The following is a 54,155-nucleotide window of genomic DNA, read 5'->3' on the forward strand; positions in this document are numbered from 1 at the left end:
CGGTCAAGGGCCGGGACACGATGGGTGTCCGGTTCGCCGGGGTCGGCGAGTCCGACGCGGTCGTCGCGATCGCCCGGAACACCGATCTGACCGTCGCTCTCGATGAGTCAGAGGCCGCCGAGGTGGGTACTGTCGCTGGAGATGCCCAGAATGTGGACGGATCGACAACCGAATCCCCCTCTGAGAGCGTCCAGAATGGTGACGAGCGTTCGACGGAGGTTGACGGCGCGGCTACCGTCGAAAGCGACGAAGCCGGCCAGGAGGGTGACTGATGACCAACCGCGCGAGGCCGACATGGCCTGAAGGTGCGGCCGACGGCTCCAAGTCCCAGCGCACCGCGCCGGGCGGGTCACCGTCTGCTGCCCCGGCCACCCCGGCCTCCAACGGTCGTTCCAACGGCGTCTCCGGCGCCGGCGGCCAGCAGAGGACAGGCACGCCGAACGGCCAGCGGCCGTCGGGCGAGTACCGTCCGCAGCCGCGACCAGCCGCTCCGCAGCAGCCGGCCCCTCAGCAGTCGGCTCCGCAGCAGCCCGCTCCGAGTACGCCGGGCCGCCCGGAGCCCTGGGCGAACGGAGCATCCGCCGGCGCAGCGTCGTACGGCCAACAGCCGGAGGCGAAGACCGAATCGCTCGGTGACCGGATGAACGCGGCGCGGCAGGCGGTGCTGGACAAGGCCGCCGCGGTGAAGGCGGCGAAGCCGGACAAGACCGCGGAGCGGGCCGAGCGCGCCGAGGCCAAGCAGGCCCGGCTGGCCGAGAAGGACGCGAAGGTTTCGAGTCGGCCGCAGACGCGGAAGGCGCGACTGCGGATGTCCCGGATCGACCCGTGGTCGGTGATGAAGACGGCGTTCCTGCTCGCGATCGCCTTCGGCATCGTCACCTGGGTCGCGGTCTTCATCATCTGGTCCGCGATCGGTGCGGCCGGCGTGTTCGACAACATCAACTCGACCGTCCGCGAGGTCCTGGGTACGCCGACCGGCGAACCGTTCCGGGTGGAGAACTACATCAACACCGGCAAGGTGATGGGTTTCACGACCCTTCTCGCCTGCGCCGACGTGCTGATCATCACCGCGCTCGCGACCCTCGGATCGTTCCTCTACAACATCGCCGCCACGCTCCTCGGCGGCCTCGAAATCACGCTGGCGTCGGAGGACTGAGCAGTCCTGGCCGGGCCTTCCGCGGCCCGGCCGGAACCGGTTTGGGAGTACGGCACTTGGTGCGGTAATCTCTCCCGGGTTCGACACCGCAGTACGCGGGCCTATAGCTCAGACGGTTAGAGCGCTGCCCTGATAAGGCAGAGGTCACTGGTTCAAGTCCAGTTAGGCCCACTTTTCGTGTGAACCCTGATCCGAGGAGTCCCGGTGCTGAGAAAGTTCCTGCTGGTGCTGCTGGCCGGCGTCGGTGGATACTTCGTCTACAAGAAGACCCAGCAGTCCCGCGCCGAAAAGGACCTCTGGGCCGAGGTAGCCGACCCGGTAACCCCGGGCCACTGACCACCCTCACGGGGGCGTAGCTCAACTGGCAGAGCACTGCCTTTGCAAGGCAGGGGTTAGGGGTTCAAGTCCCCTCGTCTCCACCAAAGCGTTCATGCAGGTCAGAGCGCGATTCCCGGCTCACGCCATCGTCCTCCCTTGCCTCGTTCAGAGGCCGCGTGCCCTCCACGTGCCCTAACGCATCGTCGCCAGTCTTCGGGCGAGCCTCCCGCAGCCGGGCGTTCAGCCTGTCGGCGATGTGCCTGGAGCGGCCCTTCGAGACGTGCGGGTAGATCATCGCCGCGCGTGGGCTGGCGTGCCCCATCCGCTCCATCAGCTCCCGCAGGCTGGCACCGTCATCGGCGGCGAACTGATTCCCGGTGTGCCTGAGATCGTGGAAGTGCACCGGCTGAACCTTGGAGTCCGCGAGCGCCTTGATCCAGATCTTCCGGAAGTTCTGACGCCGGAGCTTGCCACCCTTCGGGCCGATGAACACGCGGCCGCCATCCCCCGGTTCGGCGTACTCGGCCAAGTGCTGCTTCAGCTCGTCGATCAGGTCATCGGGGACGGGCACAGCCCGGCGACCGGCAGCCGACTTCGGGTCTTTCAAGAACAGCTCGCCGTTGCTCAGTTGACCTTGGTTCTCCACGACTGTGACAAACCCTGTGGACACATCGACGTTGCGTCGGGCGAGTGCGGCGAGCTCGCCAAATCGCAGGCTCGTGAAGGTGGCCAGCAGCGCCATCATCCGCAGACGTGGCGGCATGGCGTCGACCACCCGGAGGACCTCGTCGATCGACAACACCGGACGCTCGGCGCTCTTGTCATCGCCAGCCCCAGGGATGCGGCACGGGTTGCGCTTGATCATGCCGTCGTCCAGGGGCGTGTTCAGCATGGCGCGGAGGACTCGGTACACCTTCGCGGCCCTCGCCCTGCCCGTGCCGTCGCGAGCATTCCCGCGTACCAGCGTCGTACGTCGGCCCCCTCGCACCTCCTTGATCGAGCGATTGGGGCCGGCGTTGCTCAGTAGGTGCCGTTCTGTACTGGGTAGTCGATGACGATTACGCCGCCGGTGGCGTAGTTGGGGACGTCGGCGGAGACTTGTTGGCCTTGTGGGGATGACCTTGCTGCGGTCATTGCCTCTGCGTCTGCGAACTCCGCCTCGAAGACCGCGAAGTACGGCGTTTGGCCTGGCGTCGATGTGACCTCGAAGCTGTAGCGCCATGCGAGTAGGCCTGGCATGCGTGCGACCAGTGGGAGGTGGGTGCTCACGTAGTAGTTGCGGAAGTGGTCGGGGTCTGCGGGCTCGGGATACAGGACCATCAGCTTGTGCACGACAGCTCCCATCAGTGGCGAACGCTTCGAAAATCGAATCGATGAGATGCACGATAGTGTGTCGGATATCGAAGCGGCAAGAGAGGACGGAACGACGGATGGCAGCACCCAGACCCGGACGGGCGGTCCGAGGGTCGAGCACCGGCCGGCCGTTGATGGCCGCCCTCGACCTGTTCGGCCGCAGATGGAACCTGCGGATCGTCTGGGAGCTGCAACACGGGCCGGTCGGATTCCGCGCGCTACAGGAGCGCTGCGACAACATGTCCTCGAGCGTCCTGCGCCAACGCCTGACGGAACTGGTCGACGCCGCCCTCGTAGAACAGCATCCCGACACCACCTACGCCCTCACCGACCTGGGCCACGCCGCCCACCGAGCCCTACGCCCCCTAGCCCGCTGGTCCGCCGACTGGGCCGCAACCCTCTCCCCCACGGATTCCGACAACCCCAGCTAGCCCTTGCAGCCGGCCGGTTGCCGGGGTCGAGTTGCGCTACGTGGCAGCCGGACGCCCTTGGTGTCCGCACATCACGTTCTACGGCAAGGATGTTCAGGTCGAGGTCGTCTTGGGCGAATCCTTGCCCGCGTGGCGTTAGAGCTTCTCGTCTCCGGCCGGTCGGCGGGCGGTGCCGTGGTGGAGGGCTAGGTGGGCGCCTAGGAAGCCGGCGGCCGCGGCGGTGGTGTTGGCTGCGGCGGCTAGTTTGGTGGCCTTTTGGTGGTTGCCGCGGAGGCGGGTGAGGACGGAGGCGGCGAAGAGGAAGATCGCTGCGTCCATGCCTACTGCGTGGACTGCGCCGATTCTGCGTTGCTCGCCGGACAGTTCGGACCAGTCGGCGGCGCCGGCCACGGCCGTGGGTACGGAGGCCAGTAGGCCGACTGTGGCGAGCAGGGTCGCACCGCGGCGCGAGTCGGGGCCGCCGGCTACGTCCAGGACAGTGGTGGCCAGCCAGCAGCCGGTGGTGATGTCGGTGAGGGGCGGGTGCACGGAGTGGCCCAGTACGTCGGTGTGCAGCGGGCTTCGGCGTACTTGTTCGATCAACGGGCCGTACGCCAACTCCTGGGCGCGGGCGAGCCGCTCCGACCAGGCGCTGTGGCCGACGGCGCGGAGCGCGCGTTGCGGCAAGGATTTTGCTGCCACGTTCTGAAGGTACGCCCGATTCCGCAGCTTGGGTGCACAATCCACCTAAGGATCAACGGGAGGACACGGGGATGAGCGACGGGCACGAGTCCAAAGGGGTTTCGGTGGAGTTGCTGGCCTCGGTTGATCTGGGGGCCGAACTTCCGGGGATGGAAGGGCGCCGGCTGCGGATGCGGATGGTGACGATCGAGCCGGGTGGGGTGTTCGGGCCGCTGCACGACCATGTGGGGCGGCCCGGGACGGTGTACGTGTTGGAGGGGACGATCACGGATCACCGGGATGGGACGAGCACGGAGTACGGGCCGGGGCTCGGGTGGGCGGAGGACAAGAACACGTTGCACTGGCTGGAGAACCGCGGCACGGTTCCGGCGGTGGAAATCTCTGTGGATATCGTCCAGGCCGATTAGCTGAACGCCCAGCTCACCTGCAGCGGGAACTCGGCCCGCCAGAACGGGTCGCCGTGGTTGCCGGGGCGTTCCGTGATGACGACGTCCGCGTCCGCGGCTTTCAGGGCGTCGGCCCAGCGGGCGGCGTTCTCCATGAACCACGGCTCCTCGGTGCCGGCGACGAGGTACGCGCGGGGCAGTCGCTCCGGCAGCGTCGAGGGCGGCTGGTACCCACCGCCAGGTGACGCGGCGAGGACCGAGCCGTAGACGTCGGGGTGCCGCATACCCAGCGCGAGGGCGAGCTCCGCGCTGGCCGAGACGCCGCAGACCGCAGTCCGTTCAGGCGGCAACGCGACGCCGAATCGCGTCCGTACCCAGTCGCGTATCTCGTCGACGAAGAACGTCTCGTGAGCCGCGAACTGCGCCGGCTCGAAGGACGGCGAGTACTCGCGGATCCGTACCATCTCGTCCGCCGCGTCGGTCCGGTACACGCCTACAACCATGGTCGGTGGTACGTCGGCCTGCTCGAGGTCCGCGCCCCACGTCGAGATCAGTTGCCCGTCGCCGGCGTACACGACGGCCTCCGGGGTCGAGGACGGTACGTAGACGGCGACCTGCCGGCCACTGTCGTACGTGAATGTCTCCGTGACGAGGTTTCCCATTGAGCTCTCCGTGGGCGGTGGCAAACTTGCGGCGTGACCGATCAGAGCGCGTTCGACTTCGCCGGCTACCAGGAGGCCGCGGCGCGGACCGCGGGGCTGGTGGCAACCGATCACCCGATTGTGTACCCGACGCTGGGTCTCGTGAACGAGGCGGGCGAGGTGGCCGGCAAGGTGAAGAAGATCTTCCGCGACCGGCAGGGCGTGATCACCGACGCCGACCGCGAGGCGCTGACGCTCGAGTTGGGCGACGTGCTCTGGTACCTGTCCGAACTGTCGACCCGCCTCGGCATCCGCCTCGAGGACGTCGCCGAACGCAACCTCGCCAAAATCGCCGACCGAGCCTCCCGAGGAGTCCTCAACGGCGACGGCGACCACCGCTAACCCTCAAACCAGCCCGCCGCGAAGTCTGACAAGCCGTCTAACTTACAAATAGCTTCCTGCAGGTCCGTCTTGAACGTCTACTCCCCGGTCTGGCCGTCGAGGGATTGTCGGAGGAGGTCGGTGTGGCCGGTGTGGCGGGCGTATTCTTCGATGACGTGTTCGAGGATGAAGCGGATGTCGGTGTTGCCGTACTCGGGGTTCGGTTCGATTCGGTCGAGGTCCTTGGTGCCGAGCTCGAACAGGTCTCGCGAAGTCTGACAGGCTGTCAAATAATCCGTGTAGACGTCGTACGCCGGGGTCGGGTCTGATTCGTCGTACCACTCACCCCCGTCGGCGGTCTCGTACATCCGGTACGACGCGAACCGCGCCGGCGTACCGGTCAGCCGTAGGTGTAACCAGTACCGCTCGACGCCTTGCAGGTGGCGCATCAGCCCGAGCAGCGAGAGCGCCGACGACGGGATCGGCCGCTGCCGCAGCTGCTCGTCCGTGAGGCCCGAGCACTTCCACAGGAACGTCGCGCGGTGGTAGTCGAGGTTCGAGGCGATCACCTCGAGCCACGATCCGGTCAGCACGCGCTCCGGGCGTACGACGTGCTCGATCACGATGTCGTTCATGGCGGAGCCCTTCTCGTCGGAGTGTTCACTCCTACCGATGCGCGAGCCGCCCGCGGATCGACACGCCCCTCAATGTTCGATCAGACCGCCGACGATCACCGGATCGACGTGCCCGGTGAGCGGCCGCCGTTGAGCGAGCGCGATCCCGATGTCGACGAGCGCCGCGCGGCGAAGCGTCGGTACGTCCTCGAGCGGAGTCCACACCGACTCGGCCGTCTCGCCGTTCGGCTCCGGCCGTGTCGTGCCGGCGGTGATGCGTACGGCGTAGAACACGCCGAGGTTCTGATGGTCGCCCCGCCCCTGACGGCGCCGTACGGCAGCCGGCACCACCCGCGAGTCCACGCCGAGCAGTTCCTCGACGACCGACTCGTACCCGGTCTCCTCCGCGACCTCCCGAGTCACCGCGTCGTACGGATCCTCGTTCTGCTCAACGCCCCCGCCCGGCAGCGTCCACCAGCTCCCGTCCCCGTGTGGCGACACATACCGCGCCAGCAGCACCCGACCACCGTCGAGACACACCGCATAAGCACCCACCCGCTGACTCACCCCCGGACCCTAACCTGCCCTCAGATGCAGAACGGGTGCCCGGCCGGGTCGGCGTACACGTGGTGATCCGGACCGTCGGTCTGCAACGCCTCAGCACCGACGCTGACGGCATGCGCCCGGGCCTCCTCGACGTCGTCGGTGAACAGATCGAGATGAACCTGCTGCGGGTACGCCGGATCCGGCCACCGCGGCGCCGGCGCGTCGGAGCGCTGGAACGCCAACTGCGGCGTACCGGCAAGAACGACCCGATCCGGAGTATCGAGCTCGCGCTCCGGCAGCTCCAGCAGGGCGCTGTAGAACGTAGCCAACTCCCGCGGCTCCGGACAGTCGATGACGATCCGAACGATTCGCGCCCGATCCGTCGCCTCCTGATAGAAGCAGAACGGATGCCCGATCGGATCGGCGTACACGTGCCAATCCCGCCGATCATCCAATAGCTCAGCCCCGAGCTCAGCGGCGCGCTCCCCGGCCGCCGCCAGCTCCGGTACGGCGACATCGACGTGCAGCTGCTGCGGATAGGCGGGATCCGGCCAACGCGGCGGCTGGTAGTCGATCGGCCCGTCCCCGAAGCCCAACATCAGCCGCCCGTCCCCCGCGACCAGGAACCAGTCCTCCCGAACGATCCGCATCCCCAGCAACGCCGCGTAGAACTCAGCCACCGGTCGGGCCCCACGCTGATAGCTCTCCGGTGAATTCCCCGGACAGGCGAACACGACGTTCTGGATCTCGAGGGCCACGATTCAACCTCCTAGGTCAGGCCTGGAATTTTTCCTGCTGCTACGTAGTCGCGGAAGTGTTTGATCTGGCCGTTCCGGATTCGGAAGACCTGGATGCAAGGGGCTTCGAAGGGCTGGTTTGTGGTGGTGTGGCGGCCTTTGGTGACGAGTTCCAGGACCACTACCTCGGGGTCGGCGGTCTGGTGGAGCTGGACGGTTTGCAGGTCGAGGATCTCGATCGGACGGTCGCTGGTCTTCAGTGAGAAGTCCCGGATGGCTTCGCGACCCTCCAAGCGGGCGGGTAGGCCGTCGACTGCGAACGGGAGTTCGATGACACCGTCTTCGGCGAACAGCTCGGCGAAGGATTCGTAGTCGCGGGCGATCAGGTACTGGCGGCGGAGGTCGAGGACTTCGGCGGGAGTGCGCATGAGGACAACCCTTTCGTTCAACGCTTGTAGAATGATTCAACGAGCGTAGAACGAAACGGCCCTCGGGTCAACGGGCGTAGAATGAACGGGGTGAACGAGCCCACGCCCCGGTCGTCGCGGGCACAGCAGCGGATCGAGACGCAGGACCGGATCCTGGCCGCCGCGCGGCAACTGTTCGCCGACACCGGGTACGACCGGACCACGATCCGCGCCATCGCGGCCGCGGCGCAGGTGGATGCCGGGTTGGTGATGCACTACTTCGGCAGCAAGGAGAAGCTGTTCGCGTTGTCGACGCGGACGGACACTCCGTTGGTGAGCGGCGAGACGCCCGAGGAGGTCGCCGAGCAGTTGCTCGGGATCCTGCGGCAGTCGTTGATCGAGGAGCCGATCGGGTCGCTGGCCGCGCTCCGGTCGATGCTCACCCACCCCGACGCGGCCGCCGAGGTCGGCAACGCCCACGCCGAACGCGTCAAGGTCAGCAAGGCGATCCCCGGCGTCGACGGCAATCTGCGCGCCGCCGTGCTCAGCGCGATCCTGATCGGCGTGGTGCTCGGCCGTCACCTGGTCAAGTTCGAGGAGTTGGCCGACGCCGAACCGGACGAGATCGTCGAACTGCTCCGCCCGGTGGTCTTCTCGCTGACCAAGGCCGCGGAATAGCTCCGCAAGTACGGGAGTTGCCGCGAGTATGAGCCTTGAATTCGGAGTGATCCTCCCGACGTCGACCCCGGACCCGGAGCGACCGATCCTCGGCGACGTACGCGACAGTGCCCGGTACGCCGAGGACGCCGGATTGGACTCGGTCTGGTCGACGGATCACCTGGTCGCGAGTGCTCCACTGCTCGAGAGTTCCGTCGTCCTGGCGACAGCGGCGGCGGTGACCGAGCGGATCACCGTCGGGTACAACGTGATGCTGCTGGCGCTGCGACCGGTCGCGTGGGCGGCGAAGCAGATCAGCTCACTGCAGTACGTCTCGAACAACCGCGTCGTACTCGGCGTCGGCACCGGCAATCCCGCGCACGGTGATGCCGGATGGCGGGCGGCCGGGGTGGAGTACGCCGACCGCGGCCGGCTGACCGACGAGGCGCTCGCCGTACTGCCCGGGCTGATCGCGGGCGACGATCCCGACGTGAAGATCGCGCCGAGCGCGAAGGTGCCGCCGATCTTCGTGGCCGGCGGCGGACCGCGGGCGCACCGGCGGGCCGCGAAGTACGCCGACGGCTGGGCGACGATCGCGCTGCCGCCCGACGAGGTCCGCGCGAACCTGGACCGCATCAACGAACTTGCCGACGGCAAGCAGTTGCGGGCGACGGTGGTGGCGCCGCAGCTCACCGGCGATCCGCTCGAACAGCTCGCCGCGTACGAAGCCGCCGGGACCGAACGCATCATCCTTCCGCCGACTGGTGACTGGCGGCACGACTACGACGAAGCGGCCGAGCTCCGGGCTCGTTACCACGCCTGAAGTGGGCTGGTGAAAGCCCGCGCGATTGGACCTGCCGGGGCCGGGGCCGGCCCCGAATACTGGGGACTTACGGCGACCTGAGGATGTGGATATGTACGTGCCGGCGCACTTCGCGGGTGATGAGCAGGCGGTTCAGGAACTGCTGGCGAAACACGGTGCCGCGGATCTGGTGACGATGACGGCGGACGGTCTGCTGGCGACGATGCTGCCGTTCGTCCACGACCGCGAGCGGAACGTGCTGCTCGGGCACCTGGCGCGGAACAACGAGCAATGGCAGCAGCCCATCGTCGGCGACGCGTTGGTGATCATGCGCGGGCCGGACGCGTACGTCTCCCCCGCCTGGTACGCGTCCAAGCAGGAGCACGGCCGCGTCGTACCGACCTGGAACTACATCACCGCGCATGTGTACGGGACGATGACCGTGTACGACGATCCCGCCTGGGTGGAGAACGTCGTACGGCGGTTGTCCGAGCTGCACGAATCCGGGCGGCCGGAGCCGTGGTCGGTTGATGACGCGCCGGCGAAGTACGTCAGCGGTCAGCTCCGGGCGATCGTCGGGGTGGAGATCGCGATCAAGCGGATCGAGGCGAAGTTCAAGCTCAGCCAGAACCGGCCGGAAGCTGACATCGACGGTGTGATCGGTGGGCTTCAGGGTGACGGCGAGGAGCAGTTGGCTGACGCTGTGGCCGAGCACCGGCCCTGATTTGACCTTGACCTTCGGGGCAAGGTTTAGGCTCGTCGACATGTCTGGACTTGTGCTGGTCGGAGTGGGGCCCGGGATCGGGTTGGCGGTCGCGCGGCGGTTCGTGCGGGAGGGGATGAGCGCAGGGCTGGTTGCGCGTTCGGAAGGCACCGTGCAGGCGGCGGCGGACGCGCTCGGGAGTAGCGACGTACTGCCGGTGACGGCCGACGTGACGGATGAGGTCGGCCTGCGTTCGGCGCTCGATCGGGTGGTCGGGGCGCACGGCGTACCGGACGTGGTGGTCTACAACGCCGCACTCATCCAGGCGGATCGGATCGGCGACCTGACGGCGCAGCAGCATCTCGATGCCTGGGCGGTGAACGTGGTCGGAGCGATCACCACCGCAGCGCGCCTCGCACCGGCGATGGCTGAGCGGGGTAGCGGATCGTTCCTGATCACCGGGGGCATGCCGGTGCCGAAGCCGGACTACGCGAGCCTGTCGATCGGCAAGGCGGGGGTTCGGACGCTGGTGACGTTGCTGGACCAGCAGTACGGCGCGGCCGGCGTACATGCGGCAAGCGTGACCGTGAGCGGGGGCGTGGCGCCGGGGAGTGGGTGGGATCCGGAGGACATCGCTGAGCACTACTGGCGGCTGCACCGGCAGGAGCCGGCGGAATGGGTGCATGAACTCGTCATCTGAGACTGTGACGACAACACGCGGCACCGAGATCAAAACGTTGTTTTAACGGAGCTGGGGGTGGTTCCGGTGCCCGGTACGCTGCGTGGCCGGAGACCAATTCAAGCCGGGGTCAGGTGACGGGTGGCTGACGAAGTAGAAGATGTCATCGAGCAGGCCCGCCAGAAACTGGTGGAGATCGTGCGCATGATGATGCGGTTCATGGACCGCCAGTCGCGCGACGACAGCCGGTTCTTCCGCGGCCTGGTGGACCGGCAGGCGCCTGGGCTGACGCGGCTGATCGACCAGGGCCGCAGTACGCCGGAGGCCTCGCGCACGCTCGGTGAGTTCCTCAGGCCCGGCTGGGAAGGCAATCTGACCGAGGCTTTCGGGCAGATCCGCGGGGACCATCCGGTGTTCCAGGATCCGGCGGTACGGCAGGCGACCAACGAGTACCTCGCCCTGCGGCCGCAGTTGGCACAGCGCGCGGAACAGATGGTCACCGAACTCCAGCAGCTCGGCGCTCCCGAAGCCGCGGCCAATCTCCAGCGCCAGACCCAACAAGCGACCACCCGACTCCCGGCCGCCGCCCCACCCGCCCAACAGCTCCCCCCACGCCCCGCCCAGGCGCCAACTCCACCCCGCCCGGTCCAGGCGCCGACCGCGCCCCGCCCGGTCCAGGCGCCGAGCGCAACAGGTCCCGCCCAGGCGCTGGGGCCGCAAACCCAGGCGCCACAGGCACGGGCCGGACAGATGCCCCCGACCGGCCCCGGCGCCCAACCAACACCACCCGCAACCCGCGCCCCCGGGCCCAGTGGACCCGCCACAGCGCCACAGTCCCCCACACCCGGCGCAGGCCAGACCCCCGGCCCCGCCCCGACCCCACCACGAACGCAAGCACCCGGCGTCGGCCAGGTGCCTGCGAGCGGTTCGCCCGCATCGCGAGCCCAAGCGCCCGGCGTCGGCCAGGCGCCTGCTGCCGGCCCGGCGCCGTCCGTGACCCGTACGACCGGTGTGGGCGGACGCGCCGCATCACCACAGCAGCCGATCCCCGGAACCGGCCAACCCGCCGGTGTCCCGACTCCACCACGAACGCAAGCACCCGGCGTCGGCCAGGTGTCCGCGGGCGGTGCGCCCGCGTCGGGAGCCCAAGCGCCGGGCGTCAATCAGGCGCCTGGGGTGGGGGATGCGCAGCCTGGCGCGGGGCAGGTTGGGACCACTCGGACGATTGCGGCTGGGGTGGGTGGGCCGGTGAAGTTGGATGCGGGGTTGCTGGGGGCTGCCGGCCGGGTGGTGGTGCGGGCTGATCCGAACTGCACCGAGGCGAGGATCACGATTCGTACTGCGGATCAGACCGGGCCGGCGGCGGACGCCGTACGGGGGGCGACGCTGGAGTCGTCGCCCGACGGGCGGATGACCGCCTCGGCCCAGCAGACGCAGCCGGGTGTCGCGTTCGTCCAGAACGGACCGCAGCCGGGTGCCGGCAACATCGTCGGTGACGGGTACGTGACCCACAACGGCAACGTCGTGAGCAGCTACTACACGAACTCGCCGAACGGATTCTCGGTGGTCAGCCAGTCCGGCAACGGTGCCGTCATCACCGGCAGCGTCAACAACGTCAGCTTCGACAACGGTCGCATCCAGATCGGCAGCATCAGCGGCGGCGCGTTCTCGATCGGGCCGCAGACCTCGCCGATCGAGATCGAGGCGATCGTCCCGGAGGGCAGCTCGGTCGAGTGCTCGACCGACAGCGCGAACATCGAGACCCATGGCCGCGTGGACGTGGTCGAGGCCAACACCGCCAGCGGCAACGTGAGCGTCGACCAGGCGAACGCCGTCACGGCCGACACTGCCAGCGGCCAAGTCCGCGTCCAGAACGCGAACCAGGTGCAGGCCAACACCGCCAGCGGCGCCGTGAGCGTCGGGAACGCCACCGAGGTCCGCGCTAACACTGCCAGCGGCGCCGTGAGCGTCGGGGACGCCACCGAGGTTCGTGCCAACTCGGCCAGCGGCGCCGTGAGCGTACGCAACGCCGAGACGGTCCGGGCCACCACAGCCAGCGGGGCCGTGCGGGTCGACAGCTCGAAGGACGTCAGCGCACGGACGGCCAGTGGTGCCATCACGGTCGGAAATGCCGACAAGGCCGTCGTCAGGTCGCATTCCGGCAGCGTGAACATCGGGACGACCAAGGATGCGACGGCGCGCTCGCAGGACGGCGATGTCACCATCCGCGACGTCCGTGGTTCGGCGCGGGCCAACTCGGGGACCGGTGCCGTCTCCGTGCATGCGACCGAGGGCGGAACTGTGAAGGCGAGTTCGACCCTGCGCCCGGTCACCGTGACTGCTACCGACAAGGCGGTCGGTGATGGGCTGACGGTCAATGCGGAGGGGCCGGCCGGGCAGGTGCGCACGCCGGAGGGCGCTAACACCGGGACCGCGGCGGCGGCCGGGTCGACTGGTGCTCGGGACTTCAACGACACCAGCCGGGCGGACCGCGCGCGCGACACCGGAGCCGGAAGAGGTTAGAGCAGGCCGCGTTTGTAGCCTGCGGCGACTGCGGCGGCGCGGTCGGAGACGTCGAGTTTGGAGTAGATGTTCAGCAGGTGCGTCTTCACCGTAGCCTCGCTGATGAACAGGTGCCGGGCCGTCTCGCGGTTCGTGTTGCCGGCGGCAACCAGTTTCAGGACCTCGAGTTCGCGCGGGCTGAGCAGCTCCGCGGCCCGCGGTGCGCGGACGTGGTTCATCAGCGTGTTCGCCACCGACGGTGCGAGAACCGAGTGACCGTCGGCCGCGGAACGTACCGCGCGGAGAAGTTCGTCGCGCGGTGCGTCCTTGAGCAGATACCCGGTTGCGCCCGCCTCGATCGCGGGTACGACGTACCCGTCGGTGTCGTACGTCGTGAGCACGAGCACCCGCGCCCGCACGCCGCGTTCGGCCAGTTCGACAATCGCGGCGAGCCCGTTCATGCCGGGCATCTGCAGGTCCATCAGGATCACGTCCGGCCGGAGTGCCTCGGCCAGCTGGATCGCCTCCGCGCCGTCGGCGGCCTCACCGACCACCTCGAACTCGGGCTCGGCCGCGAACATCCCGCTCAGCCCGTCCCGGACGATCGGATGGTCGTCGGCGATCAGCAACCGGATCATGCGCCCGCTCCCGTCAACGGTACGGTCGCGGAGATCGCCGTACCGAACCCCGGCTCGGACTCGATCTCCAGCGTCCCGTTCAGCGCCTCGACCCGCTGGCGCATCGCGACCAGCCCGTATCCACCGGCCTCCGACGACGGCCTGGGCGCAGCAGGATCGAACCCGATGCCGTCGTCCCGGACGTCGAGAGCGACCTCCTTCTCCATGTACGACAGCGTCACACCCACGCGTGTCGCCTGTGCATATTTCGCCACGTTCGCCAACGCCTCCTGAGTCGCGCGGAGCAGGGTCGACTCGGTCTCGGGTGTCAGCACCCGCGGCGAGCCGGTAGTGGTCAGTTGTCCGTCGACACCGTGCAGCGCCGACCAGCGCCGTACGACGTCCGCGATCGCGTCGCCCAGCGTCGCCGACTGCAGCGGCTGCGGGCGCAGCGCGTGCACCGAACGCCGCGCCTCGGTGAGGCTCTCGCGGGCGAGGCCGATCGCGTTCGTCACGTACCGCCGCCAGTCGTCGGCGGTTTCCGCGGCCTGCAGCTGCGCAACGATACCGGTCAGCCCCTGGGCGAGCGTGTCGTGGATCTCGCGCGCCATCCGCTGTCGTTCGTCGATGACGCCGGCCTCGCGCGCCTGCGTCACCAGTTGCTCGTGCAGCACCGCGTTCTCCGCGAGTGTGTCTTCGAGCCGGCGGTTCGTCTCGGTCAGCGCGTCGACCGCCTCCTGCCGCTGCCCGCTCAGTACGTCGCTGCGCCGGCCGAGCCACGACGCGAGGCACATCCCGACCACGTTCACCGCGATCACCGCCGCGGTGACGAGCACGCCGAGGACGTCGGTCTTCGGGATCGCGTACGACTGCGCGTAGCCGGCGAGGACCGCGACCGACCCGACACCGATCAGTTCGATCGGCCACGGCAGCAGGATGAAGGTGTAGAAGTACCCGGCCGGGGTCAGGAACCCGAACCACGGATCCCGGAGTACCAGCACCGCGAGCAGTAGCACGAACCCGGCGATGAAGACGCCGATCCAGCGATGGTCGGTGCGCTTGGCCGGTCGGAGCGTGAACATGCCGAGCGTCCACAGCCCGATCAGCGCGCACAGCACCAGGTCGACCGCGAGTGACCCGAGCCGGTCGCGCTTGATCAGGACGGTGACGGCGGCGAGCCCTGCGAGGAGCAGATAAGGCACCACCGTGAGCCGCAGCGGCCAGATCTGTTCACTCATGTCACTTAGTGAACACCGAGCGGAGGTGCTTGCCGTTGACCATGAGTGTCACGCCGAGCAGCAGTAGGCCGCAGACGGCCTGCTCGCCCTTCAGCCAGAGCGGGAACGTGCCGGGCAGCGCGATGATCGTGACGATCGCGACCAGCATCACGGCCGAGACGATACGGAGCCGGAGGAATCCCCGGTGCGATCCCTTGGCCGCGCTGCGGGCGAAGAGCAGGGTGAGCAGCGAGCTGGCGACCACGATCGTGCCGCGGACCCAGACCGCGCTGTTGACGATGTTCGTGTGGTGCCGCAGGACGATGATGGCGATCAGGGTCAGCACGCTGATCGCGACGTAGCCGGTCACCAGCAGCTGCACGCTCCGCAACGCGGAGGCGCTGCGCGGGTGTCCGACGTTGGCGGGAGTGGTCATCTCGATGGTCCTTTCGGGGTGTCTTCCGGTACTTCGACTCTCCCGTTCCGGCCCCCTGCGCCACATCGCCTGAGCGGTTCCACCTCCCTCCACCGATCGGTTGATCGCCGCCTCCGCCGGAGCGGCCGGCGCGGGATTCCAAGCCGCTCCCTGGCACAGGATCGTTGCCTTAAGCACCTTTCTTGCGTGTCAGTTTGTGCACGGACTGTCACGGAGCGTTTACGGCTCGATGCAGATGTCCGGACAAGCCTGGTGCTGTCCGAACGGACGGCAGAAGGTCGGTGGCAGGAACGGAAATCACGAGGAGACAGTTCGAGGCAACCGGTCGACCACAGAAGGCGGACGCGTGCTCGAGACTTATCGCGGTATCCCACATCTCCTGGACACCTGGCTCGTGCTGACCGGCATGTTGCTGCCGATCGCCATCTCGTCGTTCCGCCGCCCCGGAGACCTGGTCCCCCGGCTGGCGGCGTTCTGCCTGCCGGCCGCGTTCGCGCTGGTGATCGCCGCGACCCTGACTCCGACGCCGCTGCGCTACGGTCCGGTCGGGCTGTGCGGCGCCCGGATGGAAGGGTTCGGCGGCCTGAGTTCGGTCCAGGCGCCGCTCAACGTGCTGCTGTTCATCCCGTTCACCGGCATGCTGACGCTGGCCGGCGGTCGCCGGATGGAGGCGATCGCGGCGGGGATCGGGTTGTCGGCGGCGATCGAGGCGACCCAGTCGCTGATCCCGACGCTGGGGCGTACTTGCCAGCTGCACGACGTGCTGACGAACTCGCTCGGCTCGGTCTGCGGCGTCGGCCTGGCGGCTGCTGTACAGACGGTCGCCCACGGCCTGTTGACGGTCACCCGCGGACGCCGGCTGGTCAGCACGCCGTACGTCGTCGAGCACGCCGGGCTGCTCGTCGTACCGCCAAGATCCCGGGCCAGGCACCGGCTGGTGGCACCGACGCGTCGTAACGAAGCTGCGAGATATCACAGAACGAATACACAGTTATCCGGATAGTTATCCACAGGCTGTGGATGGAACCGTGGATGACCGCGTGACTACCTGGGGATATCCACAGTCACGGCCGTACGTCCAGACCGAGCGCGGTGGCGACGACCATGGCCTGGGTGAGGTCGATCCGGGCGCCCTTGAGCGTGACGGTCAGCGGATCGAGCGTGGACAGGTCCGATCCGCGCAGGTCGGCGCCGGTGAAGTCGGCCTTCTGCAGCTGTGCACCGGACAGATCGAGGTCCCGGAGCACCGCCTTCGGCGCCCGTACGCCGGTCAGGTCCGCCTCGCGGAGCTTCACGCCGGTGAACTCCGCGCCCTTCAGGTCCGCGCCGGGGAACCCGGTGAACGACCAGTCGCCGCCGGACACCTTCATCAGGCTGTACGTGCAGTCGTCGAAGAAGCTGCCGACGAACTTGCACCGGTTGAACGTGGTGTCGAACAGCGAGCACCGCACGAACGTGCAGTTCACGAACGCGGCGTCGGTATGCGTCGACGCGTTGAACCGGACCCCGCGGAACGTGCATTCCTCGAACACCCCACCGCGGTTGTCCACCTCGGTCAGGTCCGAGTCGATGAACAGCACCCGCCGGTACGTCTCCCCCGACGGATCGGCGTCGTCCCAGTCCCGGATCGTCGACTCGGTCGGCACCGCCGGACGCCCGTCCACTCGATCAGCCATGTGCCAACCCTGCCACGCAGCACACAGAGTTGTGATGCTAAGGCAGGACAACGGTAGGCCGACCGACAAATACGGACCGCACGATGGAGGAGTGACCGGAACCGAGAGGGTGATGGTGTTCGGCGCCGGAGGTTTCCTCGGCGCCACGATCTGTGCGCTGCTCGCCGACCGGGGGATCGAGTACCGAGGGCTGAGCCGGACCCGGAGCGAGCCGTACCGGCGGTGTGATCTGACCGCGATGCATCCGTACGCGCTGGACACCCAGATCGGGATGTACAAGCCGACCGTGGTCGTCAACGCGGTCGGCGCGACGCTCGGCGAGCCGGCCGAGCTGGTCCGCGCGAACGTGATCGCGGTCGAGGCCCTGCTCGCGTCGGTCCGCGACCACGCCGGTCACGCCCGGTTCGTCCAGCTCGGCTCGGCGGCAGAGTACGGCGGTGCGCCGCACGGGACGAGCCAGTCCGAGGACGCCGCGCCGCGCCCGCTCGGCCCGTACGGGATCACCAAGTTGGCCGGTGCCGAACTAGTCCTCCGGGCACACCGAGCCGGGGCGGATGCGGCCGTACTGCGGATCTTCGACGTGATCGGGCCGGGCGCGCCCGAGACCACGCTGACCGGGCGGGTGATCCGGGACCTGCGGTCGCGGCAGCTGATCGAGGTCGGGTCGCTCGATGTCTGGCGGGACTTCGTCGACGTCCGCGACGTGGCCGAGGCGGTCCTGGCGGTCGCGCTCGCGGACGGGAGCCTGCCGCCGGTTCTGAACGTCGGTACCGGCCGGGCGACGCTCGCGCGCGACGTCGCCGGGCAGCTGTTCGAGCTGAGCAGTCAGCCGGCGACCATCGTCGACGACGCCGAGCAGGAGACCGCGCTCGGCGCACCGTGGCAGCAGGCCGACACCACGCTGATCGAGCAGACCCTCGGCTGGTCGCCCAAGATCGCCCTCGACCAGTCCCTCGCCGACAGCTGGGCAGAATTGCCCTGTGGAAATCCGAGCGCTCAGTGAGGCCGCACCGGACCGCCGACCACCCGCCGTCAACGAGGACCTGATCCTCACCGGCCCCGACTTCGCCGTCGTCCTCGACGGCGCGACCGCACCCCGCGTCCCGGTCGACTCCGGTTGTCGGCACACGGTCGCCTGGCTGGTGATGCAGTTGGCGACCCGGCTCGCGCCACCGCTGCTCAGCCGATCACCCGCACCACTGCCCGAGCTCCTCGCCGACGCGATCGCGGCGGTCCGCGATTCACACGCCGGTACCTGCGACGTCAGCAATCCCGACAGCCCGTCGTCCACTGTCGCGATGGTCCGGCTGCTCCCCGACCACATCGAACACTTGGTACTCGCGGACTCGCCGATCGTCCTCCGCTCACCAGACGGCCGGATCACCGTCCACAGCGACGACCGGATTGACCTGCTCCCCGAGCGGACCCTCGAGGCGGTACGCCGGCTGCGCAACCAGCCGGGCGGCTTCTGGGTGGCGAGCACGCAGCCCGGTGCGGCGTACGAGGCGGTCGCCGGTACGACGGATCGCGCGGACGTCGACGCGATCGCGCTCCTGACCGACGGCGCCTCGCGCTATACCGAACGCTACGGCCACTCGTGGGACGAGCTGATGGACGTACTCACCACCGACGGTCCGCGCGAGCTGATCGACCGGGTGCGGGTCCACGACACCGCTTCGCCCACCAGCGGCAAGCAGTACGACGATGCGAGCGTCGTACTGCTTCAGCGTCCGTAGGTCGGGAAGCCCGGCCGCGGTACGTACTGCGGAGGCTGCGGGTAGTCCTGCATCCGTGGTGGCGGCGGAGTCAGCCGGACCTGCTGCCAGCCACCGACCTGCAGCATCAGCAGTGCCATCGCTATCCCGGCCACGGCCAGCAGCACCGTCGCGACCGTGAAGCCGATGTCGAACCCGAGCGCGACCCGGACCATGAAGTCCTGCAGGTTGTAGATGTCGACGTACGGGCTCTCCGCGTCCGCGGTGTCGGAGATCTGCACCAGACGGACGATCCAGACGATGAACCCGACCGTGGCGACCGCGCCGCCGCCGACGAGGATCACCCAGAAGCCGGTCCAGCTACCCCACCAGCCGGACAGCAGGGCCCGGATCCGCGCGGAGCGAGCCACGCCGGGTTGCGTGGGCGGCTCGCTGGCGCGGACGACGTCCCCGACGACCTGGAACGGGTACCAGAACTGCACGATCGGGCAGAACCAGGAGCCGATCACCCAGCCCGACGAGCGCCGGTGCAGGCGTTGCGGGGGCGGTGCCGGTTGTGGTGTCGGTTGTGGTGCGAAGGGTGAGAACAGGAAGTCGACGTTCTCGCGAGCCCGCCACAGCCAGAGCAAGAACGCGATCGCGGTCCCGATCAGCAGGTAGCTGACCAGGTTCAGGAACGGCCCGGTGCCGGCGATCGAGTCGATGCCACGCTCGATCTCCTGCTCGGAGAGCAGCCCGTAGACGAGGCGCTTGACCTCGTCGTACGACCGCCACAGCAGCACGCACTGGATCACCGCGGCGATCACGGTCAGGCCCATCAGCACGATGCTGACGATCGTGACCGCCCGAAGCGGCCGGAACTGCGGCGGCACCGGCTGGTACGGCAGTTGCTGGAACGGGCCCTGATACGGCCCGGGTCCCTGGTACGGACCCGGATACGGCTGCGTCACCCTTCCACCTCCCCGCAGCCAAGTTAACCTCAACGCCGTCTCAGACGGCCGCGAAAGCCTCCCGTACGGCGGGCAGCGCGAGCTCCCGGTCCGCTGCCGCCAGCCCGATCCGCGTCCGGCGGTCGAGGACGTCGTCCTCGGTCAGCGCGCCCTCGTGCCGGACCGCGAACCGCAGCTCGGCGTGTGTCGTCCGCAGCCCGGGCGCGATCGGCTCGAGCAACTCCGGCGGACCATCGATCACCTGTGGCGCCTCGACGCCGTACCGCTGGACGAACCGGACCGGCGCTCGGACCGCCGCGAGGTGCACGCGGTCGGCGGCGCCGACGAGCGGGATCCGATGCGTCTCACAACTCCGCCGTACCTCGAGAGTCGACTGCGCGAGCGCGGTGTCGAGCGCGTCCTGCGCCATCCGGCGGTACGTGGTCAGCTTGCCGCCGACGATCGTCACCACGCCGTCGTCGCTGGTGATCACCGCGTGCCGGCGGGAGATGTCGGCAGTCCCGCTGTGGTGGCCCGTGTCGAGCAGCGGGCGGAGACCGGCGTACGTGCCGAGGAGGTCGGCCCGGGTCACCGGCTGCTGGACGGCGGCGCTGATCGTGTCCAGCAGGAAGTCGATCTCGGCATCGGTCGCCTGGGGTACGTCGCTCACCGGGCCGGGCGCGTCCACGTCCGTCAGTCCGACGTACACCCGGTCGTCGGGCGCCGGGATCGCCATCACCACCCGGCGCAGCTCGCCCGGCACCGGCAGCGTCAGGACGGCGGACAGACCGCCGAAGACGGATTGCGGCAGCACCAGATGAGTGCCGCGGCTCGGGCGGAGCTTGATGCCGGAGGCAACTTGGTCGGCCCAGATCCCGGCGGCGTTGATCACGATCCGCGCGTCCACCGTCAGCCGGTGACCGGTCAGCTGGTCGACCAGGACCGCGCCGCGCCCGGTGACGTCGGTGGCGGCGACGTGGGTCAGGATGCGGGCGCCGTACTGCGCTGCGGTTCGCGCGATCGCCACGACCAGGCGGGCGTCGTCGTACAACTGGCCGTCCCAGGTGAGGAAGCCGCCGCGCATCCCCTCGGGACGCAGTGTCGGGGCGTAGCGCAGGATCTCGGCGGACGACACCCGGCGGGAGTGCGGGAGGTAGTCGTCGCTGGTCCGCGCGAAGGTCCGCAGGACGTCGCCGCCCAGGAACGCGGAGCGGAGCAGGGCGGCCTGGACGAACTTTGCCTCCGGCAACCATGGGGCCACCTGCGGGATCGGGTGCACCAGGTGCGGGGCGGTGGTCTTCATCAGGATGCCGCGCTCGACGGCGCTCTCGTACGCGATCCCGACGTGACCGGACGCGAGGTACCGCAGGCCGCCGTGGACGAGCTTCGAACTCCAGCGGCTCGTGCCGAAGGCGAGATCGTGCTTCTCCAGCAGGGCAACGCTCAGCCCGCGCGCGGCCGCGTCCAGCGCGACACCGGCGCCGGTGACCCCACCACCGATCACCAGCACGTCGACCGCCTTGAGCTCGTGCAGCTCGCGGGTACGCCGTGCCGCGTTCAGGCTCGCGTTGCCGATGGAGATCATGGCATCAGGTACCTCGTCAGCATCACGCGGAGCTCCTCGTCGAGCTTCGGGTACTCGTCCTTCTCGGCCATCACGGGCCCGGACACCGCGGACGCCAGCGAGACCAGGATGATCTGCCGGGCCAGCCAGACCGGGTCACCTTCGCGGATCGAGCCGTCGGCCTGACCCTGGCGGAGGCCCTCCTCGACGAGGGCGAGGTGGGCGACCGTGCTGCTGCCGCGGCGCTCCAGCAGGTACGGCGTGAGGAACTCGGGGTCGAGCTCGATGATCTTCCGCATCAGCGGGTGGACGCGGGTCTTCGCGACCACCTCGACGACGCCCTCGACCAGGCGGGCGCGGCCGTCCGCGGCGTCCGGCTGGAACGCCGACACCAGGGCGATCGTCCACTCCCGGGTCATCAGTGCCGCGACGACGGCCTGCACGTTGGGCCAGCGCCGGTACAGCGTTGCGCGGGAGACTTCGGCGTGCCGGGCGATGTCGGCCATCGTCATCCGGCGCATCCCGATCGCGAGCAGCAGCTCGTACGCCGCGTCCAGGATCCGCTCTTCGCCGATCGCGTTCGCCGGAGTGGGACGGGAGCTGGTCTCTGAATCCGATTCGCTGCTACGCTGAGACATCACATGCCAAAGTGTATCAGCGACTGCGGCATCCCGGAACTGTCCAGGGGAGGTGGGAGCCAGGGGGTTCCACCTCCCCTGGACGCTACCTCGCACAACCCCCGAACGGGAGCCACCCATGACCGAATCCGACCTCCCGGTGGCAAACCTCACTCCTGGCCGCTGGGGCAACCCGGCTCAGTCCGTAGAACTCCCCGCCGCCGCCCGCGACGCTCTCAAGCACCTAGGCGTCCGCCGGCCCACCCCACCCGCTGAAGCGGGCGAAGAGAGCGGACATCCGGGCGCCGAACCCGCCCCCGAGGCGGGCGGCGCCGGGTCGGCAGTTGGTGCGGGCGGCGCCCGGTCGGCGGCAGCGGGTGGGGCGGGGCTCGGGGTCACTGCTGGGCAGCTGGAGTTTCTGTCGTCAGTTGTCGGATCTCAGCACGTGGCTCTCGAGTGGGAGGCTCGGTGGGGTCATACGCGGGGGTATTCGACGACCGACCTGCTCAGGTTCCGCGCAGGCGATACGGATGACGTACCGGACGCGGTCGTCTACCCGGGCACGCACGACGAAGTGCAAGCGATCCTCGCCGGGGCTGCCGAGCACGACCTGGCAGTCGTCCCGTACGCGGGCGGCACCTCGGTGGTCGGCGGCCTGGCGCCGACGAGAAGGTTCATCACCCTCGACCTCCGCCGCCTCGACCAACTCGAAGAGCTCGACGAGATCTCCAGAACGGCGACCCTGCAAGCCGGCGTCCGCGGTCCGGTCGCCGAGGCGCTGCTGGCCGAGCGCGGCTACACGCTCGGCCACTTCCCCCAGTCCTACGAGGGCGCCTCGATCGGCGGGTATGCGGCCGCCCGCTCAAGCGGTCAGTCCTCCGCCGGCTACGGTCGCTTCGACCAGATGGTCGTCGCACTGACCATCGCCACCCCGCGCGGCACGATCCAACTGGGCCGCGCCCCGATGTCTGCCGCCGGCCCCGACCTCCGCCAGCTGATCCTCGGCTCCGAAGGCGCCTTCGGCATCATCACCTCGGTCGTCGTCCGGATCCGTCCCCGTCCCACCGAACGCCACTTCGAAGGCTGGCGCTTCGACGACTTCGACAGCGGCCTCACAGCGGTACGCCGACTCGCCCAGGACGGCCCGCTCCCGACCGTGCTGCGCCTCTCGGACGAGGTCGAAACAGCAGTCAACCTGGCCGATCCCGACGTACTGGGCGGCGGCTCAGGTGGCGTACTGGCGATCATCGGTTTCGACGGCCCGTACAACCAGGCAACCGCGGACGTCCTCACCGCATCCGGCGGTACGAACCTCGGCGAAGGGCCAGGCGAAACCTGGCGCCTCGGCCGCTACCGCGCGCCGTACCTCCGCGACCCGCTCCTCGACGAAGGCGCCCTGGTCGAAACCCTCGAGACCGCCACCTTCTGGTCCCGCGTCCCCGCGCTCAAAGCCGCCGTCACGCAAGCCCTCGTCGACGCTCTCAGCACGACCCCACCGCTCGTCCTCTGCCACATCTCGCACGTCTACGAGACCGGCGCGTCGCTCTACTTCACCGTCATCTGCGCCCAGACCGACGACCCGATCACCCAATGGCGGACCGCCAAAGCCGCCGCAAACAAGGCAATCGCCGAGGCCGGCGCCACGATCTCCCACCACCACGGCATCGGCACCGACCACCGAGCCGCCTACACAGCCGAAATCGGCCCACTAGCACTCGAAGCCCTCCATGCCGTCAAACAAACCCTCGACCCTCACAACGTCATGAACCCAGGCATCCTGCTGCCGGAGATCCAACGCCTCTCTTGACTTCAAGTTTGGTTGAGGTACGACGGTGACGACATGACTCCTGAACCGTCCGACCGTCCTGTTGCTCTGATCACCGGTGCCTCCGCGGGTCTCGGGCTCGCGCTGGCCCATGGTCTCGCCGACCGCGGCTGGGCCTTGGTGATCGACGCGCGCGGCGCGGAAGCGCTCAAAGACGCCGCGGACGCACTCGCGGACCGTACCGACGTCGTACCGCTGGCCGGCGACGTCACCGACCCGGAGCACCGCGCCGACCTGCTCGACGCGATCACCGAGCTCGGCCGTCTCGACCTGCTCGTCAACAACGCCAGCTACCTCGGCCAGAGTCCGCTCCAGGCCCTTGCCGACGCGGACCTCGACGAGCTCCGTCGCGTCTACGAGGTCGATGTACTCGCACCGATCGCGCTCACGCAGCTCCTGCTTCCTGCTCTCACCGCAGCATCCGGTGTGCTGATAAACATCAGCTCCGACGCCGCCGTGGAGGCGTACGAGACCTGGGGTGGTTACGGCTCTGCCAAGGCGGCTCTGGATCACGCGACCCGGGTACTGGCGGCGGAGCATCCTGCCCTGTCCGTGTACGCCGTGGACCCGGGTGATCTGCGGACGGCGATGCACCAGGCGGCGTTCCCCGGTGAGGACATCTCGGACCGGCCGGAGCCCGCGACCGTCGTACCGGCGTTCCTGAAACTGCTGGACAGCCGTCCGGAGAGCGGCAGGTACCGAGCTGCAGAGTTCGCGCCGGCGGTGACGCCGTGAGGGTGCATCCACAGACCAGGTTCGAGCTGCCGGAGCAGTTGAACGCGGGCGAACCTCCGGAGGCACGTGGTGTCTCCAGGGATCACGTGAAGTTGCTGGTCGCGGAGGGGTCGACCGTCACGCACACCCGTTTCGACCGGCTCGGCGACCACCTCCGCGCGGGCGACCTGCTGCTGGTCAACACCTCCGGCACGCTGGCCGCGGCCGTGGACGGTACGCCGTACACCGTGCACTTCTCCACGCCGCTCGACGACGGTACCTGGGTCGTCGAACTGCGGGACAGGAACGCCCCGTTGTTCGACGGTACGCCTGGGCTGCAGGTGGAACTGCCCGAAGGCGTGCTGACGTTGCTGGCGCCGTACGAGGCTTCACCGAATCGCCTGTGGATCGCCCAGCCGCCGGTGGTCGACGTACTCTCCTACTTGCAGCGGCACGGGCGGCCGATCACCTACAACTATGTCGGGAAGCGCTGGCCGCTGGCGTCGTACCAGACTGTCTTCGCGCGCGAGCCTGGTAGTGCGGAGATGCCCAGTGCCGCAAGGCCGTTCAGCTTCGAACTGGTGAGCCACCTGGCCTCGCAGGGCGTTCTCATCGCACCCATCCTGTTGCACTGCGGCGTGTCCTCATTGGAGAGCCACGAGCCGCCTCAGCCCGAGCGGTACGACGTACCTGCGCACACGGCTCGGCTGGTCAACTGGGTGAAGGCGAACGGCGGACGGGTGATCGCCGTGGGCACCACCGCCGTACGAGCCATCGAAACAGCCGCCTCGCCGGACGGCACGGTCTCCCCGTCACATGGCTGGACAGACCTGGTACTCGGCCTGACGCGAGAACCCCGGGTAGTAGACGGCCTGATCACCGGCTGGCACGCGCCCGAGGCCTCCCACCTCCTCCTGCTGGAGTCGGTGGCCGGCCCTGACCAGGTGCAGAACGCCTACACCGAAGCGCTCGACCACGGCTACCTGTGGCACGAGTTCGGCGACAGTTGCCTGCTCCTGCGTTGAGCTCAGGAGGCCTTGGCCGCCGGCTTCTTCTCAGAGATGCGGTTGGTGGTCTGGAGCGCGGTGACCGCGCTCGGCGTCTCCGGCGCCTTCGGCCGCACGACCTGATGCTCGTTTCCGGGCCGGGCCCGCTTGTCCACAGCGCGTGGGCTCATACGAAAGTCCTTACCAACTGGTCCCCCGTCGGGACGTCACCTGATTAGACAAGCGTCCAGAGCCGCTTGTCACCAGAATTAACCCAACTGACGGAAAGTTGTGGCCTAGGCCGTTTATGCCCGTTGCCGGTTGCGGCGGTTGTGGTTGGAGAGCTGGAGGTAGATCCAGGCGACCGCGGCACCGACCACGAAACCGCCGAGGTGGCCCTCCCACGAGACGTTCGGGATGGCGAAGGACAGGAACGCGGTGACGGCGACGTACATGATGATCCACGTGACGTCGAGGCCGCGGGCGCGGCTGATCACCAGCAGCGCACCGACGAGGCCCAGTACGGCGCCGGACGCACCGAGGGTGGCGCCGCCGGGGGCGGAGAGGATCCAGACCGCGACGCTGCCGCCCAAGGCCGACAGGATGTAAAGGATGGTGAAGCGCAGCCTGCCGAGCATCTGTTCCAGCGGCGGGCCGAGCTGCCACAGCATGAACAGGTTCGAGAAGATGTGGAAGATCTGCACGTGGGTGAACGCCGACGTGAGCAGCCGCCACGGTTCGCTGCCGGCCAGCGCCGGGACCATCACCAGGTCGTTCAGGATCTGCGGGTTGCCGAAGCGCGCGGCCAGGAAGACCAGCACGTTCAGCGCCAGGATCGTGTAGGTGACGACCTGCTGGCTGCCGCCGCGCTGGATGCCGCCGAGCGACGTGCGGGTGCGCGGGACCGAGCGGGCACCCTGGTTGAAGCATTCCGGGCACTGGAAGCCGACGGCGGCGCTGTTCATGCAGTTCGGGCAGATCGGCCGGTCGCAGCGCTGGCAGCGCACCCCGGCGGGCCGATCCGGGTGCCGGTAGCAGACGGTGTCGGTCACGCGGGCGCGTCCCTCTCCGGTAGCGCGGGGCCGGGAGTGACCCGGCCCCGCGGTCAAGCTGTCAGGCGTTCTTGCGCTCGACGACGACCTTGTTGATCACGATCGGGTCGATCGGGCGGTCGCCCGGGGCAGTCTTCGCGGTCGCGATCGCGTCCACGACCTTCTTCGACTCGTCGTCGGCGACCTCGCCGAAGATGGTGTGCTTGCGGTTCAGGTGCGGCGTCGGGACCACGGTGACGAAGAACTGCGAGCCGTTGGTGCCGTGGCCGTACTGGATGCCGGCGTTCGCCATCGCGAGCAGGTACGGGCGGTCGAACTGGAGCTCCGGGTGGATCTCGTCGTCGAACTGGTAGCCGGGGGTGCCGGTACCGGTGCCGAGCGGGCAGCCGCCCTGGATCATGAAGCCGTCGATCACCCGGTGGAAGCCGAGGCCGTCGTAGAACGGCTTGGTCACCTGCTGGCCGGTGTTCGGGTCGGTCCACTCCTTGGTGCCCTCGGCCAGGCCGACGAAGTTGCTCACCGTCTTCGGCGCGTGGTTCGGGAACAACCTGATGACGACGTCGCCCTTGTTCGTCTGCAGGGTCGCGTACAGCTCTTCGGCCACGGGAGTCACTCCTAGTCGGGATACATCTGCGTACCCCTCGATCCTGTCATGGGTGTTCAAGAACCCCCGCATTGGTGCCCCAGGTGTAGGCAGAGTGGGGTGGGGCACAGGGTTATCGGCTTGTTACGTCGTACGATGCAGATGTTGCCGGATTTGTCCAGAGTCAGCCCATGTCGCCGATGGGCGGGAGAGCCGTCCGCGGGATGGGCGGCACCTAGGAGGGAACCGTGGGTTTGAGGAAGTCGAAGGACCGGGTCGAGGCCGCGAAGGACCGCGTCCGGCCGCTTGCCGAGTCGGCGTCGGAGAAGCTCGGACCGGCCGTCGGTCAGGTCCGCGATCACCTCGCGCCGGCCGTTGGCACCGCACGGGAGAAGGTGTCGCCGTACGCCGAGAAGGCGGTCGAGCGGGGTGCACACCTGGCCCACCAGGCGGTGGAGAAGGCCGGTCCGGTGCTCGACGACGCGCTCGCCAAGGTCGGCCCGGCTACCGAACACGCCGCCGAGCGGGCTCGTGAGCGGCTGAACGACGATGTCCTGCCGAAGGTGACCGCGGCGCTGGCCACCCTGGCGGCCGCCGCCGAACCGGTCGTCGAGGAGACCGCCCGCCGTGGCAAGGCCACCAAGGCCGCGCTGAAGGGCGAGATCGACCTGCCGAAGAAGAGCCACAAGCTCCGCAACCTGGTGCTGTTCCTGGGCCTCGGCGCCCTGGCCGCGGCAGCGGTGAAGAAGCTGCTGACGCCGCCGGAGCCGGCCTGGCAGTCGACCCCGACCAGCGGCCGCGACTACAGCTCCGCCCCGGCCGGTACGACGGCACGCCCGGCCGAGAGCACCTCGTCGAACGGCAAGTCCGACGCCAAGCCGGAGGAGCCGAAGGCCGACGCACCGAAGGCCGAGACGAAGCCGGAGACGGGGACCGAGACCGGACCTGGGACCGGGGCCACGGACGACAAGGCCAAGGACGAGGTGAAGGCCGCGGCGAACGGCGCCGCCAAGAAGACCACGACCAGGAAGCCGACGGGCGACAGCAGCTCGACCGAGTCCTGAGACCACCGCAACGGCGAAGGTCCCGAACCCCAGGTGGAGTTTGGGACCTTCGTTCGTCCGGGTGGGTACGGCGCTTCAGTTGACCTGCGGGTCCGGGTCTTCGGCCTTGGCCAGTTGATACCGGCCGGCGGACAGCAGTTGGGTCGCGTAGCGGTGCGTGATGCACGGGTAGGAACCGCCACAACTCAGGCAGACCGCGTCGTTGCGGTGCAGCCAAGGAACGACCTTGAAGCGCTTGATCCAGGTCAGCGGTTCCCGGTCCGGCGCGTGCACCTGGAGCGCCGCGCGAGCAGCGTCCTGGATCTCCGGGGCCGACCATTCCTCGGCGCTCTTGTCCATCAGCGCGCTGAGGTCGGGGTGCAGGTGGTCACTGCGGGCTTTGTTCATTTATATGTCTTCCAAGGGCTGGGGAGGACGCCTTAATCGCTCGCTTCAAACGTTAGTGCCCGCAGATGTCAGCCGCGCCTCGAGTCGGCCTGCCCCGGTGTCAGATCTTCGTTAGTTCCACATCGTCTCGAAGCTGACCCGCGCCTCGAGCTCGAGCAGGTGCCGCTTGGTCGGGATGCCGCCGCCGAAGCCGACCATCTTGCCGCCGGCGCCGACCACCCGGTGGCAGGGCACGACGATCGCGATCGGGTTCCGGTTGCACGCCGTCCCCACGGCCCGGGCCGCGCCGGCGTCGCCGACGATCTTCGCGACCTCGCCGTACGTCTGCATCTCGCCGTACGGGATCCGGGTGAGCTGTTGCCAGACCGCGCGCTCGAAGTCGGAGCCGCCGCGGACCGAGAGCGGCAGCGCGAACTCCTGGAGCTCGCCGGCGAAGTACGCCTTCAACTGCTCGGCGGCCTCGGTCAGCAGCGGGTCGGTGTCCAGCGGGCGGTCGGTGCCGCCGAAATGCAGCCGGCAGAGCCCGGTGTCGTCGACCGCGAGCGTGAGGTCGCCGATCGGCGAATCGACCACGGTCCAGTGCATACCCCCATCCTCCCGCTCACCTCCGACAGTTTCTGGCAGAAATACGCCACCCAGGCACCGCAACGTGATGTTCTCGCCCGGTCACGGCCTGTTGTGCTATGTCTGATCCATGCCGAGCCAGGTGCCGCTGGACAGGTGGTTCAGCTCCGAGCGGGCGATGGGCGTCGGTGCCTCGGTCCTGATCGGGCTGGTCACCGTCACCGCGTGGTCGACCGCGTGGTCGGACTGGAACCTGTACCGCACCCGGCGGACGTACGGCGACGACGCCGCCGAGCTGTCCGAGGCGAACCTGATCTCCGGCTCGCTCGGAATCGTCGCGGCGCTCGCCCTGTTCGCGGCCGCGGTGGTGTTCATCGTCTGGCTCTGGCGGGTCCGGTGGAACGCGGAGATGTTCTGCCGCGGCGAGCACCGCTACAGCCGCGGCTGGGTGCTCGGCTGCTGGCTCGTCCCGGTGGTGAACCTCTGGTACCCCAAGCAGATCGTCGACGACATCGTCGCGGCCAGCGACCAGCGCACCGATCCGCTGACACCGGATTTGAAGGACGTTCCCGGTACCCGGCTGGTGTGGGCGTGGTGGCTGACCTGGGTGGCCGGACTGGTCACCGGAAACATCGTGCAAAGAGGAGTGCTGGCCGGCGCGTCGCAGCTCGGAGACCTGCGCACGAACGTCATACTGTCCTCCGTCTCGGCGCTGTTCACCACCGGCGCGGCCGTACTCGCGGTGATCCTGATCCAGCGGATCGACGAGCTCCAGAGTGCGCGGCCCTGGGTGCCGTGGTGGGCGGTCGGAACACCTCAGAACGGCTTCCAACCACCTGCGCGGTAAACCAAACCGTCACGCGCTGCTCGGTGACTCGTTACCAGTGGTGATGGGCGTACGAAAAGAACACGTTAAGTCGACACCCTCTGTGCTGGGGCCGACTGCCCTGGCGTACCTACTTCGTGGTATCAATGTGGCTCGGTCAAGCGGGGGCAGGGCCAGGCAGAGGCGCCGGACAGACGACGGAGTTCCAGTAACGCGAGGGACGCGAGACGTGAGCCACCCGCAGGCATTGATGACTGCTGTCGAAGAACAGGAAGAATGGCAGCCGCACGCGGCTGAGGAGTTCCAGCAGGTCGGGACGGTCGGGAAGATCGCCATCGGACTGCTGGGGGCGTCCACGGTGACGCACCTGCTGTCCACCTGGTCCGACTGGAACACGTATTCCGTGGTGCACCGCTATCTCGGCGGGATGCCGAACGTCGACGACGCGGACCTGAACCGCGCGGACGCGATCGCCAAGGTGACCGCCGTCCCGAACGTGATCATCTCCGTCGCCGCCGCGGTCGTCTTCGTCGTCTGGCTGTGGCGCGTCCGGGTCAACTCCGAGGTGTTCTGCCAGGCCGACCACCGCCGCAGCCACGGCTGGGTGCTGGCGAGCTGGTTCGTCCCCGGCCCGAACCTCTGGTACCCGAAACAGATCGTCGACGACGTCTGGCTGGCCAGCGATCCGAAGACTCCCGTGTACGCCGACGACCTGCGCCGGTTCAGGACTCCCCCACTCACGTCGGTGTGGTGGGTCGCCTGGATAGGCGCTCTTGCGTTCGACGTGGTGGTCCGCCGGTTCCTGATGTGGATGGAGGCGACGGTCGGCTCGCTGCGCGGGATCGCGCTCGCGGGTACGGCGTCGTTGGTGCTGACCGCGGTGTCCGCGGTGGCCGCGACGATGATCATCCGCAAGATCAACCACATGCAGACCACCCGCAAGTGGGTGCCGTGGTGGGACCAGGGCCCGAAGCTGAGCGCCGTCCCGACCTACGAGGTCACCCAGGTCCCGTCGTACGCGAACGACGACACCGACGAGCAGCCGGCCATCTCGGAGCCGATCGCGCCGTCGCTCGGCCTGGTCCGCGAGCCGCAGCTGCAGCTGGCGGGGGCACCGCAGCTCCAGTCCGCCAACCCGTTCGCTCCGCCCGCAGCGCCGGCCCCGGCGGCCTCGAGCCCGTTCGCACCGCAGCCGCCCCAGCCGGAGGGCTTCCCGGGTGACGGCGCCGCCGCCCCGGCCGCGTTCGCCGGCGACCCGGAGCTGCCGGAGGCGCCGAAGTGGAGCCCGTTCGCGCCGGTCACGGAGAGCTGGCAGGACGACGCCGGTCCGGCGACCGAGCAGTTCAACCCGATCCAGTCCTGGCAGGACGAGAAGCCGGTCGAGGAAACGACGTACTCCCAGCCGACCTGGGAGGAGTACCGCAACACGATCGCCCAGGACACGCTCGGTTCCGGGCACAGCTGGCTCGACGAGGCCGCTCCGATGACCGTCGTCCAGCCCGACCCGTACTCGTACCAGCCCGAGCCGCAGCAGCCGGTACAGCCCGCGGAGGAGCAGCACTGGGCGGCCCGCTACTCCGAGCCGTACTCCTACGATCCGGACCGCACCTCGACGTCCTCCCCCGCGGAGGCCCTCGAATCACCCAAGCCCGCACCCGAGCCTGAGCCCGCCCCGGTTGCGCGCGCGGGTCGCCGGGCCGCTCGGGTCGCGGTCGACAGCCCCTCGGCGATCCAGCCGGCCGTTCCCTCGAGGGACCACACGTACTCGGAACACACCGTCTACGGGCAGTCCGAGCACACGCAGCCGTCGTCGCACGTGTCGGCCTCCTCCGGGTACTACGAGCCCGCGCCGGCGCCGAGCTACAACACCCCGGACGACTTCCTGACTCCGTCGAAGCCGCTCCCGCCGGTGCCGTCGTACGGGCCCGAGCCGACGTACGCGCCGAACGACGACTACACCGACTACGGCTCGTCGTCGTACACGTCGGACTACGCGTCGTCGTACAACTCCGAATACAGCTCGAACAGCTACCAGCACGACGCGTACACCGGTTCGGAGTACGAGACCTACAGCCCGAACTACGCGACCGAGTCGTACGGTTCGCAGCACCAGGAGAACACCGAGTACGGGCAGCAGCAGGAAGAGCAGCCGGCCGACCCCGAGCAGCCGGTCAACCCGCGGCCCCGTCCGCGCCGCGGCCGCTGGGTCTGATCAGATAGCTCCATGCGCTTAGGTTTCGCCACTCTCGGTTGTCCCGGAGCTCCACTCGACGACGTCCTGGCACTTGCCCAGGGCAACAATTTCACCGGTCTGGAGTTGCGGGCGGCGCCGGACGAGTTCACCAACACCGGCCTGTCGGCGGCCGAGCGGCGGGAGCTGCGCAGCCGGATCGAGGACGCCGGGCTGGAGATCTTCGCGGTCAGCAGCTACGTCCGGCTGTGTGCGGTCGAGGACCAGCCGCTCGAGGCACACCTCGAACTGGCCGCCGATCTCGGTGCGCGTGGCGTGCGAGTCCTCCCGGGCGACGACGACGCTCTGTCGGACGGCCCGAGCGCCGGCGAGATCCGCGCGCTCGACCGGGTGACGTCCGCGCCTCGCGACGTACCGATCCTGCTCGAGACGCACGACTCGCACTCGACCGCCCGGCAGGTCGCCGCGTTCCTCACGTTGCTCGACAGCGACGTGCCCGGCCACCAGGTGCGGGCGCTCTGGGACAGCTCGCACACCTGGTCGCACGGCGAGACCCTCGCCGAGTCGTACGCGCTGCTCCAGCCTTGGCTCGAGCTCGTGCAGTTCAAGCAGGCCGACTCGAAGCAGGACTACCGCCCGGTCGCGATCGACGAGGGCGACTTCCCGATCCGCGAGCTACTGACAGTCCTCGAAGGCACCGACTACCCGCTCTCGCTGGAGTGGGAGCTGAAGTGGCACCCGCACCTGCCCCCGCTGGCGCAGACGCTACCGGCGGTTCATGCCTGGCTGGGCGACGCCGCCGTCAAGTAGCGCGTCACGGTTGGCCCGAGCCACGCGACCGCCTCGTCGGTCGTCAGCTCGACCACCGGCTTGAACTGAAGGATGTAGCGGCAGAGCGCGAACCCGAGCGCCTGCGTCGCGATCAGTCCTGCCCGTACGTCGGGTCGGTCGATCCTCGCGCGCTCGAACGTCGGCGTGAGCTGCCCGACGAAGACCTGCCGCATCCGCTCGGCCGAGGCCTCGTTGGTGACCGCCGTCCGGAGCAGTACGCGGAGGGTGTCGTCTTCCTCCCAGCGCTCGATCAGGTGCCGGACGAGCACCTCACCCGCCTGCTCGCGCGGTACGTTGCTCAGGTCCGGTAGCCGGACGTCGAATTCGGCCGCTGCCGCGAACAGCTTCTCCTTGTTGCCGTAGTACCGCATGACCATGGCCGGGTCGATCGCCGCGTCCGCCGCGATCGCCCGGATCGTCGCGCGCTCGTACCCGTCCGCACCGAACCGCTCCCGGGCCGCCGCGAGGATCGCCGCCCGGGTCCGATCGGACTTCTTCTCCGCCATGCACCCAGCATATGCCAACACTTGTTGACTTTTGCTAGCTGGAGTCCTACGGTAAAAGTCAACAAGCGTTGACAAGGAGATGACCATAATGACCAGGAACGCCGAGGTTGTGGTGGTAGGTGCGGGTCCGGTCGGCCTGGCGGTGGCTGTCGGGCTGCGGTTGAAGGGGCATGACGTGGTCGTGGTCGACCGGCAGACCGAGGGCACGAACACCTCCCGCGCGTGCGTGATCCACCCGCGGACGCTGGAGGTCCTGGACGAGCTGGGCGTCACCAAGCGGCTCGTCCAGCTGGGTCTGCAGCTGCAGGACTTCGCGATCCGGTCCGGCGACCAGGAACTGATCCCGGTCAACTTCGCCGACCTGCCGACGGCGTACCCGTTCGTCACGATGATCCCGCAGCCGGTCACCGAGCAGGTGCTGCTCGACCGTCTGGTGGAGCTCGGCGGCTCGGTACTGCGTCCGTACGCCGCGACCGGCCTGACCCAGAGCGCCGACGGCGCGTCCGTCACGTTGGACAACGGCGACGTGATCGACGCGCGGTACGTCGTAGCGGCCGACGGGATGCACAGCACGATCCGCGAGCTGGCCGGACTGCGGATGCCCGGCAACACGCTGGAGCTGTCGCTGAGCCTGGTCGACGTCCGCGTCGCCGGCGGCCTGCCGACCGACGAGGTCGGCCTGTACTTCGCCTCCGCCGGAATGCTCGTGGTAGCGCCGCTGCCGGACGGTTCGTTCCGCCTGGTCGCTGAGGTCGAGGACGCGCCAGAACACCCAGACGTCGCGTTCGCGCAGCAGCTGCTGGCCGACCGCGGCCCGCGGACCGCGCACCCGGAGGTGACCGAGGTGGTGTGGGGCTCGCGGTTCCGGATCCACGAGCGGGTCGCGGACAAGTACCGGGCCGGACGCGTGCTGCTGGCCGGCGACGCGGCTCACACGCACAGCCCGGCGGGTGGTCAGGGCATGAACCTCGGCCTGCGCGACGCGGTCACGCTGGCCGACGCGCTCGACCAGGCGCTGAAGGGCGACGAGTCAGGTCTCGACGCATATGCCACGAAGAGCCGCTCCGAGGCGGTTCGGGTGATCGGCCTGGCCCACCGCCTGACCCGCCTCGCGAACGTTCCGTACGCGGTCCGCCCTGTGCGCAACGCCGTACTCCGCCTCGTCGGTCGCGTCGGCAAGACCCAGACCGGCCTGGCCAAGCAACTCGCCGGCTTCCCGGAGCGTTAACCCGCGGACGACTCGCGGATCTCGAGCTTGTACGGGACCGTGAGGTCGCGGTGGGTGGAGTTGTCGTTGCCGGTGATCCGGTCGAGGAGCAAGGCGACCGCGCTGTCGGCCAGCCACTCCTTGTCCGGGGAGATCGAGGTCAGCGACGGTGAGTGGTACCGGCCGTCCTCGATGTCGTCGAAGCCGACGACCGCGACGTCCTCCGGCACCCGCAGCCCGGCATCGGCCAGGGTCCGGAGCGCGCCGAGGGCAAGCAGATCGTTGAAGCAGAACACGGCGTCCGGCGGGTTGGGCAACGCGAGCAGTTCGCGCATCGACGCGGCGCCGTCGGGTCGGTGATAGCCGGTGCCGGCCAGTTCGAGGGCGGGATCGTGCGGTAGCCCCGCCTCCTTGAGCGCCTTGCGGTACCCCTTGCGCCGGACAGCTCCGGTACTCGTCCCCCCGACACCGATCGCCGCGATCCGCCGCCGGCCGAGCGAGACCAGGTGCGAGGTCGCGTCGTGCGACGCCTGCACCGAGTCGACGGCGACGCGGTCGAACTGGCCACCGGCCGGGCGTTCGCCGAGCAGGACGAGCGGCTTCCCGGTCGAGTCCGAGGTCAGCTTGGCCGGCGCGGTGGCGAGCGGGGAGAAGATGATGCCGTCGATGAGTTGCCCGCGCATCCCGTCCAGCACGAACCGTTCGGCGTCGGCCTCGCCCTCGGTCTGGTCGATCAGCACGGTCACCCCGCGGCGCTTCGCGGCCCGGCTGATCGCGGCGCCGAGCTCGGCGAAGTACGGCGAACCCATCTCCGGGATGGCCAACGCGATGAAGTCCGAGCGGCCCTTGCGCAGCGAGCGGGCGCTGACGTTCGGCTTGTAGTCCAGTGCGGCGATCGCGGCCTCGACCTTGGCCCGGGTGCGTGCGGTGATGTGCGGGTAGTCGTTGATCACGTTCGAGACGGTTTTCACCGATACCCCGGCCCGTGCGGCCACGTCGCTGAGCCTGGTCGCCATCGAACCGCCTCCTGTCACTCGCGTGCGAGTCCCGAGTGTGCCATCGCCGAGCCCTTTACACCGATTGTCAATCGTTGTAGACATCCACGGTAAACGTTGTAAACGTTCCACGGGAGGCCTCATGGCTCGGCTTGTGGTGGACCCCGCGTTCGCGGTCGGTGCGCTGGACCGGCGGGTGTTCGGCTCGTTCGTCGAGCACATGGGGCGTTGCGTGTACACCGGTATCTACGAACCCGGGCATCCGCGGGCCGACGCCGACGGCTTCCGTGCGGACGTGCTCGAGCTGGTCCGCGAGCTCGGTGTCACCGCGGTCCGCTACCCCGGCGGCAACTTCGTCTCGAACTACGACTGGGAGGACGGCGTCGGGCCGAAGGACGAGCGGCCACGGCGGCTCGACCTGGCCTGGCGGTCGATCGAGCCGAACCAGTTCGGCACCGACGAGTTCGTCGCCTGGTCCCGCAAGGCCGGCGTCCAGCCGATCTGGGCCGTCAACCTCGGCACCCGCGGTATCCGCGACGCGGTCAATCTGCTCGAGTACTGCAACCTTCCGGCCGGCACCGCGCTGTCCGACCGCCGGATCGCGAACGGCAGCCCGGAACCGCACGACATCCGGATCTGGTGCCTGGGCAACGAAATGGACGGCCCGTGGCAGATCGGCCACAAGACCGCCGAGGAGTACGCGCGGCTCGCCGAGGAGACCGCGAACGCGATGCGCCGGGTCGATCCTGACCTGGAGTTGGTCGCGTGCGGGTCGAGCAACGCCGGGATGCCGACGTTCGGCGAATGGGAACGCGTCGTCCTGGAACGCAGCTACGACCTGGTCGACCACATCAGCCTGCACGCGTACTACGAACCTCGCGGCGGCGACCGTACGAGCTTCCTCGCCGCCGCCGAGGAGATGGATCGGATGATCTCCGCGGTGGTCGCCACCGCCGACCATGTCAAGGCGCTGAAGCGCAGCGACAAGGAATTGACGCTCTCGTTCGACGAGTGGAACGTGTGGCGCCAGCAGGAGTTCCCCGGCGAGCTCGGCTTGGACATCCGCGAGACCGAGGCGCTGATCGAGGACACCTACACCGTCGACGACGCCGTGGTCGTCGGCAGTCTGCTGATCACCCTGCTCCGGCATGCCGACCGGGTGAAGATCGCTTGCCTTGCGCAACTGGTCAACGTGATCGGCCCGATCCGTACCGAGCCCGGCGGCCGCGCCTGGCGGCAGACCATCTTCTACCCGTTCGCGCTGACCGCGCAGTACGCCGGTTCGACGGTGCTGCAGACCGCGATCACCGGTGGACCCGACATCGACACCGCCGCGTTCGGGCGGGTCCCCGCGCTGTGGAGCACAGCGACGTACGACGAGAACACCGGGGAGACGGCGATCTTCGTCGTGAACCGGAGCGAGAACGACACGATCGATCTGGAGATCCCGGCGTCCGGACGTCTTGTCCGGCACGTCGCTCTGTACGACGAGGATCGCGCCGCGCTGAACACCGCGGACGATCCGGACCGGGTCAAGCCCCGGGCCGTCGGCACCACCGAAGTTGTCGACGGTGTCTGCCGTACCACGCTGCCGCCCGCTTCGTGGCATCTGATTCAGCTCAGCAGTTAGTCAGCAGTTAGTTCGAGAGGGGACCCGCCCGTGCCTTCGAAACGACTACTCGCCGCAGTACTGACCCTGGCTGCCGTCGCAGCCGGCACCACTGCCGCAACGGCGGCACCAGTGTTGACCACGACCAACCCGGTCACGTCCAGCTTCGCGGACACGTTCGCCGACCCGTCGATCATCCAGGGCCGGGACGGCTACTGGTACGCGTACGCCACCTCCGACCCACTCGTGGCGAACGGCCCGTTCGGCCTGATGCACATGGCGCGGACCAAGGACTTCAGCTCCTGGGAGTACCTCGGCAACGTCTTCAACGACCAGACGAAACCGTCGTGGGCCGCACCGGGCTCGTTCTTCTGGGCACCGGACATCCGGTACTTCGACGGCCACTACGTCATGTACTTCACCGTCACGGACACCACCGCCAACCCCGGCGGCGATCCCGCGATCGGTGTCGCCACCGCGCCGACCCCGGCCGGCCCGTGGACCGCTGGTGACGGTCCGGTGGTCGCGCCGCGTCCGGATGGCGCGGGTGGGTACCTCGGGACGATCGACCCTGCGATGCTGACCGCCGCGGACGGCAAGCGGTACCTGTACTACGGCGGCTTCTACGGCGGCATCTCCGTCACCGAACTGAGCGCCGACGGCATGCACGCCGTCGGCAGCCCGACGCAGGTCACGATCGGCGACCGGTACGAGGGCTCGTACGTCGTCTACCGCGACGGCTGGTACTACTTCATGGGCTCATCGATGAACTGCTGTGCCGGACCCACCACCGGGTACTCCGTCTTCGCCGGGCGGTCGCGCTCGCCGCGCGGACCGTTCCTGGATGCGGACGGCGCGGCGCTGACCGACTCTCGCGTCGGCGGTACGACGGTGATGACGCAGAACGGCAACCGGTGGATCGGGCCGGGGCACCACGCGTTCATCACCGACGCGGCCGGGCAGGACCACATCGTGTACCACGCGATCGACCGGAACAAGCCGTGGCTGACCGACCCGTTCGGGATCAACCGCCGGCCGATGCTGATCGACCGCATCAACTGGATCAACGGCTGGCCACGCACCAACGCCGGCGCCGGCCCGTCCGAAGGTCCCGTCCCCGCCCCGGCCACCGGCTCCGCGTTGGGCATCGATTCCACTGACCCGTCCGGTGGCCTGCTGGGCGCCACCCGTCAACCAGGCGACACCCTCGGCGGCCCCACCGCCGCCATCACCACCGCCGCCCAAACCCGCGAGGCTGCCCCAGGCGGATCCCTCCGCGTGGAAGCGGATGTCCGCCTGGGCACTTCCTTCACCACAGTTCTGGGTCATCAGGTGGTGACTACTGTGGCGAACAATCGGCTGACGGTGACGGTGGGTCGGCGTACCTCGTCGGTGAATCTGCCGGCGGACTTCGACCGCACCCAGTGGAACAAGCTGTCGGTGCAAGTCTCCGAATCAACCGTGACAGCACGACTGAACGACGCCGGCCTGGGAGATGTCTACGGGGAGGCGAGCCTGACTGTGCCTGGGCTGGAGCTCAGGTCTGCGCCGGTGCGGTGGTTGGGGTCGGCCGAGGTGGACAACCTGACGGTGCGGTCGGTCGCGAAGCCTGTCACGAAGATGGTCGCTGTCCCGCGGACGGGGAAGTTGCTCACCGGCGACGACTTCAACGGGCCACTCGGACCGGACTGGTCCTGGGTGCGTCAGGACGACAAGGTGACTGTTGCCGACGGCAAGTTGTCGTGGCCGTTGGAGAACGCCGACATGACCGGCTCCTCGAACAACGCCGGACTGCTGTTCCACAGCATCCCTTCCGGCGACAGTTGGATCGCGGAGACCAAGCTGCATCTCGACACCGGGCAGGGTGACGTCCGCAACTACCAGCAGGCCGGGATGATCGCGTACCTCAACGACGACGACTTCGCGCGGCTCGGCAACGTCGCGATCTGGAAGACACGCCAGACGGAGTACGGACGCGAGCTCGTCGCTCGCCCGTCCGACGGCGCCACGTCGTACGGCGCGGCCGCGATCGGGCGCTCGGCGCCGACGTTGTGGATGCGGCTCGCGTACCACAAGAACGCCGCGGGCGAGCACGTGTACCGCGCCGGTACGTCGGTCGACGGCAAGAACTGGACGTGGGGCGCCGCGTGGGTGCTGCCGTCGGCGGCGAAGATCGGCATCTACGCGCACGGCGAGTTCACCGGCGCGAACCCGCCACCGGTCGCGACCTTCGACTACCTGAACTTCTACGAGAGCCGATAATGCGATTCTCCAACCCGGTGTACGACGGCAGCTTTGCCGATCCGCAGATCATTGCGGTCGGCAACGAGTACTACGCGTTCGCGACGAACGGACCGCTCGGCAACGTGCAGACACTGACGTCCCGCGACCTGGTGTCGTGGGAGCCGGTCGGCGACGCGCTGCCGTCGTTGCCGAGTTGGACGGCGCCAGGACGGGTGTGGGCACCCGAGGTCGCGGCGCACGCCCCCGACCGATACGTCATGTACTACACGTCCCGCGACGTCGCCGCCGATCGGCAGGCGGTCGGCGTCGCGGAGGCGTCCGCGCCCGAAGGTCCATATGTCGACAAATCGATGAATCCGTTCATCAGTCAGGTGGACGAGGGCGGCTCGATCGACGCCTCCCCGTTCCAGGACTCGACCGGCCGGCGCTGGCTGTACTGGAAGAACGACGGCAACGCGATCGGCGTCGACACCTGGATCTACGTCTCCGAGCTGTCCCCGGAGGGCCTGTCACTGATCGGCCCGAGGCACCGGCTGATCAAGCAGGACCTCCCATGGGAGGGCAACCTGGTCGAGGCGCCGTACATGGTGGAACGCAACGGCAAGTTCCACCTGTTCTACTCCGCCAACGCCTTCGACAAAGCCGACTACGCCGTCGGCCACGCCCTCTGTGAATCCCCCACCGGCCCCTGCGTGAAATCCGGCGCCCCCATCCTCACCAGCTCCCCGGACGCAGCAGGCCCCGGCCACAACATGGTCCTGGGCAACTGGTTCGTCTACCACGCCTGGGACCCGGCACAGCCAGGCACCGACCCCAAAGGCCGCACCATGTGGCTCTCCCACCTCACCTGGCCCAACAACCACCCCGTCGTCCAACAACCAACCCGATCAATGACCTCTGAGGACCTTGGTGAGGATGGTTAGGGCTTGGTGGAGGGCTTTGGGGGTGGGGGTGGCGTAGCCGATGACCAGGCCTGGGGGGCCTGGGGTGGTGCGGCGGTATTCGGAGAGGGGGGCTATGACGACGCCTGCTTCTCGGGCCGTGGCTGCGAGTTTGCGGTCGTCGATGGTGTCGGGGAGGACGAGGGTGACGTGCAGGCCGGCGTCCTGGCCGATGACTTGGCCGTAGGGGGACAGGGTTTCGACGGTGTGGGTGCGGCGTTCTGCGTAGAGGCGGCGGCTGCGGCGGACGGCTCGGTCGAGGTAGCCGTCTTGGAGCATGGCCAGGAGGGCCGCTTGCATCGGCCAGGCGGGCCAGTCGCCGGAGTTGGCGCGGAAGGTCGCGAGGCGGTCGACCATCGGTTCGGAGGCGACCAGCCAGCCGAGGCGGAGCGCGGGACTGAGCGTCTTCGAGAGCGTGCCCAGGTGGACGACCCGGTCCAGGTCGAGGTGCGCGAGTGCGGGCAGCGGCGCCACGTCGTACCGGAACTCGCTGTCGTAGTCGTCCTCGATCAGCAGGCTGTCCGTGCGTCGCGCCCAGCGGACCAGTTCGTTGCGTCGGGCAACAGGTAGCCGGCCACCGAGCGGATACTGGTGCGACGGCGTGACGTAGACCGCGGCCGCGTCGTCGGGCAGGGCCCCGACCTGCAGCCCGTCTTCGTCGACCGGTACGTCGACGATCTCGAGCTGATGGTCGCGGGCGGCGATGACCGCGTTCAGGTACCCGGGATCCTCGATCGCGATCCGGTCGCCGCGCTCGCGGGTGACCGTGAACAGCAGCCGCAGTCCGTGCACGGTCCCGTTCGTGACGAGTACGTTCTCCGGGCCGCAGGCGATCCCGCGGACCCGGGCGACGTGGTCCGCGAGCGCGGCGCGGAGCGCGGGCAGCCCGGCGGCATCGTCATACCCACGCGGTGGCGACTGCGTCGACACCACCCGCCACGCGCGCCGCCACCCCGGGTCGGGCGTCGGCGGGATGAACGGAATCCCCGGCCGCAACGTGAGCAGGTCCGCGTCCGGATCCGACCGGTGTTCCCCACGACGTCGTACGGCGGGTTGCAGCGGCGCCACGTCCGTGATGAACGTCCCCGCGCCCGTCCGGCCCTCGATCCATCCTTCCGCGTGCAACTGGTCGTACGCCGCCTGCGTCACCGACCGCGACACCGACAGCTCCCGGGCGAGGTCCCGCGTCGACGGCAGCCGATGACCCGCCTGCAGCCGCCCGTCCAGCACAGCCGCGCGGTACTGCTCGGCCAACTGCAGATGCAGCGGCACCCCGGAGCCCCGGTCGATCGTCAGCGGCAGTGAACTCTGCACGCAGACTAGGATCTCAGCATGGTGATGGCCGCGGAGGACGTGTCTCGCTTCGAGCAGTCCCGGCATCGGCTCGAGGCCATCGCGTACCGGATGCTCGGTTCTGCCGCCGAGGCCGAGGACGCCGTCCAGGAGACGTTCCTGCGCTGGCAGGCCGCCGACGTCGAGCGGATCGACGTACCCGAGGCCTGGCTGACCAAGGTGCTGACCAACCTCTGCCTCAACCAGTTGACGTCCGCCCGCGCGCGGCGGGAGACGTACGTCGGCCAGTGGCTGCCCGAACCGCTGCTCGACGGCGACCCGATGCTCGGCCCGGCCGACACCGTGGAACAGCGCGAGTCGGTGTCGTACACCGTGATGACGCTGATGGAGCGCCTCACGCCGAACGAGCGCGCCGTCTACGTCCTGCGGGAGGCGTTCGACTACCCGCACCGCGAGATAGCCGAGATCCTCGAGCTGACCGAGTCGGCCAGCCAGCAACTGTTCCACCGCGCCAAACAGCATCTGGCCGAAGGTCGCGCCCGGACCGAGGTCGACGCGGCCGTCGCCCGGCGGATCGTCGACGAGTTCATCGCCGCCGCGACCAGCGGGCAGACCGACTCGATCGTGCGGCTGCTGACCGCCGACGCGGTCTCGATCGGCGACGGCGGCGGCAAGGTGCCGGCCCGGACCAGCGCGATCGAGGGTGCGCTCCAGGTCGCCCGGTTCCTCCGCGGCCTGTTCAAGCCGAGCGAGGCCAAGCGCCTGTACGTCGGCGGTACGGCGGACGTCTACGCCTGGCCCGTCAACGGCGAACCGTCGCTCGTGGTGCTGGCGAACGGCGAGGTCATCGGGGTGATGTGCCTCGAGGTCACCGCCGACGGCATCACCTCGGTCCGCACCCAGGCGAACCCGGACAAACTGGCCCGGGCGACCGAACTGTTCGCCGCCTCCGACCACGGAGAGCCGCTGCTGACGATCCTGTGAGCTGCTTCACACCAAGACCTGTCATGAAACCGCGGTCTGCCCGGTTCAAAGGGCAACACCGCAACAGACAGGAGCACTGATATGAAGCACCGCATCGTCGTCCTCGGCGCCGGGTACGCCGGAGCCGTCGCCGCCGGCCGCCTCGCCGCCCGGCTGTACCGCGACGAGGTCGCGATCACGCTGGTCAACGCCGAGCCGGACTTCGTCGAGCGGGTCCGGATGCACGAGCTGGCCACCGGGCGGGACCTCAAGCCGCGGCCGTACGACGAACTGTTCGCCGGCACCGGCGTCGAGCTGAAGGTCACCAAGGTCACAGGGGTGGACGTGGACCGCAAGACGGTCGCGCTCGAAGCCGAGGAGCTCGAGTACGACACGCTCGTCTACGCGCTCGGCAGCGGCTGGAACTCGCAGGGCGTCCCGGGCGCGGCCGAGCACGCGTACCAGATCGCGAGCCGCCCGGGCGCTCTCCGGCTGCGGGAGAAGCTGGCGTCGCTGACGGCCGGACAGAGCGTGACTGTGGTCGGTGGCGGTCTCACCGGCGTCGAGTTCGTGACCGAGCTGGCCGAGTCGCGGCCGGACCTCGACGTCGCGCTGGTCGTCCGCGGCGAGCTGGGTGACTGGCTGTCGGCGGGCGGACGCCGGCACCTGCGGAAGGTCTTCGACCGGCTGCGCATCACCGTGCACGAGAACGCCGCGGTCACGCGGGTCGACGAGGAGAAGGTGACGACCGACGGCGGCATGATCCCGGCGGCGGTGACGGTCTGGACGGCCGGGTTCGCCGTACACCCGATCGTGCGGACGACTTCGCTCGAGGTCAGTGACACCGGGCGGATCGTGGTCGACGAGACGATGCGGTCGGTCTCGCACCCGGACGTCTACGCGATCGGCGACGCGGCGTACGCGATGGGCTCGAAGAACAAGCCGCTGCGGATGTCCTGCGCGTCCGGCCAGCCGATGGCGTGGCAGGCGGCCGACTCGATCGCGGCCCGGCTGACCGGTGGCAAGCTCCCGCACGCGCCGCTCGCGTACTTCAACCAGTGCATCTCGCTGGGCCGCAAGGACGGGCTGATCCAGTACGTGACCAGCGACGACCGCGCTGTCAACGCGACCCTGACCGGCCGGATCGCCGCCGTCTACAAGGAGCTGATCTGCAAGGGCGCCGCCTGGGGTGTCGCGAAGCCGACCCTCGGCCTGCCGGTCCGGCGCCGCCACGTGGTCCGCCCCGCCGTCCCGCTGCACGAATGGACTAGCTGATTCGTACCGCAATGGCCCGTGCCGCCAGGCCACTGCGCGGCGAACCTGGGTACATGACCAGATTGCAGCCGACCGCCCGGACGTCCCTCCGCCGCTCGAAGGAACGCGCCGCCACCGATCGCCAGGCGTTGTACGACGTGTTGCTCGACGGCATGTTCTGCCACCTCGGCGTGGTCGTCGACGGCGACCCGGTCGTACTGCCGACGGCGTACGGCGTGGACCTCGAGCGCGGGGTGGACGGGACGCTGTACCTGCACGGCTCGGTCGCCGCCCGCAGCATGGTGGCCGCGCCGCACCGGACGGTCTGCGTCACGATCACCCACGCCGACGGGCTGGTGCTGGCGCGGTCCGCGTTCCACCACTCGGTAAACTACCGGTCCGCGGTGATCTTCGGCGTACCGCGGCTCGTCACCGACCCGGAGGAGAAACTGCACGGCCTCAACCGGATCGTCGACCACCTGGTCCCCGGCCGGTCGACCGCGGTACGCCCGCCCAACCGGAAGGAGCTGGCGAAGACGTCCGTACTGGCTCTCTCGCTGACCGAAGCCTCGGTGAAGACCCGCTCCGGCGCCGCCAGCGACGACGAGGAAGACCTCGACCTGCCGTACTGGACCGGCGTCATCCCGCTGCACGTCGTCGCCGGCGAACCTGAGAACAACCCCGACTGTGACCTGCTCGTCCCCGCCCACGTCCGCACCCGCGCCAACCTGCTGGGTGCACCCAGCTAGGCGACGGTGCCCTTGTTGTAGTTCTTCTGGGCCCAGAGGTAGCCGACGATCGCGATCACCACGCACCACGCCGCGGCGAGCCAGCCGTTGGCGTTGTCCAGCGGCGTTCCCAGCAGCAGGTGCCGCAGGGTGTCGATGATCGGAGTGAACGGCTGGTACCGCGCGAACCAGCGGATGCCGCTCGGCATCGCGTCCAGCGGGATGAACGTGTTGCTCAGGAACGGCAGCAGCAGGCTGATCGGCAGTACGACGTTGCTCGCGGCCTCAGGTGTCTTGCTGGTCAGCCCGAGCGCGATCGCGAACCAGGTCAGGCCGAAGGTCAGCGCGATCATCAGCACCGCCGCCAGCAGCCAGTCGACGACGGACGCGTCCGGGCGGAAGCCGATCAGGATCGCGAATCCGACGACCAGCGCCAGGCTGACGATCGTCACCAGCACGTTGCCGAGCACGTGCCCGGTCAGTACGGCGGGCCGGAAGATCGCCATCGTCCGGAACCGGGCGACGATCCCCTCGGTCATGTCCATGCAGACCGCGACCGCGGGCGACATCGTCCCGGACGCGATCGACATCAGCAGGATCCCCGGGGTGAGGAAGTTGATGTACTCGCCCCGCCCGACGCCGCCGAGGCCGTGCGCGAAGGTGTTGCCGAAGACCAGACCGAACAGCAGGATCATGATCACCGGCATCCCGAGGGCGCCGAGGGACAGGCCCGGGTACCGCTGGGCGTGCCGCAGCGTGCGGCGGAGCATGGTCGAAGTGTCCTGGAGTGCGTAGCTCATGATGCGGTCACCGTTTCGTTGGGCTTGGTGGGCTTGGCGGGCTGACCGGTGACGGCGAAGAACACGTCGTCGAGGTCAGGGGTGTGGACAGTGAGTTCGTCGACCTCGAGCGAGGCGTCGTCGATCCGGGCCAGCAGGTCGCGCAGCGCGTGCACGCTGCCGTCGTTCGGTACCTGCAGCACCAGCGCTTCGTGGTCCGGTACGGCGCTCGGCAGCACCTGGGCCGCGAGTGCGAGCTCGTCAGGCGAGGTGAACCGGAGCCGGATGTGGCCGCCCGGGGCGAGCCGCTTCAGTTCTTCCGCCGTACCTTGGGCGACGAGCCGGCCGTGATCGAGGACCGCGATCCGGTCGGCCAGCTGGTCGGCCTCTTCGAGGTACTGCGTGGTGAGCAGGACCGTGACGCCGCCGGCGACCAGGTCGCGGATCATCGTCCACATGCTGTGCCGGCTGCGCGGGTCCAGACCCGTGGTCGGTTCGTCCAGGAAGATGATCCGCGGGCGGCCGACCAGCGTCATCGCGAGGTCGAGCCGGCGCTTCATGCCGCCGGAGTACGTCATCGCCAGTTTCTTGCCGGCGTCGGTGAGGTCGAACTGTTCGAGCAGTTCGTCCGCCCGGCGGCGGGCCTGCTGCTTGCCGAGGTGGTACAGGTCGGCCATCAGGATCAGGTTCTCCCGGCCGGTCATCAGGCCGTCGACTGCGGAGAACTGGCCGGTGACACCGATCGCGGCGCGGACCGCTTCCGGGTCCTGCCGCAGGTCGTGCCCGGCCACCCGGATCTCACCGGCATCCGCGGTGGCCAGGGTGGACAGGATGCGGACCACGGTGGTCTTGCCGGCGCCGTTCGGTCCGAGCAGGGCAAAGATGGTGCCTTCGGCAACGTTCAGGTCGATGCCGTCGAGCACGAGTTTGTCGCCGTAGGACTTGCGCAGTCCGCGGACGTCGATCGCTGGTGACATGAGGAGTCCTTTTTCGGGCAGGGGGAACCGGCCCATTGGCTCGATGGGTGAATTCGGGCGTGCCTGACCGCCCGGGCGCTCAGCTGGGGGCGTCCGGTGGTCCGGCTTCAGTTAGATGTCGAGGTCTTCGACGGCCGGTTGTTCGGCGGCTTCCTCGACCAGTTCGTAGAGGTCTTCCGGGATGAGTGCGCGAAGCTCCTCGACGGTGTCCACGACGTACAGCGTGGCTTCGCCCTGCGCCATGCTCCAGGACTGGTCGGAGCTCCAGTTGCCGACCCAGGAGCGCCAGCCGGTCAGGTACCGCTCGTCGTCGGCGCCTTGCTTGAACTGGTTGCGCCGGTCGGCGTGCAGGACGAACTTGCCGGTGCGGCTCCGGTACACCTGGAAGGCCTCGTACCCGGTGCTGCTGGAGCGACCGCCCTCGGCGAGCAGTACGCCGGAGAACCGCTGCTTGCGGCCGGTGCCCCGGCCCACCCGCACGGTGATCTCGTCGTACCCCTCGAGCCGGCCCTCCTCCATCTCGACGTACTTCCGCAGTGCGATCGAGATCGCCGAGGACAGGTTCCCGGCGATCTCCTGAGCGCGCTTGTACAGCGGCAGGTCGTCGTCGGACACGTAGATCGTCTTGTTCGGCATACGCAGAACTATACGCAGACGTCTCCGCATATGTCTACGTAGAGATGTACGTAGATACGCGGGCCTGCCGGGCCCGGACGATCATCAGGACGCTGGCCAGCACTCCGGTGGCGCCGAGGACGATGAGACGGGTGTCCCCTTTCCACAGCCCGAACGTCAACCAGCAGGACAGCTCGCCGAACACCAGCCCCCAGGTGCCGATCGAGATCCCGGTCGGCCGGGCGGTGCGATAGGCCGTCCACAGCGAAGGCGTTACCTGGACGATCGAGGCCGCGGCCAGCAGGGTGCCGAGTGCGATGCGGCCGCCGAGGACCGTGGCAACGATCAGCAGTGCGCACCACGTCGCGATCGGGGCGATCGCGCGGCGGTTCAGGGCGCCGCGGCGCAGCAGCAGGACCGAGAGCGTGCCGGCCAGCGTGGCCGCGGCGGTCGAGGGCAGGCTTGCGGTCCAGTAGCCCGAGGCCATGAAGTAGCCGAACCAGGCGGCGTTGTTGATGCTGGTCAGCGTTGCCCAGGACCAGGACACTCCCGCGGTGTCGCCGGTGCGCCGCAGTTTGACGATCTGCGGCAGGTACTGCGGAATGCCGAAGCAGGCGGCGACCAGAGGCAGGAAATCGAGCATGACGCAAGATTACGTCTGATCGATCGAAAGAATCGTGCGAATTCCTGCCGATAATGGTCGCGCGGCGATAGGATTCTTGCTGTGGATGCCATCGACCGACAGATCCTTGCCGTGCTCCAGACCGAGGGCCGGCTGACGGTGACCGAGTTGGCTCAGCGGGTCGGGCTGAGCGCGGCGCCGTGTCATCGCCGGCTACGGGAGCTCGAGAAGGCCGGAGTGATCCGTGGGTACCGCGCTCTCGTCGACGGAGCGGCAGTCGGGCACGGGTTCGAGGTGCTGCTCGCGGTGACGATCGACCGGGAGACATCGGTGGCGGGCTTCGAGAGCGGGCTCGCGGAGATCCCTGAGGTGGTGCACGCGGAGCGGCTGTTCGGCGAGCCCGACTACTTCGTGCGCGTGGCGACGGCGGACCTCGGCGCGTTCCAGAAGCTCCGGGACGAACGGCTCGCGCGGTTGCCCGGCGTACTGCGCCTGACCTCGACGATCGTGATGAAGAAGATCGTGGACAACCGGCCGCTGCCGACGTGAACGGTGTGGAAACTCAGTTCTTCAAACCTGAGTTATCCACAGATCCGGGCGGGTTTTGGGCGGTTTCCGTGGAAAACTGTGGCTGAAGCTGGGGATTACTTCCCGAAATCGGTGTGCACACCTGGGGATACGGGTGTGGATAACTCCTCAGACCCACTGGGTGGAGACGACGAAGCCGACGGCGATCAGGCCCATGCCGATCAGCAGGTTCCAGTTGCCGAGGTCCTTCATCACCGGGACGTCCTGGCCGGCAACGTAGAAGACGACCAGCCAGGCGAGGCCGAGCAGCCAACACGCCAGCATCAGCGGCGCGACCCAGACACGCGACTGGGGACGGGGCTTCTTCGGCGTCTTCTCCGCCTTGACCTTCTCGGTCTTCTTCTTGTTGCGACTGCTCGACTCGGGCACGACGGAACTCCTTGTAAGGACGCATAAGCTAACCGCTGACGTTCGGTGCGGGTTAGCGTAGTGCAGAGACCAATGTAGGGATCACGGGTGCGTAGGTTCAGGCGGATTTCGTTGTGGCGCGCGGGCGCGCCGCTGGCGCTGATGTGTGCCGGTCTGCTGTTCGCGACCAGCGCCACCAACGCCCGGGGTACCGACCTGCGTCCCAGCCGCAACACTACGCTCGCGGGTCTCGTCGAGGAACAGAGCCGGCGCAGCGCCAGCCTGGTCAAGCAGCACGCCGCGCTGACCCACGACATCGAGGCGCTGCAGGCACAGCAGGGATCGATCGACCCGAAGCTGGCCAAGCAGTTCGAGGACCTGTCCGAACAGGTCGGCACCCGCCCGGTCGTCGGCCCCGGCCTCACCGTGACACTGCGGGATGCACCACCCGAGGTGGTCAAGGACAACCCGGACGTCGACGAGAACTGGCTGGTCATCCACCAGCAGGACATCCAGGCCGTGGTGAACGCGCTCTGGGCCGGCGGCGCCGAGGCGATGACGATCCAGAACCAGCGGGTCATCTCCACCACCGGGATCAAGTGCGTCGGCAACTCCGTCGTACTCCACGGCGTCCCGTACCTCCCGCCGTACAAGATCACCGCGATCGGCGACCGGCGGAAGCTGCAGAAGGCACTCAACGACTCGCAGTACATCCAGAACCTGCAGGACTACGTCGTGCGGTTCCAGCTCGGGTACGACGTGAAGAACGAGTCGTCCGTCCAGCTGCCGGCCTACGAGGGCACCCTGGACCTGCAGACCGCGACCGTCCCGGGCTTCCCGCACACGCCCTCGGTCAGCCCGTCCGTGACTGGAAGATAGCTGTCACAATGGACCGCATGCCGCGGATCCTCGTCGTCGACAACTACGACTCCTTCGTCTACAACCTGGTGCAGTACCTGCAGCAACTGCAGGCCGACACCACCGTGCTGCGCAACGACGAAGTGACCCCCTGGCAGGCCGCCGAGTACGACGGGGTGCTGCTCTCCCCCGGCCCGGGCACGCCGGAAGAAGCCGGCGCCTGCGTCGACATCGTGAAGGAAGCGGGCGGGAAGGTCCCGATCTTCGGGGTCTGCCTCGGCCTGCAGGCGATCGGCGTCGCGTACGGCGGCGTCGTCGGCCGCGCGGACGAGCTGCTGCACGGCAAGACCAGCCAGGTGTTCCACGACGGCGCCGGTGTGCTGTCCGGCCTCCCGTCACCGTTCACCGCGACCCGGTACCACTCGCTCGCGATCGCCCAGGACAGCGTCCCGGACGTCCTCGAGGTGACCGCGCGGACCGAGGCCGGCGTGATCATGGCCGCCCGGCACCGCGAACTCCCGGTCGAGGGCGTGCAGTTCCACCCTGAGTCCGTGCTCACCGAGGGCGGCCACCGGATGCTCGCGAACTGGCTGACACTGTGCGGCGACCCGGACGCGGTCGCCAAGTCGGCCGGCCTCGCACCGGTCGTCAGCTGATCCCAGAACCGAAGAACCCCCTCGAAGCGGTGGCTTCGAGGGGGTTCTGGCTGTTCGGGATCAGCCGCCCGGCAGGGTGATGGTCGGCGTGGTCGGATCGGTCGGGTCGGGCGTCGGTGAGGACGGCGGCGGCGTCGGCTGGTTCTGGTGGTTGTTCACGGTCAGCGTGATCAGCGTGCCCTTCGGCGCCTTGGTCCCGGCCTGCACGCTCTGCTTGACGACCGTCCCGTCGGGCGCGTTCGGGTCGTCGACCGAGGCGTACCCGACCCGGAAGCCGGCGTCGGTCAGCGTCTTGGTCGCGTCGTCGGCGATCTGGGTGACGACGTTCGGTACGTCGACGTTCACCACGCCGCTCGACACCGTCAGGGTGAACTCGGTGCCCGGCGGGTAGGTGCCGCCCGGGTCCGGGCTGACCGCGATCACGGTGCCCTTCTTCTGGTCGCTGTCCGCCTCGATCGACTGGTCCTTGACCTTGAACTGGCCCTTGGCGTCCTCGATCGCCTTGCGCGCCTTGGACTCGCTCAGGCCGATCACGTCCGGTACGCCGTACGCGTTCTGGCCGGCCGAGACGACCACGGTGACCGTGGAACCCTTCTGCGCCTGGGTGCCCGCGTCCGGCGTCTGCCGGATGATCAGGCCCTTGCCGACCGAGTCGCTCTTCTCCGACGAGGTCTTGATCTGCAGGCCCTGCGCGGTCAGCAGTTGGGTCGCGTCCGGCACCGACTTGTTGGAGACGTCGGGCACGCTGACGGTCGCCGGCGGCGTGTTGGACGACGTCGCGCCACCACTGGAGTTGTTGTCGTTGTTGAGCTTCGAGAACAGCGCGTACGCACCGATGGCGACCGCGACGATCGCGAGCCCGAGCAGGAAGTACGCCAGGCCGCGGTTGCGGCGGGAGCGATCGTCCGGCAGGTCCTCGAGGTCGTCACCGCCGGGCGGCAGCAGGTCGTTCCCGCCGGTCGGCCGGAACTGCTGGGTGGCAGCGGCCGGCGCGATCGCGGTCGGCTGCATCGCCCGGGTCTCCGCGACCGCGGCCATCGGTGCGGTCACCTGCTGACCGGCCAGCACCCGGTGGATGTCGGCCCGCATCTCGGACGCGCTCTGGTACCGCTCCTCGCGGTTCTTCGCCAGCGCCTTGAGCACGACGGCGTCGACCTCCGGCGGGATCTCCGGGTCGAACGACGACGGCGGCAGCGGCTGCTCCCGGACGTGCTGGTACGCCACCGACACCGGGGACTCGCCGACGAACGGCGGCCGGCCGGTGAGCAGTTCGTACAGCAGACAGCCGGTCGAGTACAGGTCGGAACGCGCGTCCACGGTCTCGCCGCGGGCCTGCTCGGGCGACAGGTACTGCGCGGTGCCGATCACGGCCGCGGTCTGGGTCATCGTGGAGGACGTGTCGGCGACCGCCCGGGCGATGCCGAAGTCCATCACCTTGACCTGACCCTGCGGGGTCAGCATCACGTTCCCGGGCTTGATGTCGCGGTGCACGATGCCGGCCCGGTGGCTGTAGTCGAGCGCCTCGAGCACGCCGGAGGTGATCTCCAGCGCCCGCTCCGGCATGATCTTGCGGCCCTCGCGGATCAGGTCACGCAGCGTCTTGCCGGTGACGAGCTCCATCACGATGTACGGGATCGTGACGCCGGAGCCGTTCGGGTCCGGCTCCTCGCCGGTGTCGTAGACCGAGACGATCGTCGGGTGGTTCAGCGACGCGGCCGACTGGGCCTCGCGCCGGAACCGGGCCTGGAACGTGGCGTCGCTGGCCAGGTCCACCCGCAGCCGCTTGATCGCGACGCTCCGGCCGAGCCGGTTGTCGACGCCCCTGCGGACCTCGGCCATGCCGCCGCGGCCGAGCGGTTCGCCTTCTTCGTACCGGCCGCCGACGAGACGTGCCTGCGATGTCATGACCCAGCCTTCCAACCAGTCCGGAAAAACAAACTCAACTTGCCCACCGTAGCGATCGCCACACCTGGGTCCCCGTTGGAAAGACGCCCTGTCATCGCATCATTCCGTATCGTGCTCATTGGCCCAGCACCGCCTCCATCACCTTCTTGGCGATCGGAGCGGCCAGGGTGCCGCCGGCCACGTCGGTGCGCGGGACGTTCGCGTCCTCGATCAGCACCGCGACCGCGACCTTCGGGTCGTCCGCCGGTGCGAAGGCGGTGAACCAGGCGAACGGCGGGCGGTCCTTCGACGTCTGCGCCGTACCGGTCTTGCCGGCCACCTGGACCCCGCTGATCCGGCCCGGCTTGCCGGTGCCGTTGTTCACCACGTCGACCATCATCGCGGTCAGCTGGCTCGCGACCTCCGGCGTGACCGCCTGGTGCAGCGACTCCGGCTTGGTCTCGGAGACCGTCTTCAGGTCCGGGGTCTTCACGTTCTCGACCAGGTACGGCTTCATCACGTTGCCCTTGTTCGCGATCCCGGCCGCGACCATCGCCATCTGCAGCGGCGTGGCCTGGACGTCGAACTGGCCGATCGCGGACTGCGCGGTCTGCGGCTCGTTCGGGTCACCGGGGAACTGGCTGGTGGCGACGGCCGGCAGCTCGGTCAGCGGCCGGGCGCCGAAGCCGAACTTGGCGGCCTGCGCGTTCAGCGCGTCCGCGCCGAGGGCCATGCCGACCGTGCCGAAGGCGGTGTTGCACGAGTAGCGCAGCGCGATCGTCAGCGTCGCGCTGTTGCTGCCGCCGCAGTTCCTGCCGTCCTCGTTCACCAGCGGAACCGTGGTCTGCGGGAGCGGCAGCTCGGCCGGTGAGTTCACCTTGCTCTCCGGCGTGTACTTGCCGCTGGACAGTGCGGCCGCGGCGGTGACCAGCTTGAACGTCGAGCCCGGCGGATACAGCTCCTGGACCGCGCGGTTCGACAGCGGCTTGTTCTTGTCCGCGTTGAGGCTCTTCCAGGCCGCGGACACCTTGTCGGTGTCGTGCGAGGCGAGCTGGTTCGGGTCGTACGACGGCCGCGTGGCCATCGCGAGGATCCGCCCGGTCTTCGGCTCGATCGCGACCACCGCACCGGTCTTCCCGGCCAGGCCGTCGTACGCCGCCTGCTGGGCCGCCGCGTTCAGCGTCAGGGTCACGCTGCCGCCCTGCTGCGGGCGGTTGCTGATCACGTCGATGATCCGCCGGAACGCCATCGACGGGTCCGACCCGTTCAGCTCCGAGTTCATCGTCAGCTCGATGCCGCCGCGTCCGTACAGGTAGGAGTAGAAGCCGGTCACCGGTGCGTACACCGGGCCGGACGCGTACTTGCGCTGGTACTTGAACCGGTCGTTCGACGGGTCGCTCTTCGCGACCGGCGTACTGCCGATCAGGATCGGGCCGCGGTTCACCGAGAACTGCGAGTCCCGGACCCGGTTGTTGTCGTTGCGGCCGTTGATCTCGCTCGCGCGGAAGGCCTGCAGGTACGTCGAGTTGGCCATCAGCGCGAGCATCAGGATGATCGCCGCCACGGCCAGTCGTCGGATCGCCGAGTTCATGCCTTCTGCACCGCCATCGCGATCGTCTCGTCGGAAACCGGGGCGGCCGGCGTCTGCGGCCTCCGGGCCTGGTCGCTGATCCGCAGGAGCAGCGCGATGATCGCCCAGTTCGCGACCAGCGACGTACCGCCGAGGGCCATGAACGGCGTGGTCAGACCGGTCAGCGGGATCAGCGCGGTGACACCGCCGACGATCACGAACACCTGCAGTGCGAACGACATCGCCAGACCGGTGGCGACCAGCTTGCCGAAGATGTCCCGGCAGCCGAGTGCGGTCCGCAGGCCGCGCTCGATGATCAGCGTGTAGACGAGCAGGATCGCGATCAGCCCGGTCAGGCCGAGCTCCTCGGCGAACGACGAGATGATCATGTCGCTCTGCGCGAACAGCGTGGCCTCCGGGTGGCCCTGGCCGAGACCGCGGCCCAGGACACCGCCCCACGCCTGCCCCATCAGGCCGAGTTTGATCTGGCCGCCGTCGATCGCCCACGGGTCCAGCCAGTCGGTGATCCGGCGGTGCACGTGGCCGAACGTGGCGTACGCGAAGTACGCACCGCCGGCGAACAGCAGGCCACCGATGAGCAACCAGCCGGCCCGCTCGGTGGACACGTACAGCAGGAACAGGAACAGGCCGAAGAACAGCAGCGACGAACCGAGGTCGCTCTCGAACACCAGGACACCCAGGCTGACCGCCCAGGCGATGCCGATCGGGC

General features: G+C 68.7%; 62 protein-coding genes and 2 tRNA genes (2 of these 64 only partly in view). 33 read left to right on the plus strand and 31 right to left on the minus strand.

Annotated elements, in window-relative coordinates:
- From gyrA to FB475_RS15625, 5 genes are all read left to right on the plus strand, one after another.
- Nucleotides 1–272, plus strand: the 3' end of a protein-coding gene (gene gyrA / locus FB475_RS15610) for a DNA gyrase subunit A (protein WP_420359224.1). Its footprint begins 2,323 nt before the window's first position; the window shows 272 of its 2,595 coding nt (coding positions 2,324–2,595); its start codon lies off the left edge, out of view; its stop codon occupies nucleotides 270–272.
- Nucleotides 272–1,156, plus strand: a complete 885-nt coding sequence (locus FB475_RS37585; RefSeq protein WP_238332166.1) for a DUF3566 domain-containing protein — start codon at nucleotides 272–274, stop codon at nucleotides 1,154–1,156. Before gyrA ends, FB475_RS37585 begins: the two co-directional genes overlap by 1 nt.
- A gap of 97 nt (nucleotides 1,157–1,253) precedes the next feature.
- Nucleotides 1,254–1,327: transfer RNA gene (locus FB475_RS15620), tRNA-Ile, on the plus strand.
- Nucleotides 1,328–1,360: 33 nt separating this feature from the next.
- Nucleotides 1,361–1,492, plus strand: a complete 132-nt coding sequence (locus FB475_RS37590; RefSeq protein ID WP_209696738.1) for a DLW-39 family protein — start codon at nucleotides 1,361–1,363, stop codon at nucleotides 1,490–1,492.
- Between the two features lie 10 nt (nucleotides 1,493–1,502).
- Nucleotides 1,503–1,578, plus strand: a tRNA-Ala gene (locus FB475_RS15625).
- Here FB475_RS15625 and FB475_RS15630 read toward each other — a convergent pair.
- Both FB475_RS15630 and FB475_RS15635 read right to left on the minus strand, forming a co-directional pair.
- On the minus strand, nucleotides 1,557–2,366 hold the full coding sequence (locus FB475_RS15630) for a tyrosine-type recombinase/integrase (RefSeq protein WP_141856658.1): 810 nt from the start codon (nucleotides 2,364–2,366) through the stop codon (nucleotides 1,557–1,559). The two genes, FB475_RS15625 and FB475_RS15630, sit on opposite strands and share 22 nt — an antisense overlap.
- A gap of 128 nt (nucleotides 2,367–2,494) precedes the next feature.
- Nucleotides 2,495–2,806, minus strand: a complete 312-nt coding sequence (locus FB475_RS15635; RefSeq protein WP_141856660.1) for an EthD family reductase — start codon at nucleotides 2,804–2,806, stop codon at nucleotides 2,495–2,497.
- 98 nt (nucleotides 2,807–2,904) lie between these two features.
- Between FB475_RS15635 and FB475_RS15640 the strand changes: the two genes are divergently transcribed.
- Nucleotides 2,905–3,258, plus strand: coding sequence for a winged helix-turn-helix transcriptional regulator (locus FB475_RS15640; RefSeq protein WP_141856662.1), 354 nt, complete (start codon nucleotides 2,905–2,907; stop codon nucleotides 3,256–3,258).
- A 135-nt stretch (nucleotides 3,259–3,393) separates the two neighbouring features.
- Here the strand turns inward: FB475_RS15640 and FB475_RS15645 are convergent, their stop codons facing one another.
- A complete protein-coding gene (locus FB475_RS15645; RefSeq protein ID WP_141856664.1) occupies nucleotides 3,394–3,939 on the minus strand; it encodes a DUF2231 domain-containing protein in 546 nt (181 codons plus the stop codon).
- Nucleotides 3,940–4,010: 71 nt separating this feature from the next.
- On the opposite strand from FB475_RS15645, the gene FB475_RS15650 reads away from it, so the two are divergent.
- Nucleotides 4,011–4,346, plus strand: a complete 336-nt coding sequence (locus tag FB475_RS15650; RefSeq protein WP_141856666.1) for a cupin domain-containing protein — start codon at nucleotides 4,011–4,013, stop codon at nucleotides 4,344–4,346.
- Here FB475_RS15650 and FB475_RS15655 read toward each other — a convergent pair.
- The gene (locus FB475_RS15655) at nucleotides 4,343–4,987 is read right to left on the minus strand and encodes an alpha/beta hydrolase (protein WP_141856668.1); all 645 of its coding nucleotides are present in this window, start codon (nucleotides 4,985–4,987) and stop codon (nucleotides 4,343–4,345) included. The two genes, FB475_RS15650 and FB475_RS15655, sit on opposite strands and share 4 nt — an antisense overlap.
- Nucleotides 4,988–5,020: 33 nt before the next feature.
- Here FB475_RS15655 and FB475_RS15660 point away from each other — a divergent pair, with 33 nt between their 5' ends.
- Nucleotides 5,021–5,368, plus strand: a complete 348-nt coding sequence (locus FB475_RS15660; protein ID WP_141856670.1) for a nucleoside triphosphate pyrophosphohydrolase family protein — start codon at nucleotides 5,021–5,023, stop codon at nucleotides 5,366–5,368.
- Nucleotides 5,369–5,445: 77 nt separating this feature from the next.
- On the opposite strand, the gene FB475_RS15665 is transcribed toward FB475_RS15660, so the two are convergent.
- From FB475_RS15665 to FB475_RS15680, 4 genes are all read right to left on the minus strand, one after another.
- A complete protein-coding gene (locus FB475_RS15665) occupies nucleotides 5,446–5,982 on the minus strand; it encodes a DinB family protein (protein WP_141856672.1) in 537 nt (178 codons plus the stop codon).
- 69 nt (nucleotides 5,983–6,051) lie between these two features.
- Nucleotides 6,052–6,528, minus strand: coding sequence for an NUDIX hydrolase (locus tag FB475_RS15670; protein WP_141856674.1), 477 nt, complete (start codon nucleotides 6,526–6,528; stop codon nucleotides 6,052–6,054).
- Nucleotides 6,529–6,548: 20 nt separating this feature from the next.
- Nucleotides 6,549–7,265, minus strand: coding sequence for a VOC family protein (locus FB475_RS15675; RefSeq protein ID WP_141856676.1), 717 nt, complete (start codon nucleotides 7,263–7,265; stop codon nucleotides 6,549–6,551).
- A gap of 11 nt (nucleotides 7,266–7,276) precedes the next feature.
- On the minus strand, nucleotides 7,277–7,672 hold the full coding sequence (locus FB475_RS15680) for a nuclear transport factor 2 family protein (RefSeq protein ID WP_141856678.1): 396 nt from the start codon (nucleotides 7,670–7,672) through the stop codon (nucleotides 7,277–7,279).
- A gap of 90 nt (nucleotides 7,673–7,762) precedes the next feature.
- Here FB475_RS15680 and FB475_RS15685 point away from each other — a divergent pair, with 90 nt between their 5' ends.
- From FB475_RS15685 to FB475_RS15705, 5 genes are all read left to right on the plus strand, one after another.
- Entirely contained in the window at nucleotides 7,763–8,329 is a 567-nt protein-coding gene (locus FB475_RS15685; protein ID WP_202878339.1) for a TetR/AcrR family transcriptional regulator, read from the plus strand.
- Nucleotides 8,330–8,357: 28 nt separating this feature from the next.
- On the plus strand, nucleotides 8,358–9,131 hold the full coding sequence (locus FB475_RS15690; protein ID WP_141856683.1) for an LLM class flavin-dependent oxidoreductase: 774 nt from the start codon (nucleotides 8,358–8,360) through the stop codon (nucleotides 9,129–9,131).
- A gap of 91 nt (nucleotides 9,132–9,222) precedes the next feature.
- A complete protein-coding gene (locus tag FB475_RS15695; protein ID WP_141856685.1) occupies nucleotides 9,223–9,834 on the plus strand; it encodes an FMN-binding negative transcriptional regulator in 612 nt (203 codons plus the stop codon).
- A 40-nt stretch (nucleotides 9,835–9,874) separates the two neighbouring features.
- Nucleotides 9,875–10,513 (plus strand): SDR family NAD(P)-dependent oxidoreductase, encoded by a 639-nt coding sequence (locus FB475_RS15700; RefSeq protein WP_185759263.1) that lies wholly within the window; start codon nucleotides 9,875–9,877, stop codon nucleotides 10,511–10,513.
- Nucleotides 10,514–10,633: 120 nt separating this feature from the next.
- Nucleotides 10,634–13,015 (plus strand): DUF4097 family beta strand repeat-containing protein, encoded by a 2,382-nt coding sequence (locus tag FB475_RS15705; RefSeq protein WP_141856687.1) that lies wholly within the window; start codon nucleotides 10,634–10,636, stop codon nucleotides 13,013–13,015.
- Here the strand turns inward: FB475_RS15705 and FB475_RS15710 are convergent.
- The 3 genes from FB475_RS15710 to FB475_RS15720 are packed head-to-tail and all read right to left on the minus strand — an operon-like array spanning nucleotide 13,012 to nucleotide 15,264.
- Entirely contained in the window at nucleotides 13,012–13,632 is a 621-nt protein-coding gene (locus tag FB475_RS15710) for a response regulator (protein WP_141856688.1), read from the minus strand. The genes FB475_RS15705 and FB475_RS15710 overlap by 4 nt on opposite strands.
- Entirely contained in the window at nucleotides 13,629–14,849 is a 1,221-nt protein-coding gene (locus FB475_RS15715; protein ID WP_141856690.1) for a sensor histidine kinase, read from the minus strand. The genes FB475_RS15710 and FB475_RS15715 overlap by 4 nt, the downstream gene beginning before the upstream one ends.
- A gap of 1 nt (nucleotide 14,850) precedes the next feature.
- The gene (locus FB475_RS15720) at nucleotides 14,851–15,264 is read right to left on the minus strand and encodes a hypothetical protein (protein WP_141856691.1); all 414 of its coding nucleotides are present in this window, start codon (nucleotides 15,262–15,264) and stop codon (nucleotides 14,851–14,853) included.
- Nucleotides 15,265–15,610: 346 nt separating this feature from the next.
- On the opposite strand from FB475_RS15720, the gene FB475_RS15725 reads away from it, so the two are divergent.
- A complete protein-coding gene (locus tag FB475_RS15725; RefSeq protein WP_185759264.1) occupies nucleotides 15,611–16,267 on the plus strand; it encodes a VanZ family protein in 657 nt (218 codons plus the stop codon).
- 61 nt (nucleotides 16,268–16,328) lie between these two features.
- Here FB475_RS15725 and FB475_RS15730 read toward each other — a convergent pair whose 3' ends face one another.
- On the minus strand, nucleotides 16,329–16,940 hold the full coding sequence (locus tag FB475_RS15730) for a pentapeptide repeat-containing protein (RefSeq protein ID WP_141856695.1): 612 nt from the start codon (nucleotides 16,938–16,940) through the stop codon (nucleotides 16,329–16,331).
- Between the two features lie 91 nt (nucleotides 16,941–17,031).
- Between FB475_RS15730 and FB475_RS15735 the strand changes: the two genes are divergently transcribed.
- Nucleotides 17,032–17,943, plus strand: a complete 912-nt coding sequence (locus tag FB475_RS15735; protein ID WP_238332167.1) for an NAD-dependent epimerase/dehydratase family protein — start codon at nucleotides 17,032–17,034, stop codon at nucleotides 17,941–17,943.
- Complete coding sequence (locus FB475_RS15740) at nucleotides 17,921–18,676, plus strand: protein phosphatase 2C domain-containing protein (RefSeq protein ID WP_141856697.1); 756 nt, start codon at nucleotides 17,921–17,923, stop codon at nucleotides 18,674–18,676. The genes FB475_RS15735 and FB475_RS15740 overlap by 23 nt, the downstream gene beginning before the upstream one ends.
- Here the strand turns inward: FB475_RS15740 and FB475_RS15745 are convergent.
- From FB475_RS15745 to FB475_RS15755, 3 genes are read right to left on the minus strand one after another with little or no spacing between them, the layout of a single operon-like run.
- Nucleotides 18,664–19,605 (minus strand): DUF4328 domain-containing protein, encoded by a 942-nt coding sequence (locus FB475_RS15745; protein ID WP_141856699.1) that lies wholly within the window; start codon nucleotides 19,603–19,605, stop codon nucleotides 18,664–18,666. The genes FB475_RS15740 and FB475_RS15745 overlap by 13 nt on opposite strands.
- A 40-nt stretch (nucleotides 19,606–19,645) precedes the next feature.
- Nucleotides 19,646–21,169 carry a glycerol-3-phosphate dehydrogenase/oxidase gene (locus tag FB475_RS15750; RefSeq protein ID WP_141856701.1) on the minus strand — a complete coding sequence of 508 codons (1,524 nt, stop codon included), beginning with the start codon at nucleotides 21,167–21,169 and terminating at the stop codon, nucleotides 19,646–19,648.
- Nucleotides 21,166–21,786, minus strand: a complete 621-nt coding sequence (locus tag FB475_RS15755) for a TetR/AcrR family transcriptional regulator (protein ID WP_141856703.1) — start codon at nucleotides 21,784–21,786, stop codon at nucleotides 21,166–21,168. Before FB475_RS15755 ends, FB475_RS15750 begins: the two co-directional genes overlap by 4 nt.
- A gap of 118 nt (nucleotides 21,787–21,904) precedes the next feature.
- Here FB475_RS15755 and FB475_RS15760 point away from each other — a divergent pair, with 118 nt between their 5' ends.
- Genes FB475_RS15760 through FB475_RS15770 form a run of 3 tightly spaced genes read left to right on the plus strand, consistent with a single transcriptional unit; the run spans nucleotide 21,905 to nucleotide 25,329 of the window.
- Nucleotides 21,905–23,572 carry an FAD-binding oxidoreductase gene (locus tag FB475_RS15760; RefSeq protein ID WP_141856705.1) on the plus strand — a complete coding sequence of 556 codons (1,668 nt, stop codon included), beginning with the start codon at nucleotides 21,905–21,907 and terminating at the stop codon, nucleotides 23,570–23,572.
- A 33-nt stretch (nucleotides 23,573–23,605) separates the two neighbouring features.
- A complete protein-coding gene (locus tag FB475_RS15765) occupies nucleotides 23,606–24,325 on the plus strand; it encodes an SDR family NAD(P)-dependent oxidoreductase (protein WP_141856707.1) in 720 nt (239 codons plus the stop codon).
- Nucleotides 24,322–25,329, plus strand: a complete 1,008-nt coding sequence (locus tag FB475_RS15770; protein ID WP_141856709.1) for an S-adenosylmethionine:tRNA ribosyltransferase-isomerase — start codon at nucleotides 24,322–24,324, stop codon at nucleotides 25,327–25,329. Before FB475_RS15765 ends, FB475_RS15770 begins: the two co-directional genes overlap by 4 nt.
- A 2-nt stretch (nucleotides 25,330–25,331) precedes the next feature.
- Here the strand turns inward: FB475_RS15770 and FB475_RS36780 are convergent, their stop codons facing one another.
- The 3 genes from FB475_RS36780 to FB475_RS15780 form a co-directional block, all read right to left on the minus strand.
- Nucleotides 25,332–25,481, minus strand: a complete 150-nt coding sequence (locus FB475_RS36780; RefSeq protein WP_185759265.1) for a hypothetical protein — start codon at nucleotides 25,479–25,481, stop codon at nucleotides 25,332–25,334.
- A gap of 114 nt (nucleotides 25,482–25,595) precedes the next feature.
- A complete protein-coding gene (locus tag FB475_RS15775) occupies nucleotides 25,596–26,342 on the minus strand; it encodes a rhomboid family intramembrane serine protease (protein ID WP_141856711.1) in 747 nt (248 codons plus the stop codon).
- A 61-nt stretch (nucleotides 26,343–26,403) separates the two neighbouring features.
- Nucleotides 26,404–26,946 carry a peptidylprolyl isomerase gene (locus FB475_RS15780; protein WP_420359214.1) on the minus strand — a complete coding sequence of 181 codons (543 nt, stop codon included), beginning with the start codon at nucleotides 26,944–26,946 and terminating at the stop codon, nucleotides 26,404–26,406.
- A gap of 227 nt (nucleotides 26,947–27,173) precedes the next feature.
- Here FB475_RS15780 and FB475_RS15785 point away from each other — a divergent pair, with 227 nt between their 5' ends.
- Nucleotides 27,174–27,989, plus strand: coding sequence for a hypothetical protein (locus tag FB475_RS15785; protein ID WP_141856715.1), 816 nt, complete (start codon nucleotides 27,174–27,176; stop codon nucleotides 27,987–27,989).
- A 75-nt stretch (nucleotides 27,990–28,064) separates the two neighbouring features.
- Here FB475_RS15785 and FB475_RS15790 read toward each other — a convergent pair whose 3' ends face one another.
- Together FB475_RS15790 and FB475_RS15795 are read right to left on the minus strand one after the other, a co-directional pair.
- Complete coding sequence (locus FB475_RS15790) at nucleotides 28,065–28,376, minus strand: hypothetical protein (RefSeq protein ID WP_141856717.1); 312 nt, start codon at nucleotides 28,374–28,376, stop codon at nucleotides 28,065–28,067.
- 111 nt (nucleotides 28,377–28,487) lie between these two features.
- Nucleotides 28,488–28,961 carry a methylated-DNA--[protein]-cysteine S-methyltransferase gene (locus FB475_RS15795; RefSeq protein ID WP_141856719.1) on the minus strand — a complete coding sequence of 158 codons (474 nt, stop codon included), beginning with the start codon at nucleotides 28,959–28,961 and terminating at the stop codon, nucleotides 28,488–28,490.
- 109 nt (nucleotides 28,962–29,070) lie between these two features.
- Between FB475_RS15795 and FB475_RS15800 the strand changes: the two genes are divergently transcribed.
- From FB475_RS15800 to FB475_RS15810, 3 genes are all read left to right on the plus strand, one after another.
- Nucleotides 29,071–29,787 carry a DUF4328 domain-containing protein gene (locus tag FB475_RS15800; protein ID WP_141856721.1) on the plus strand — a complete coding sequence of 239 codons (717 nt, stop codon included), beginning with the start codon at nucleotides 29,071–29,073 and terminating at the stop codon, nucleotides 29,785–29,787.
- Between the two features lie 229 nt (nucleotides 29,788–30,016).
- On the plus strand, nucleotides 30,017–31,978 hold the full coding sequence (locus FB475_RS15805) for a DUF4328 domain-containing protein (protein ID WP_238332168.1): 1,962 nt from the start codon (nucleotides 30,017–30,019) through the stop codon (nucleotides 31,976–31,978).
- A gap of 12 nt (nucleotides 31,979–31,990) precedes the next feature.
- Complete coding sequence (locus FB475_RS15810) at nucleotides 31,991–32,767, plus strand: sugar phosphate isomerase/epimerase family protein (RefSeq protein ID WP_141856725.1); 777 nt, start codon at nucleotides 31,991–31,993, stop codon at nucleotides 32,765–32,767.
- Here the strand turns inward: FB475_RS15810 and FB475_RS15815 are convergent.
- Complete coding sequence (locus FB475_RS15815) at nucleotides 32,734–33,294, minus strand: TetR/AcrR family transcriptional regulator (protein WP_141856727.1); 561 nt, start codon at nucleotides 33,292–33,294, stop codon at nucleotides 32,734–32,736. The genes FB475_RS15810 and FB475_RS15815 overlap by 34 nt on opposite strands.
- A gap of 88 nt (nucleotides 33,295–33,382) precedes the next feature.
- Between FB475_RS15815 and FB475_RS15820 the strand changes: the two genes are divergently transcribed.
- On the plus strand, nucleotides 33,383–34,522 hold the full coding sequence (locus FB475_RS15820; protein ID WP_141856729.1) for an FAD-dependent oxidoreductase: 1,140 nt from the start codon (nucleotides 33,383–33,385) through the stop codon (nucleotides 34,520–34,522).
- Here FB475_RS15820 and FB475_RS15825 read toward each other — a convergent pair.
- A complete protein-coding gene (locus FB475_RS15825; RefSeq protein ID WP_185759266.1) occupies nucleotides 34,519–35,517 on the minus strand; it encodes a LacI family DNA-binding transcriptional regulator in 999 nt (332 codons plus the stop codon). The genes FB475_RS15820 and FB475_RS15825 overlap by 4 nt on opposite strands.
- A gap of 121 nt (nucleotides 35,518–35,638) precedes the next feature.
- On the opposite strand from FB475_RS15825, the gene arfA reads away from it, so the two are divergent.
- The 3 genes from arfA to FB475_RS15840 are packed head-to-tail and all read left to right on the plus strand — an operon-like array spanning nucleotide 35,639 to nucleotide 40,272.
- Nucleotides 35,639–37,126 (plus strand): arabinosylfuranosidase ArfA, encoded by a 1,488-nt coding sequence (arfA, locus tag FB475_RS15830; protein ID WP_141856733.1) that lies wholly within the window; start codon nucleotides 35,639–35,641, stop codon nucleotides 37,124–37,126.
- 30 nt (nucleotides 37,127–37,156) lie between these two features.
- Nucleotides 37,157–39,367 carry a family 43 glycosylhydrolase gene (locus tag FB475_RS15835; protein WP_238332169.1) on the plus strand — a complete coding sequence of 737 codons (2,211 nt, stop codon included), beginning with the start codon at nucleotides 37,157–37,159 and terminating at the stop codon, nucleotides 39,365–39,367.
- A complete protein-coding gene (locus FB475_RS15840) occupies nucleotides 39,367–40,272 on the plus strand; it encodes a glycoside hydrolase family 43 protein (protein WP_141856735.1) in 906 nt (301 codons plus the stop codon). The genes FB475_RS15835 and FB475_RS15840 overlap by 1 nt, the downstream gene beginning before the upstream one ends.
- On the opposite strand, the gene pdxR is transcribed toward FB475_RS15840, so the two are convergent.
- Nucleotides 40,237–41,604: a MocR-like pyridoxine biosynthesis transcription factor PdxR gene (gene pdxR, locus FB475_RS15845; RefSeq protein ID WP_141856737.1), complete on the minus strand. Its 1,368-nt coding sequence runs from the start codon at nucleotides 41,602–41,604 to the stop codon at nucleotides 40,237–40,239. The two genes, FB475_RS15840 and pdxR, sit on opposite strands and share 36 nt — an antisense overlap.
- A gap of 18 nt (nucleotides 41,605–41,622) precedes the next feature.
- Between pdxR and FB475_RS15850 the strand changes: the two genes are divergently transcribed.
- From FB475_RS15850 to FB475_RS15860, 3 genes are all read left to right on the plus strand, one after another.
- Complete coding sequence (locus tag FB475_RS15850) at nucleotides 41,623–42,567, plus strand: RNA polymerase sigma-70 factor (RefSeq protein ID WP_141856739.1); 945 nt, start codon at nucleotides 41,623–41,625, stop codon at nucleotides 42,565–42,567.
- 81 nt (nucleotides 42,568–42,648) lie between these two features.
- Nucleotides 42,649–43,821: an NAD(P)/FAD-dependent oxidoreductase gene (locus FB475_RS15855; protein ID WP_141856741.1), complete on the plus strand. Its 1,173-nt coding sequence runs from the start codon at nucleotides 42,649–42,651 to the stop codon at nucleotides 43,819–43,821.
- Nucleotides 43,822–43,874: 53 nt separating this feature from the next.
- Nucleotides 43,875–44,549: a pyridoxamine 5'-phosphate oxidase family protein gene (locus tag FB475_RS15860; protein ID WP_141856743.1), complete on the plus strand. Its 675-nt coding sequence runs from the start codon at nucleotides 43,875–43,877 to the stop codon at nucleotides 44,547–44,549.
- Here the strand turns inward: FB475_RS15860 and FB475_RS15865 are convergent.
- From FB475_RS15865 to FB475_RS15880, 4 genes are all read right to left on the minus strand, one after another.
- On the minus strand, nucleotides 44,546–45,328 hold the full coding sequence (locus tag FB475_RS15865; protein WP_141856745.1) for an ABC transporter permease: 783 nt from the start codon (nucleotides 45,326–45,328) through the stop codon (nucleotides 44,546–44,548). The two genes, FB475_RS15860 and FB475_RS15865, sit on opposite strands and share 4 nt — an antisense overlap.
- The gene (locus FB475_RS15870; RefSeq protein ID WP_141856747.1) at nucleotides 45,325–46,284 is read right to left on the minus strand and encodes an ATP-binding cassette domain-containing protein; all 960 of its coding nucleotides are present in this window, start codon (nucleotides 46,282–46,284) and stop codon (nucleotides 45,325–45,327) included. Before FB475_RS15870 ends, FB475_RS15865 begins: the two co-directional genes overlap by 4 nt.
- 111 nt (nucleotides 46,285–46,395) lie before the next feature.
- Nucleotides 46,396–46,920 (minus strand): EXLDI protein, encoded by a 525-nt coding sequence (locus tag FB475_RS15875; protein WP_141856749.1) that lies wholly within the window; start codon nucleotides 46,918–46,920, stop codon nucleotides 46,396–46,398.
- Between the two features lie 34 nt (nucleotides 46,921–46,954).
- Complete coding sequence (locus FB475_RS15880) at nucleotides 46,955–47,542, minus strand: PQ-loop domain-containing transporter (protein ID WP_141856751.1); 588 nt, start codon at nucleotides 47,540–47,542, stop codon at nucleotides 46,955–46,957.
- A gap of 81 nt (nucleotides 47,543–47,623) precedes the next feature.
- On the opposite strand from FB475_RS15880, the gene FB475_RS15885 reads away from it, so the two are divergent.
- Nucleotides 47,624–48,070, plus strand: a complete 447-nt coding sequence (locus FB475_RS15885; RefSeq protein ID WP_141856753.1) for an Lrp/AsnC family transcriptional regulator — start codon at nucleotides 47,624–47,626, stop codon at nucleotides 48,068–48,070.
- A gap of 147 nt (nucleotides 48,071–48,217) precedes the next feature.
- Here the strand turns inward: FB475_RS15885 and FB475_RS15890 are convergent, their stop codons facing one another.
- Complete coding sequence (locus FB475_RS15890) at nucleotides 48,218–48,478, minus strand: cell division protein CrgA (RefSeq protein ID WP_141856755.1); 261 nt, start codon at nucleotides 48,476–48,478, stop codon at nucleotides 48,218–48,220.
- An 87-nt stretch (nucleotides 48,479–48,565) separates the two neighbouring features.
- On the opposite strand from FB475_RS15890, the gene FB475_RS15895 reads away from it, so the two are divergent.
- Entirely contained in the window at nucleotides 48,566–49,336 is a 771-nt protein-coding gene (locus tag FB475_RS15895; RefSeq protein WP_141856757.1) for a DUF881 domain-containing protein, read from the plus strand.
- Between the two features lie 17 nt (nucleotides 49,337–49,353).
- On the plus strand, nucleotides 49,354–49,971 hold the full coding sequence (locus FB475_RS15900) for an aminodeoxychorismate/anthranilate synthase component II (protein ID WP_141856759.1): 618 nt from the start codon (nucleotides 49,354–49,356) through the stop codon (nucleotides 49,969–49,971).
- 60 nt (nucleotides 49,972–50,031) lie between these two features.
- On the opposite strand, the gene pknB is transcribed toward FB475_RS15900, so the two are convergent.
- From pknB to FB475_RS15915, 3 genes are all read right to left on the minus strand, one after another.
- A complete protein-coding gene (pknB, locus tag FB475_RS15905) occupies nucleotides 50,032–51,876 on the minus strand; it encodes a Stk1 family PASTA domain-containing Ser/Thr kinase (RefSeq protein WP_141856761.1) in 1,845 nt (614 codons plus the stop codon).
- Between the two features lie 115 nt (nucleotides 51,877–51,991).
- Entirely contained in the window at nucleotides 51,992–53,446 is a 1,455-nt protein-coding gene (locus FB475_RS15910) for a peptidoglycan D,D-transpeptidase FtsI family protein (RefSeq protein ID WP_141856763.1), read from the minus strand.
- Nucleotides 53,443–54,155: the 3' portion of an FtsW/RodA/SpoVE family cell cycle protein gene (locus tag FB475_RS15915; protein WP_141856765.1), read on the minus strand. 685 nt of this gene lie beyond the right edge of the window; 713 of the gene's 1,398 nt are visible here — the last part of the coding sequence; the start codon falls outside the window, past its right edge; the stop codon is at nucleotides 53,443–53,445. Before FB475_RS15915 ends, FB475_RS15910 begins: the two co-directional genes overlap by 4 nt.

It is taken from the genome of Kribbella jejuensis, assembly GCF_006715085.1.
GTDB classification, from domain to species: domain Bacteria; phylum Actinomycetota; class Actinomycetes; order Propionibacteriales; family Kribbellaceae; genus Kribbella; species Kribbella jejuensis.

Coding starts and splice junctions, on each gene's coding strand:
- FB475_RS36780 (WP_185759265.1), bottom strand. CDS start 25,481: ATGAGCCCACGCGCTGTGGACAAGCGGGCCCGGCCCGGAAACGAGCAT.
- FB475_RS15860 (WP_141856743.1), top strand. CDS start 43,875: ATGACCAGATTGCAGCCGACCGCCCGGACGTCCCTCCGCCGCTCGAAG.
- FB475_RS15865 (WP_141856745.1), bottom strand. CDS start 45,328: ATGAGCTACGCACTCCAGGACACTTCGACCATGCTCCGCCGCACGCTG.
- FB475_RS15760 (WP_141856705.1), top strand. CDS start 21,905: ATGACCGAATCCGACCTCCCGGTGGCAAACCTCACTCCTGGCCGCTGG.
- FB475_RS15810 (WP_141856725.1), top strand. CDS start 31,991: ATGCGCTTAGGTTTCGCCACTCTCGGTTGTCCCGGAGCTCCACTCGAC.
- FB475_RS15755 (WP_141856703.1), bottom strand. CDS start 21,786: ATGTCTCAGCGTAGCAGCGAATCGGATTCAGAGACCAGCTCCCGTCCC.
- FB475_RS15800 (WP_141856721.1), top strand. CDS start 29,071: ATGCCGAGCCAGGTGCCGCTGGACAGGTGGTTCAGCTCCGAGCGGGCG.
- FB475_RS15875 (WP_141856749.1), bottom strand. CDS start 46,920: ATGCCGAACAAGACGATCTACGTGTCCGACGACGACCTGCCGCTGTAC.
- FB475_RS15790 (WP_141856717.1), bottom strand. CDS start 28,376: ATGAACAAAGCCCGCAGTGACCACCTGCACCCCGACCTCAGCGCGCTG.
- FB475_RS15630 (WP_141856658.1), bottom strand. CDS start 2,366: ATGCTGAACACGCCCCTGGACGACGGCATGATCAAGCGCAACCCGTGC.
- FB475_RS15640 (WP_141856662.1), top strand. CDS start 2,905: ATGGCAGCACCCAGACCCGGACGGGCGGTCCGAGGGTCGAGCACCGGC.
- FB475_RS15910 (WP_141856763.1), bottom strand. CDS start 53,446: ATGAACTCGGCGATCCGACGACTGGCCGTGGCGGCGATCATCCTGATG.
- FB475_RS15720 (WP_141856691.1), bottom strand. CDS start 15,264: ATGACCACTCCCGCCAACGTCGGACACCCGCGCAGCGCCTCCGCGTTG.
- FB475_RS15690 (WP_141856683.1), top strand. CDS start 8,358: ATGAGCCTTGAATTCGGAGTGATCCTCCCGACGTCGACCCCGGACCCG.
- FB475_RS15710 (WP_141856688.1), bottom strand. CDS start 13,632: ATGATCCGGTTGCTGATCGCCGACGACCATCCGATCGTCCGGGACGGG.
- FB475_RS15700 (WP_185759263.1), top strand. CDS start 9,875: ATGTCTGGACTTGTGCTGGTCGGAGTGGGGCCCGGGATCGGGTTGGCG.
- FB475_RS15900 (WP_141856759.1), top strand. CDS start 49,354: ATGCCGCGGATCCTCGTCGTCGACAACTACGACTCCTTCGTCTACAAC.
- arfA (WP_141856733.1), top strand. CDS start 35,639: ATGGCTCGGCTTGTGGTGGACCCCGCGTTCGCGGTCGGTGCGCTGGAC.
- FB475_RS15650 (WP_141856666.1), top strand. CDS start 4,011: ATGAGCGACGGGCACGAGTCCAAAGGGGTTTCGGTGGAGTTGCTGGCC.
- FB475_RS15730 (WP_141856695.1), bottom strand. CDS start 16,940: ATGGCTGATCGAGTGGACGGGCGTCCGGCGGTGCCGACCGAGTCGACG.
- pknB (WP_141856761.1), bottom strand. CDS start 51,876: ATGACATCGCAGGCACGTCTCGTCGGCGGCCGGTACGAAGAAGGCGAA.
- FB475_RS15665 (WP_141856672.1), bottom strand. CDS start 5,982: ATGAACGACATCGTGATCGAGCACGTCGTACGCCCGGAGCGCGTGCTG.
- FB475_RS37585 (WP_238332166.1), top strand. CDS start 272: ATGACCAACCGCGCGAGGCCGACATGGCCTGAAGGTGCGGCCGACGGC.
- FB475_RS15855 (WP_141856741.1), top strand. CDS start 42,649: ATGAAGCACCGCATCGTCGTCCTCGGCGCCGGGTACGCCGGAGCCGTC.
- FB475_RS15850 (WP_141856739.1), top strand. CDS start 41,623: ATGGTGATGGCCGCGGAGGACGTGTCTCGCTTCGAGCAGTCCCGGCAT.
- FB475_RS15765 (WP_141856707.1), top strand. CDS start 23,606: ATGACTCCTGAACCGTCCGACCGTCCTGTTGCTCTGATCACCGGTGCC.
- FB475_RS15870 (WP_141856747.1), bottom strand. CDS start 46,284: ATGTCACCAGCGATCGACGTCCGCGGACTGCGCAAGTCCTACGGCGAC.
- FB475_RS15680 (WP_141856678.1), bottom strand. CDS start 7,672: ATGCGCACTCCCGCCGAAGTCCTCGACCTCCGCCGCCAGTACCTGATC.
- FB475_RS15805 (WP_238332168.1), top strand. CDS start 30,017: ATGACTGCTGTCGAAGAACAGGAAGAATGGCAGCCGCACGCGGCTGAG.
- FB475_RS15695 (WP_141856685.1), top strand. CDS start 9,223: ATGTACGTGCCGGCGCACTTCGCGGGTGATGAGCAGGCGGTTCAGGAA.
- FB475_RS15880 (WP_141856751.1), bottom strand. CDS start 47,542: ATGCTCGATTTCCTGCCTCTGGTCGCCGCCTGCTTCGGCATTCCGCAG.
- FB475_RS15655 (WP_141856668.1), bottom strand. CDS start 4,987: ATGGGAAACCTCGTCACGGAGACATTCACGTACGACAGTGGCCGGCAG.
- FB475_RS15820 (WP_141856729.1), top strand. CDS start 33,383: ATGACCAGGAACGCCGAGGTTGTGGTGGTAGGTGCGGGTCCGGTCGGC.
- FB475_RS15795 (WP_141856719.1), bottom strand. CDS start 28,961: ATGCACTGGACCGTGGTCGATTCGCCGATCGGCGACCTCACGCTCGCG.
- FB475_RS15815 (WP_141856727.1), bottom strand. CDS start 33,294: ATGGCGGAGAAGAAGTCCGATCGGACCCGGGCGGCGATCCTCGCGGCG.
- FB475_RS15750 (WP_141856701.1), bottom strand. CDS start 21,169: ATGATCTCCATCGGCAACGCGAGCCTGAACGCGGCACGGCGTACCCGC.
- FB475_RS15840 (WP_141856735.1), top strand. CDS start 39,367: ATGCGATTCTCCAACCCGGTGTACGACGGCAGCTTTGCCGATCCGCAG.
- FB475_RS15715 (WP_141856690.1), bottom strand. CDS start 14,849: ATGAGTGAACAGATCTGGCCGCTGCGGCTCACGGTGGTGCCTTATCTG.
- FB475_RS15825 (WP_185759266.1), bottom strand. CDS start 35,517: ATGGCGACCAGGCTCAGCGACGTGGCCGCACGGGCCGGGGTATCGGTG.